36 protein-coding genes and 1 pseudogene are annotated in these 50,318 nt (G+C 71.2%); 8 read left to right on the top strand and 29 right to left on the bottom strand.

Annotation, left to right across the window (positions count from 1 at the left end; all coding sequences use genetic code 11):
• Nucleotides 1-405, top strand: a pseudogene (locus J5X07_RS10695) (hypothetical protein); the annotation flags it as partial.
• Nucleotides 406-469: 64 nt separating this feature from the next.
• Here the strand turns inward: J5X07_RS10695 and J5X07_RS10690 are convergent.
• The 3 genes from J5X07_RS10690 to J5X07_RS10680 all read right to left on the bottom strand — a co-directional run bounded on the left by J5X07_RS10690 (nt 470) and on the right by J5X07_RS10680 (nt 4,677).
• Nucleotides 470-1,579 carry a S8 family serine peptidase gene (locus J5X07_RS10690; RefSeq protein ID WP_208479790.1) on the bottom strand — a complete coding sequence of 370 codons (1,110 nt, stop codon included), beginning with the start codon at nt 1,577-1,579 and terminating at the stop codon, nt 470-472.
• Nucleotides 1,580-1,944: 365 nt separating this feature from the next.
• Nucleotides 1,945-3,267 carry a type VII secretion protein EccB gene (gene eccB, locus J5X07_RS10685; RefSeq protein ID WP_124934821.1) on the bottom strand — a complete coding sequence of 441 codons (1,323 nt, stop codon included), beginning with the start codon at nt 3,265-3,267 and terminating at the stop codon, nt 1,945-1,947.
• A gap of 117 nt (nt 3,268-3,384) precedes the next feature.
• Nucleotides 3,385-4,677 carry an EsaB/YukD family protein gene (locus tag J5X07_RS10680; protein ID WP_280527815.1) on the bottom strand — a complete coding sequence of 431 codons (1,293 nt, stop codon included), beginning with the start codon at nt 4,675-4,677 and terminating at the stop codon, nt 3,385-3,387.
• 370 nt (nt 4,678-5,047) lie between these two features.
• On the opposite strand from J5X07_RS10680, the gene J5X07_RS10675 reads away from it, so the two are divergent.
• Both J5X07_RS10675 and J5X07_RS10670 read left to right on the top strand, forming a co-directional pair.
• A complete protein-coding gene (locus J5X07_RS10675; RefSeq protein ID WP_124934819.1) occupies nt 5,048-5,380 on the top strand; it encodes a WXG100 family type VII secretion target in 333 nt (110 codons plus the stop codon).
• Between the two features lie 41 nt (nt 5,381-5,421).
• A complete protein-coding gene (locus J5X07_RS10670; protein WP_124934818.1) occupies nt 5,422-5,712 on the top strand; it encodes a WXG100 family type VII secretion target in 291 nt (96 codons plus the stop codon).
• A 646-nt stretch (nt 5,713-6,358) separates the two neighbouring features.
• Here J5X07_RS10670 and J5X07_RS10665 read toward each other — a convergent pair.
• On the bottom strand, nt 6,359-7,735 hold the full coding sequence (locus tag J5X07_RS10665) for a hypothetical protein (RefSeq protein WP_208479789.1): 1,377 nt from the start codon (nt 7,733-7,735) through the stop codon (nt 6,359-6,361).
• Between the two features lie 179 nt (nt 7,736-7,914).
• On the opposite strand from J5X07_RS10665, the gene eccCa reads away from it, so the two are divergent.
• Nucleotides 7,915-11,943: a type VII secretion protein EccCa gene (eccCa, locus tag J5X07_RS10660; RefSeq protein ID WP_124934816.1), complete on the top strand. Its 4,029-nt coding sequence runs from the start codon at nt 7,915-7,917 to the stop codon at nt 11,941-11,943.
• A 44-nt stretch (nt 11,944-11,987) separates the two neighbouring features.
• Here eccCa and J5X07_RS10655 read toward each other — a convergent pair whose 3' ends face one another.
• The 6 genes from J5X07_RS10655 to J5X07_RS10630 all read right to left on the bottom strand — a co-directional run bounded on the left by J5X07_RS10655 (nt 11,988) and on the right by J5X07_RS10630 (nt 18,211).
• Nucleotides 11,988-13,241, bottom strand: coding sequence for a phosphotransferase (locus J5X07_RS10655; RefSeq protein WP_208479793.1), 1,254 nt, complete (start codon nt 13,239-13,241; stop codon nt 11,988-11,990).
• A gap of 5 nt (nt 13,242-13,246) precedes the next feature.
• Nucleotides 13,247-13,756 carry a P-loop nucleotide/nucleoside kinase family protein gene (locus tag J5X07_RS10650; protein ID WP_223912802.1) on the bottom strand — a complete coding sequence of 170 codons (510 nt, stop codon included), beginning with the start codon at nt 13,754-13,756 and terminating at the stop codon, nt 13,247-13,249.
• Between the two features lie 105 nt (nt 13,757-13,861).
• Nucleotides 13,862-14,725, bottom strand: a complete 864-nt coding sequence (gene htpX, locus J5X07_RS10645) for a zinc metalloprotease HtpX (protein WP_208479788.1) — start codon at nt 14,723-14,725, stop codon at nt 13,862-13,864.
• Between the two features lie 258 nt (nt 14,726-14,983).
• Nucleotides 14,984-16,096, bottom strand: coding sequence for an alanine dehydrogenase (gene ald, locus J5X07_RS10640; protein ID WP_124934814.1), 1,113 nt, complete (start codon nt 16,094-16,096; stop codon nt 14,984-14,986).
• Between the two features lie 101 nt (nt 16,097-16,197).
• Nucleotides 16,198-17,682, bottom strand: coding sequence for an FAD-dependent oxidoreductase (locus J5X07_RS10635; protein WP_208479787.1), 1,485 nt, complete (start codon nt 17,680-17,682; stop codon nt 16,198-16,200).
• A 316-nt stretch (nt 17,683-17,998) separates the two neighbouring features.
• Nucleotides 17,999-18,211 carry a hypothetical protein gene (locus J5X07_RS10630; RefSeq protein ID WP_208479786.1) on the bottom strand — a complete coding sequence of 71 codons (213 nt, stop codon included), beginning with the start codon at nt 18,209-18,211 and terminating at the stop codon, nt 17,999-18,001.
• 1,176 nt (nt 18,212-19,387) lie between these two features.
• Between J5X07_RS10630 and J5X07_RS10625 the strand changes: the two genes are divergently transcribed.
• Nucleotides 19,388-20,719 carry a hypothetical protein gene (locus J5X07_RS10625; protein WP_208479785.1) on the top strand — a complete coding sequence of 444 codons (1,332 nt, stop codon included), beginning with the start codon at nt 19,388-19,390 and terminating at the stop codon, nt 20,717-20,719.
• A gap of 180 nt (nt 20,720-20,899) precedes the next feature.
• On the top strand, nt 20,900-22,222 hold the full coding sequence (locus J5X07_RS10620; protein ID WP_208479784.1) for a hypothetical protein: 1,323 nt from the start codon (nt 20,900-20,902) through the stop codon (nt 22,220-22,222).
• A 479-nt stretch (nt 22,223-22,701) separates the two neighbouring features.
• On the opposite strand, the gene J5X07_RS10615 is transcribed toward J5X07_RS10620, so the two are convergent.
• From J5X07_RS10615 to J5X07_RS10540, 16 genes are all read right to left on the bottom strand, one after another.
• A complete protein-coding gene (locus J5X07_RS10615; RefSeq protein ID WP_124933531.1) occupies nt 22,702-23,808 on the bottom strand; it encodes a polyprenyl synthetase family protein in 1,107 nt (368 codons plus the stop codon).
• On the bottom strand, nt 23,805-25,376 hold the full coding sequence (gene nuoN / locus J5X07_RS10610; RefSeq protein ID WP_208479783.1) for an NADH-quinone oxidoreductase subunit NuoN: 1,572 nt from the start codon (nt 25,374-25,376) through the stop codon (nt 23,805-23,807). Before nuoN ends, J5X07_RS10615 begins: the two co-directional genes overlap by 4 nt.
• Nucleotides 25,373-26,920 (bottom strand): NADH-quinone oxidoreductase subunit M, encoded by a 1,548-nt coding sequence (locus J5X07_RS10605; RefSeq protein WP_124933533.1) that lies wholly within the window; start codon nt 26,918-26,920, stop codon nt 25,373-25,375. Before J5X07_RS10605 ends, nuoN begins: the two co-directional genes overlap by 4 nt.
• A 13-nt stretch (nt 26,921-26,933) precedes the next feature.
• Nucleotides 26,934-28,997, bottom strand: a complete 2,064-nt coding sequence (nuoL, locus tag J5X07_RS10600; RefSeq protein ID WP_243896749.1) for an NADH-quinone oxidoreductase subunit L — start codon at nt 28,995-28,997, stop codon at nt 26,934-26,936.
• 19 nt (nt 28,998-29,016) lie between these two features.
• Entirely contained in the window at nt 29,017-29,322 is a 306-nt protein-coding gene (nuoK, locus tag J5X07_RS10595) for an NADH-quinone oxidoreductase subunit NuoK (protein WP_124933534.1), read from the bottom strand.
• Nucleotides 29,319-30,293 carry an NADH-quinone oxidoreductase subunit J gene (locus tag J5X07_RS10590; protein WP_208479782.1) on the bottom strand — a complete coding sequence of 325 codons (975 nt, stop codon included), beginning with the start codon at nt 30,291-30,293 and terminating at the stop codon, nt 29,319-29,321. Before J5X07_RS10590 ends, nuoK begins: the two co-directional genes overlap by 4 nt.
• Nucleotides 30,290-30,967, bottom strand: a complete 678-nt coding sequence (gene nuoI / locus J5X07_RS10585) for an NADH-quinone oxidoreductase subunit NuoI (protein ID WP_124933536.1) — start codon at nt 30,965-30,967, stop codon at nt 30,290-30,292. The genes J5X07_RS10590 and nuoI overlap by 4 nt, the downstream gene beginning before the upstream one ends.
• On the bottom strand, nt 30,960-32,402 hold the full coding sequence (gene nuoH, locus J5X07_RS10580) for an NADH-quinone oxidoreductase subunit NuoH (protein ID WP_208479781.1): 1,443 nt from the start codon (nt 32,400-32,402) through the stop codon (nt 30,960-30,962). Before nuoH ends, nuoI begins: the two co-directional genes overlap by 8 nt.
• Nucleotides 32,402-35,224, bottom strand: a complete 2,823-nt coding sequence (locus J5X07_RS10575; RefSeq protein ID WP_243896754.1) for an NADH-quinone oxidoreductase subunit G — start codon at nt 35,222-35,224, stop codon at nt 32,402-32,404. Before J5X07_RS10575 ends, nuoH begins: the two co-directional genes overlap by 1 nt.
• A gap of 95 nt (nt 35,225-35,319) precedes the next feature.
• Complete coding sequence (gene nuoF, locus J5X07_RS10570; RefSeq protein ID WP_208479779.1) at nt 35,320-36,678, bottom strand: NADH-quinone oxidoreductase subunit NuoF; 1,359 nt, start codon at nt 36,676-36,678, stop codon at nt 35,320-35,322.
• Nucleotides 36,675-37,427 carry an NADH-quinone oxidoreductase subunit NuoE gene (gene nuoE / locus J5X07_RS10565; RefSeq protein WP_124933540.1) on the bottom strand — a complete coding sequence of 251 codons (753 nt, stop codon included), beginning with the start codon at nt 37,425-37,427 and terminating at the stop codon, nt 36,675-36,677. The genes nuoF and nuoE overlap by 4 nt, the downstream gene beginning before the upstream one ends.
• Nucleotides 37,427-38,818, bottom strand: coding sequence for an NADH-quinone oxidoreductase subunit D (locus J5X07_RS10560; RefSeq protein WP_208479778.1), 1,392 nt, complete (start codon nt 38,816-38,818; stop codon nt 37,427-37,429). The genes nuoE and J5X07_RS10560 overlap by 1 nt, the downstream gene beginning before the upstream one ends.
• Complete coding sequence (locus J5X07_RS10555; RefSeq protein ID WP_124933542.1) at nt 38,818-39,573, bottom strand: NADH-quinone oxidoreductase subunit C; 756 nt, start codon at nt 39,571-39,573, stop codon at nt 38,818-38,820. The genes J5X07_RS10560 and J5X07_RS10555 overlap by 1 nt, the downstream gene beginning before the upstream one ends.
• Nucleotides 39,570-40,184, bottom strand: a complete 615-nt coding sequence (locus J5X07_RS10550) for an NADH-quinone oxidoreductase subunit B (protein ID WP_424924129.1) — start codon at nt 40,182-40,184, stop codon at nt 39,570-39,572. Before J5X07_RS10550 ends, J5X07_RS10555 begins: the two co-directional genes overlap by 4 nt.
• A gap of 37 nt (nt 40,185-40,221) precedes the next feature.
• Complete coding sequence (gene ndhC, locus J5X07_RS10545) at nt 40,222-40,581, bottom strand: NADH-quinone oxidoreductase subunit A (RefSeq protein ID WP_124933543.1); 360 nt, start codon at nt 40,579-40,581, stop codon at nt 40,222-40,224.
• A complete protein-coding gene (locus J5X07_RS10540; protein WP_124933544.1) occupies nt 40,578-41,906 on the bottom strand; it encodes a geranylgeranyl reductase family protein in 1,329 nt (442 codons plus the stop codon). Before J5X07_RS10540 ends, ndhC begins: the two co-directional genes overlap by 4 nt.
• 869 nt (nt 41,907-42,775) lie before the next feature.
• On the opposite strand from J5X07_RS10540, the gene J5X07_RS10535 reads away from it, so the two are divergent.
• On the top strand, nt 42,776-43,510 hold the full coding sequence (locus tag J5X07_RS10535; protein WP_208479777.1) for a demethylmenaquinone methyltransferase: 735 nt from the start codon (nt 42,776-42,778) through the stop codon (nt 43,508-43,510).
• Nucleotides 43,511-43,522: 12 nt separating this feature from the next.
• A complete protein-coding gene (locus J5X07_RS10530; RefSeq protein ID WP_208479776.1) occupies nt 43,523-44,956 on the top strand; it encodes an isochorismate synthase in 1,434 nt (477 codons plus the stop codon).
• 37 nt (nt 44,957-44,993) lie between these two features.
• On the opposite strand, the gene J5X07_RS10525 is transcribed toward J5X07_RS10530, so the two are convergent.
• From J5X07_RS10525 to J5X07_RS10515, 3 genes are all read right to left on the bottom strand, one after another.
• Nucleotides 44,994-46,649, bottom strand: a complete 1,656-nt coding sequence (locus J5X07_RS10525) for a S1C family serine protease (RefSeq protein WP_243896748.1) — start codon at nt 46,647-46,649, stop codon at nt 44,994-44,996.
• 168 nt (nt 46,650-46,817) lie between these two features.
• Entirely contained in the window at nt 46,818-48,899 is a 2,082-nt protein-coding gene (gene menD, locus J5X07_RS13310; RefSeq protein ID WP_341769455.1) for a 2-succinyl-5-enolpyruvyl-6-hydroxy-3-cyclohexene-1-carboxylate synthase, read from the bottom strand.
• A 76-nt stretch (nt 48,900-48,975) separates the two neighbouring features.
• On the bottom strand, nt 48,976-50,073 hold the full coding sequence (locus J5X07_RS10515) for an o-succinylbenzoate synthase (protein WP_208479774.1): 1,098 nt from the start codon (nt 50,071-50,073) through the stop codon (nt 48,976-48,978).
• Nucleotides 50,074-50,318 lie beyond the last annotated feature (245 nt).

Genomic DNA, 50,318 nt, shown 5'->3' with positions numbered 1-50,318 from the left:
CTGATCTGCAGCCCCACCGGAGAAGGCGCCAACGAGGAATACCGCCTAGCCACCGCACCAGGAGACATCACCTTCGAGCAGGCCAACACCATCATCGGCCAGGTAGCCGAGCCCCACGGCTTTGCCAGCATGAAGGAGAACATCAGCGTCTTCGTGCGCGCCTCCGACGGAGCCAGGATCTGGTTCGACGCCGCCGCCCCCGGATACACCACCGTCGTCATCACCACCGGCTGCCACCCCGGCACCATCTACCAGGACTGGCCCACCGGAACCGAGAACATCCCCACCCACCTACGCGGCATCGGCAGACGACACCACGACCACGAGACCTGGAGCCCCCACGAACCCACCAACCCCACACCCTCACCCCCACCAGGCTGGACCACACCCACGACACCCGATTAGGCCCAAGAAACGTTAGCTACCCCACCCATCTAGTCACGGATCTCGAAGATAGTCTCACGTCAAGTCAACTGCGCCTCAGGACAGCAAGTCGGATCCTCGCCCCTAGGAGGGCCAATGCCAGGGCAACCCCACCCGCCGCACCGAACAGCGTGGCAACACGAGCCCGTCTTTCCACACCAGGATCCGCTGTCGCTGGAACCGCGGCAATCATCGAAGGAGTTGACACCGCAACCGCCCCTTTGGGATTCTCCGGCCCCAGCGCTGTCCCATCATTAACGAAATTGAGGGCAGCATAAGGAGCGATGACGCCCCACCCCATCTGCGGACTGGACTCAGCCGGAAGCGGCCGAAGAGCCGTCACCGTCATCCGATACTTCCATTCAGCCGGAGATTCGTTCGGGTATGTTGCCACGATGAGCGTCGCGATACCAGCACCATACCCGGCAGCCATTGACGGAGATGGAGAATCTCTTGAGACCAGGCAATCCCCTTCATCAAAGAAGGCTGCAGGAATTCCCTGAGCAGGTATTGCCAGGTCCACATGAGGGCCGTGATTGACCTTTTCTGAGACCGTGCCGCCAGACTCCAGAGCAGTCACACCAAGAACTTCAGCGTAACCGGCAGGATACCTCGGCTGACCACTATCCTCCCCGGCCTGCTTCACAGTAGGGGATGCACTTCGCTCCTCTGGAGAGACGGTGTACGCGTCTTCTCGCGGAGTTCCCACGCCTGCGACCACAAGAGCCCCCAATCCGGCAGCATCCTTCACCGCTAACTCCAGATCAGGGTTATTCTCCACCTGGGAATGAGCAACAACGATCACCTTGGCGCCATTCTCAGCAGCCCATCGGATCCCTCTGGCGGTTCTCTCAGCGATCGGCCCCCTCCCCTCACTTATGATCTGCTCGGAGACCCCCGCATACACGCGAATAGGCATGATCTTGGCATTCTTCGCGATGCCAACAAGCTTCGATCCATCCACCTGTCTGGCAGCGATCATTCCAGCAACGGCAGTCCCATGCCCGTCCTCGTCAATAGTGCCATCGCCTCCGCCGAGCAGATCGGCACCAGGAATGATCGCATCAGTGAGGTGGGGATTCGAGGCATCAACCCCCGAATCAACAACTGCCACCACCACCTCATCACCTGCCGAGAAAGACCAGGCCTTATCCATGCCCAACTGTTTGAAGACAGGTGGATCCTCCTCGACGGACGCACCTTGCCCCTGCTGGCAATCAGCAACCTCCGGGTTGATCGCAGGCGGCGCAGTACGAACAGGCTCCGGAGCCGGCATAGTTGATGGTTCCGGAGACGATTCCTGCTCCCGTGGCGATTCTTCTGCCGTCGGCGTCTCAGTGGGCTCCTCAGAGGAAGGAGACGGAGGAGCCTCAGACTGAGTGGGAGCCGGAGCAGGAGGCCGGACCGATGGAATAGGCCGAGGAGTCAGCACACCAGCGGTTGCCGTCGCACCGACACAGTACAGCGTCAATGACATGAGCAAGCCGATCGACACCGCCCAACCCGCCAATCGACGACCAATCACCGATCCGCCACATCCTTCCAAACCGCCTCCTGCGATAACTCGGGCCCCGTCGGCACGAGGGCCAGCCAAGGCGAGGGCACTTCACTGATGTTCTCCGAGGCATACCCCAAGCGCTGCAGTGTATCGTCCACATCCCCGCCCAGCGCCCAGGCCCGCCCAGCATCGGTCACCAGAAAGACCTCCCCTTCCGTACCGCCGGACGTCGCCTTGACAAGTGCCCCTGATCCGCCACGAACAGTGACACCACCCTCGGCAATCTGATTCACTGCACCGATAGTGGGGACCACCTCACCCTGATCCACCTCCATAACGCCACAGACACTCTGATCATCCAGCGCCCCGACCCCCAGATCGCTCGGCCAATCCGAAGGTTCTGGCGATACTCCAGTCGTCGCAGCACTGAGATCCGCGGCGTCTACCTGCTGGGTGTCCACTCCGGGATTTCCAAGTTGGTACATAGCCAGAGCAACCTCTCCAAGCCTCGCCACACTCCCATCGGATTGAACGATATAGTACCGCTTCCCACCCGACGCATCACCGACTTCAAGAAGATCACCCGCCACCGGGTCGCGCATGGATGAGGACAGCGTAGATACTGGCGCACCCGCGTCTGGAAGGGAGAACGGCTCGATTCGCGACCCCTGGGAGAAGAGATTGAGCCATGCCGCATCAGCAGCGATCGCAGACTCCGTATCTATTCCCAGTGCGAGCAGCACTGCGCTCTCAGCTTCATATGGAATCTCATGACTGACACCGTCTGCGATCACATACTTGACGCCATCAACCGAGACCAGGGCGTGCCCCAGTTGCGTCATCCCCTCCGGCGTCGTCGCAATGTACGCCGAGGTTGCGCCCGCCAGAGAAGTACATGCAGACCAGTGGTGGGAATCGAGCGCGCTGGGCGCCGGAAGCTCCTCTGGCGCATCATCCAACCCGACCCTCGAACCGCGTTCAATGCCGTCAAGCTCATCGGCGCCCACCGTGATCTGCCGGAATGAGCCAGGTTCCACGAGGAGCCGAGCGCTCGCCAAATTATATACCGGCCGCAGTCGGCCGTTGATCGTGATGTACCTGCTCCCCTGGCCTTCCACAACCACCAGAGTATTGTTCTGCCATCCATCCGGCAATGTGGGATCGAATCTACTGACGACCAACGGGATCAGCAGCATGACCAATGCAATGACAGACCCGGCAATGAGTGGGGCGAACGTCCCCTTGGGCTCGACTTCACGACCTCCTGGGGCACCAGAGGAGAAGGCGGTGACAAGCCTTCGCCGATTGAACTGCTGTGCATTGAGGATATCTTTGTTGGACGCCATCTGATGAACTCCCCTGTGATCAAAAGGAATAATGGGGGCTGAAGCGCATGCAACGATCCACGATCGCCACTCCCTGACTAGACCCAGATTTGACGATCTGCACCAGCAGCCATCCCGCTAAAGCACCCCTACCACAAGGGCTGTCAGCGGCCCAATCGATGCGATGGCAATAATCTCCAGCGCATCTGCGGCCCGAGCAAGTCTGGGGCGATAACTAGGACCCAGGACGTTAAGCACTAGAATCGTCAAGCCGATCACTCCAGAAACGACTACCACGATCGTGATGAATTCAGGATAATGGACGGTGACAACCAGGACAAGTGCAGCAAGGATGAGCATCCCGCCCACGACGCCAGCCGCCACGTCTGCTTTCGAGCGCACCGCACGAGTGCCCAGCATTCCAGCGGCGGCAATAACGGCCACCAGTATCACTCCATCCGCACCGGACGAGGCGAGGATAGGCGTGCAAGCCAGAACAATCACGGAACACGCCACCCGCACCGATAGCACCAGGCCCTGCATGCTCATGACCCGCGCTGTGAGCGAAGGGGAATCGCGATAATCGCTTTCGGCGCGATGATAGCCCATCGGCTGCTCTGGAAGACTGATCACCATGGGAACCGAAGCCAGCGATACCCAGGGCGCCAGCAGCGAGACGCTCGCCGCAAGCGCACAGACAATGGCCGCCACACTCGGCAGCGAATAGCCAAGAAGCGCGCTTCCACATGCAGTACCGACCAATGCCAAGCAGACGAGCAAGGGGCCGCCGATCATTGGTCGGGCCTCCCCCAGCGCCGGGCCGCACACGCATAATGCCGCAGCAGCACCGGCACCTGTCATTACCAGCCTCCACCCCATGGGAGCCCCCTGCGCGCCCGCGTAGAACGTCATCCCGGAAAGGACTCCCGCGGTGATGGCGACGGCCCATGCCCCTTTGACCTTCGCCTGAGCAATCGCATATGTGGCCAGGCACAGGATGGCAGTAGCAATCCCCGCAGACAGCGGGACGAACCAATCCGACGGATTCAGCTGCATGAGCATGAAACCGCCAGTGATGAACAGCACGCACGTGGCGGCTATAGACATTGATGCCGCGTCGCGCGGCTGCCAAGCCGTCTGCTGCTGTGAGACCGCCACGGCTACAGCCTCCACCAGATCGTCATAGCGCGGCTCGGTGTCCATGAGGCGCTGCTCCAATGTGAGCATCGTCCCTGCCGTCACCTGCTGCCCCTCCAACGATCGGGAGGGGTCGAGCGGAGCACCGGCACTCCTTGCGAGGCACAAGCCATAGGCCAAGGCGTCGGGCCCGAGGCCGCCCAAGCGTTCAGCCAGGACAGGGAGGATCTCAACCACAGGCAGACCGGAGGGCAGGGTCACGTCAAGCGCCACGCCCTCATGCACGACAGTCACAGGCACGAACGGGGAACTGCCGGGAGCAGGCGGCCGTGTAGGCAAAGCAACCTCCTGTGCGGGGTAGACGGCAGCGCCGGGGCGTCAGGGCCCGCCCGGGCGCTGTCTCATCCTAGGTCACAGGACGGGTCACGTCTAAGGACCTGCCCCGCACCATGACGCCGGTCGCTTCCCGCCCCCGATCACGAACCGATCACAAGAACCCCTGCTGAAGTGCTGGACTATGCACTAGGGTGAGGGTACCGTCACACCCACCACAGTGAACGGGCCGAGATCACCTACCCCGCCTGAAGCTGGGCGAGTGGCCTGGGTCCGCGGCGCTCCAGCAGCACCGTTCACTTCGAACCGTCACTCCGAGAGGGGAGATCTGATGACCGACACACTCGCAACAGGGGCCGATACACTAGCCCGAGCACGTCAGGTCGTGTCCGCCCATCGCGCCCAGCAGCGCGCGATCGCTCAGCGTGTTCAGGCTGCGGCTACTGATTCCCAGCCCGGCTGGAAGGGGCAGGGCGCTGCCGCGGTAGCCCAAGTGGTGGCTCAGTGGATGCAGGATTCTCGCCGTATCGATCAGGCCCTGGGAGTCCTCGAGGACGGCCTGGGCAGCACCGACAAGTCCTACCAGGCCACAGAGGAGGAGACGGCGGCCGCGGCTCAGAGCATTGGCAGCAGCACAGGCGGCTACCACGGTCTCCCCTCCTGATCTCGCACCGGCATTCAATTCGCAATTACTGAGGAGCACACATGAGCGACATGCTAGTCAACTATGGCTCACTCGCCTCACTGTCAGCAGCCATGACGCAGGCGTCCTCTGCGTCCGCCGCAGATCTGGAGGCGATGGATGCGGAACTGCGCCCCACCCAATCCGATTGGAGCGGTAGCGCTCAGCAGCAGTACACGATCTCCATGGCCGAGTGCCAGGCGGCTCTCACCGATATGCACGCGCTGATCGGGAAGCTGGGCACTCACGTGTCGACGTCGTCAGACACCTATAGCAGCACCGACCGGCAGGCTGCCGGCTACTTCGGTGCGTGATCAGGTGTTTTTGGGCTGCATATAGCCAGAAATCCCCTCGACAGCAGCATTCTCAACTGCCCCCGGAAGCGCTGGTAGCGCTTCCGGGGGCAGTTCTCCAACCTCTTCACCGAGTTCATTCACCTGGCCGCGCGACCTGGAATAACGGGCCGACCCTGCGAGCCTCCAGCAGCGGCCAACCAGGGATTCTCCTTCTTCTTCATCTCAGGAGATGATCGCTGCGTCAGCGTCAGCGTACCCGTCACACGGTCAAGAAGAAGGTCACCAAATTCGCTCCCGCGGCCACCCGGGCCCTTCTTCGTTCTTATTGGAAGAAGAAGATGGAGAACAATCCTGCCGCTAGCCCTATAAATACCGGGCGCTGTTCCCCTGCGAGGCACCACCGCAGTCGCTGAGATCAGCCATAAACCTATGGTTCTACCTGTCCGAGCCAAGAACAAGCCCTGCGCGACCGCGATCTCAAGAGTCAGTATCCACCACAGAGCTCCCTCCCTGACCAGCCCCACAGCAAGCGCAACTCCGAGGAGCACCAGAAAATCAACCACGCAGGCAACGACCGCCTCGCCCTGAGTGACAGGCCGCCACCTCAGGCCACTAGAGGCGGAACGAACTCCCCGGGCATCCTCAGAACGATAGGGATACAGTTTCACCATTGCCTCATCGTGTCGATCAGCCCCGCAGCAACAACCGCCGCAGGGAGGGTGAGAAGAGTTGCAAGAACTTGCGCAATATCACCGATCCTACCCCATAGCGCAGATGGCGATGCCGGCAGGATCACTCCTCTAGCCACTAATCCGGATCCAATAACGAACATCACGATGACCACCGCATCTCTGGGAACCCCGAGCTCCACCCCAGCAGTCCCCCAGACCTTCGTCACCGCCCATACCACAACGGCAAGCGCGAACGCCCTGGGAATGGTCCGGAGGAGCCGGGAATGGGCGGTGCGCGGGCGCAGCACCAGAAGCGCTACGACACACACGAATTCAACCCTGGCGGCCCAAGCCCCCGCATTCCCTCCCCACGAGGCGGAGGCCCCACTCACTCCAACATCAACCACAGCATGGGACGCCAACAGGATTGCAGCGCCAAAGACAATCTCCCAGGCCAACGAGGCAACCTCGACATCGCGCACAGAACGATTCACGTCGTCACTCGATATGTCTTCCATGGCGATCGGGTCAGGATACCTGATGGATTTCCCCAAAGAGCCGAGACGAGTCAGATCGAGAAGCTGATGATCAGGCACTCTCACAGACAACCGCGACACCAGCAGACCCCCCACGCCAGCCACGCCCATCACCACAGGCAGCACCGCCGACCATGGAAGTGTGAAGATCACCACGATGGTCAGCAGGGCTGCGAACAACACCCACGCCCACGCGGCGCTGACCTCCCCCACACCCTTGCGCAGGACCCACAGCAGGAGAGCCGCTCCGCCGCACCCCCAGGCTGCAGCCAGGGCAACCCATGTCTCAAGATCCGGGCCATGCTCAGGAATCAGCAGGACAGCGAAGGCACCGCCAAGGAGCGGGCGCGAGAGGGACAGCAAGGACTCCCTCGCCACCGAGGCTGCACGCAACGGCTTGAGCGCTGCGGCACCAAGGAGGAGGAGCACGAGGACGGCACCGCCAACGCGCACAGGCAGCGGCAGCGCCTGCGGCAGGCCGAGCAGGGGCCGCAGTCCTCCGAGGGTGAGGAGCAGCAGGGCGAGCAGGATCGTCGCGGCCTCACCAGCAGAGGATCGGAGCGCCGGCTGCCTACGAGGGCCGGCTTCAAGAGCCGCGCGCACGCGCACATCCTGGGGAGCGACCATGAGCAGCGCCCCCTCGGCGACCTCCTTCCCCACGACAGCATCGCCGTCGACGAGCTCCCCATCAATGGTCGTGAGAACCTCGCGGCCGCTGCTCTCGCCGAGGTCCCGGTGCGCGAGCAGCTCTGCCACCGCCAGACCCGAGGGAGCCGCCACATCGAGCCTGCGATCCCGGTACACGAGGGTGATGCGGGTGCTGGTCGCGTTCATCCAGGTTCCACACTCCAACATGATCGGGACTGGGCTACCGGCGGGCACGGTGGTCAAGGTCGCCGAGATGAATACTATATGGTTACCAGCCGGCCAGGGCCGGATCGCTCTAGTTGAGCAGTCCAGTACTCCTAGCCGCCTCGACCCGCGGACCATGAGCGGAAGGCAGCCCGACTCTGATGAACGACTCGCACGCCACCTTGCTGGAGGCCCGTGAGCAGCCGGCTGAGACGATCGAGGTCAAGGCGCCCCCGGATGCCGTCACCCCCCAGGACGCCACCGGGGTGCTGTCGATGATGCTGCCGCTGATGGGCTCCATGGGAGTGATGGTGTTCATGGCGGTGTCCAACAACAACAGCACCCGGATGCTCCTGACCTGCGGCGCCATGGTGATCGCGATGCTGTCCATGGTGGTGGTCAACATCTCCCGGCAGCTGCGCCAGCATCGGGCCAACGTCACGAACCAGCGACGTGAGTACCTGGCCTACATCTCCGAGCTGCGCACGACGGTCCGCGAGGCGGGCGCCCGGCAGCGCCACGACGCCGTTCTCCGGCTGCCCGAGCCCGAGGCGCTGCCCTACCTGGCCCAGGAGGGCACCCGGGTGTGGGAGCGGGGCCCGGGTCAGGACTCATCGCTGCGGGTGCGCCTCGGGCGCACCACACAGCCTCTGGACGTTGCCCTGCAGGAGGAGCAGCTGGGGCCCCTGGCCAAGCCCGATCCCGTCTGCCTCTCGGCGATGCACCGCTTCGCCACCACCCACACCGAGGTCGACAGTGTGCCCTTCGCCATATCCCTCTCCGATGTGTCTCACATCACCATCTCCGGTCCTCCATCGGAGGTCAGCGCACAAGCGCGCGCCATGGTGGCACACCTGCTCTCCCTCACTCCGCCCAGCATGCTGCGCCTGGTCGTCCTGGCATCAGAGCAGAGGCTCCCCCAATGGGAGTGGGTCAAGTGGGCGCCTCACTCCTGGTCTGATACCGCCACCGACGCCGTCGGCCCCCGCCGCCTCATCGCCACGTCTCTGGAGCACCTGGCGGGGGCGCTGCCCCAGTCATTGCTGGCCAGGGCCGGCCTCAGGCCGGACGACTCTCCAGGAGGGCCCCATGTCCTCCTGCTCCTCGACGGCGTTGCCCACCAGGCCGCCGGGCTGGTGGAGCCCTCCGGCGCCGGGGGATTGACAGTGATCAGCCTCCAGGAGCCACCACCTCAGACTGCGAGCTCCCAGCGGTGCATCCATCTCGAGCTGAGTCCTCCTCACAACGAGGCCGGCACCGTGGCGATGACCCTCACCTCTGCGGGCAAGGATCCGTTGCGCCTTCAGGCCGATTCCATGAGCCTACCCACAGCGGAGGCTGTTGCTCGGCGCCTCATGGGCCGATACCGAGCCTCGGGTGAGCAGGTTGTCGCCGCCCCGGTGGGAGTCCCAGACCCGAAGCGCTCCGAGGACTTGTTGAGACTCCTGAACATGGGGGATGTTCGCGATCTGAATCCAGAGGACTACTGGGGGATGCGCAGCGGGAGGGATCGTCTCAATGTCCCCTTTGCGGTCACCCCTGAAGGCGTTCCAGTGCGCTTGGACATCAAGGAGTCGGCTGAGGGAGGGATGGGGCCTCACGGCCTGCTCATCGGGGCCACGGGGTCGGGGAAGTCCGAAGTCCTCCGCACGCTCGTGCTTGCCCTGGCCCTCACACACCCGCCAGACCAGCTCAATTTCGTCCTCGTGGATTTCAAGGGAGGAGCGACCTTCGCGGGAATGGCGGATCTGCCCCATGTCTCCGCCATGATCTCCAATCTGGAGGAGGAGCTCGGGCTGGTCGATCGAATGGCGGAGGCGCTGCGCGGAGAGATGACTCGCCGTCAGCAGCTCCTGCGCAACGCGGGGAACTACGCCAACGTCGCCGACTATGAGCATGACCGCCGTCAGGGCAAGCACAACGGCACCCCGCTTCCCGCGCTCTTCATCATCCTGGACGAGTTCTCAGAGCTTCTCGCCGCCAGGCCGGAGTTCATCGACACATTCGTCGCCATCGGGCGCCTCGGACGCTCGATGCAGATCCATCTCCTCCTCTCATCGCAGCGCCTGGATGAGGGGCGCCTGCGCGGACTGGACTCCCACCTGTCCTATCGAATCGGTCTGAGGACCTTCTCTGCAAGCGAGTCGCGCACTGTTCTCGGCACAGTGGACGCATATCATCTGCCCTCCCTTCCAGGCGTCGGCTATCTCAAGAGCAGCACGGAGGGGATGACGCAGTTCCGGGCCTCCTACGTTGCAGGGAAGCCTCCTGCACGCCCCACCAGCGCCACGAACGAGCTGCCGCCAGCCGATCCGCGCCTCGCACACTCCGCTCCCATCGTGCTTCCATTCACCGGATCAGAGGTGATCGATGCATCGACGCCCGCTCTGGAGCCTCCCCCGCCTCCGCCGCCCGCCTTGGAGCTCCCCCCGCCCGCCCCGGAGCAGGCGCAGGACGACAGGACGACCCTGGACATCGCGGTCGCACAGATGTCCGGCAGGGGCACACCGGCGCACCAGATCTGGCTGCCACCACTCGATGTGAGCGAGACCTTCGACTCTCTAGCGAAGGACCTGGTTGTCGATCCGAGCCTGGGATTGATCTCCCCCTCATGGCGGGCACGAGGGGATCTGGTGGTTCCCCTGGGAATCACGGACATCCCCCTGGAGCAGCGCAGGGAGATCTTCAGCGTCGACCTGTCCGGCGCCGGCGGCCATGTGGCTGTCATCGGCGGGCCGCTATCGGGCAAGTCCACAGCACTGAGATCGCTGGTGATGGGGCTCGCGCTCACCCGCACGCCTACGGAAGTCCAGTTCTACGTCATCGACCTGGGCGGTGGAACCTTCTCCACACTCCTCGATCTTCCGCACCTCGCAGGTCTGGCCACGCGGGACGAACCTGACATCATCACCCGCATCGTCGCGGAGATCACAGCACTTCTGGACGACCGGGAGCGCTACTTCCGAATCAACAGAGTCGATTCCATTCAGACCTACCGCCGCGAGCGCGCGGCAGGCCGGCTCGATGACGGGTACGGTGACATCTTCCTCATCATTGACGGCTGGTCCAGCCTTAAATCTGATTTCGAGGACATCACGGCAAGCATACAGGCCGTGGCCCCGCGCGCACTGGCACTTGGCGTGCACTTCGTGCTGTCATCGAACCGGTGGCTCGACCTGCGCACCCAGATCCGCGATATCCTGACCACGAGGATCGAGCTGCGCCTCGGAGACCCCATTGACTCCTCGATCAATCGGAAGGCGGCGCAGCAGGTCCCCACTGGCAAGCCCGGGCGCGGGCTCGATCATCATGCCAGGCACATGCTCATCGCCCAGCCCCGGATTGATGGAAACCACGACCACGCGTCACTGGCTCAGGGAGCGAATACGGCATGCCAGGCCATCGCGAAAGCATGGAGGGGAGAGCCAGGGCCCAAGCTGCGGCTCCTTCCCACCAGGATCGAGCTCTCCGAGTTGCAGCGCCTGGAGCCCCAGCCCTCCGGTCCGGTCATCGGCATCGATGAGGCGCGTCTTGAGCCGGTGCTCCTCGATATGGTCAACGACCCCAGCCTTATTGTCCTTGGTGACGCGAAGACCGGGAAGTCATCATTCCTGCGCGCTCTCGCCCACGAGGTGTGCCGCGGGAGGACCCCTGAGGATGTCAGGCTGCTCGCCATCGACTTGCGCCGCTCACTGCTCGGAGAGTTGCCCGAGGAGTTCCTCCTGGCGTATCTCACCGTACGGGACATGGCGGCATCCGAGATCAATGATCTGGCCGGATACCTCCGGGGCAGGCTTCCAGGCCCGGAGGTGACTCCCGAGCAACTGCGGAATCGGAGCTGGTGGAACGGCCCGGAGATCTATGTGCTGGTCGACGACTATGATCTGGTCGCAACCCAGACATCCAACCCCTTGTCGGCTTTGCAGCCACTGCTTGCCCAAGCGCAGGACATCGGTCTTCATCTCATCGTCACCAGACGCATTGGTGGCGCCTCACGGGCACTGTATGAGCCCATCATGCAGACCCTCAATGATATGTCCAGCCCAGGGATCATGCTTCCGGGGAATCCGGACGAGGGACCACTGCTGGGACGGCAGAAGCCCACCCCTGGGCCTCCCGGACGGGCGCGACTCATCACCAGGGACGCGGTGCGCGTCATCCAGCTCGCCTGGTCGCCGCCCACCCTGTGAAGCCGCGGCCGCCACAGCACCGCTGCCAGGCCTGCGGCGCCTCATCAGGGCCCGCGCGACCCTGAGAGGGCCGCCGCCATGCCCGTGGCGATCTGCGCCGCCCATCGGGCGTAGCGCGCGGCCTCCTCACGCGCGGGCTCCGCCTGAGCGGCACTCTGGCACGGGGCCTGCCCGGGCACGCCCGTCTCGCGCGCCTCCCCGTCGCGCGGCTCCCGGCCTCGGCTGAGGCAGTACAGCAGGTTGCCCATCCTGTCGATGAGCTCATAGGCCCCGCGCCGGACCAGGAGCCGGGAAGGGTCCGTGACCGAGGCATGCCCCGGACTCCACCGCACCGGGCCCACCCCTCCCCCCGCCCCGGACGCCCGGCACCCCATCCGGGGCGCCTGGGCCGCCATGACGCGCACATACTCCTCCACCAGCGCCTGAACATCCTGGCGCCCCATGGGCACGTACCACGGCCCGCCACTGACCCGCCCTCCGATGAGCGCCAGGTCCTTGGCCACGTCCCCGGGCTCCGCCCATTCGAAGTCGATGAGCCGCGGCACGCCCTCGCGGACCACGACGTTGGTGCGCACCACGTCGCCATGAATGAGTGGGTGGATGGGAGTCTCCCGGAAGGCCGGATCGCGGCGCGCCAGCGCCTCGCGCCAGGCCCCCAGCAGCGGGGCCACCAGGGGGTGCTCCAGGGTCCACGGGGCACTCCCCCGCCACCAGGCCAGCACCTCCTCCCCCTGCGCGCTGGCAGGGGCCACCGTCGTCGGAACCACGGCCACCGCGATCCCGTCACGTGCGGCCCCCGACGACGGCGCAGCGCTCCCTCCCACACCCGTTTCACCGGCCGTCCCGCCGGTCTGCCCGCCCGCAGGCTCGGCCAGGGCGAGGTGGAGCCGGGCGAGCTGACCGGCGAGCGCCGCGAGCAGGGGCGGCCCCCACTCCTGCGGCGCGAGCACCGCCCCGGGCACGTAGCTGGTGACCATGTAGGGGGCGCCCAGGGGGTTGTCGGGGCCCGGCTCCATGGCGATGGCGCTGGTGCCGAGCTCGGGCGGGATGCGCTCGAGCGCCGCGAACTCGGCGGCCATGGGCCGGGGCATGTCGGCGGTGGCGCGCCGCTGCACGCGCACCACCCGCGCCCGGCCCCCGCTGCGCACCAGCCAGGCGGCGTAGCTCTCCCCCCGGCCGAGCGCCTCCACCCGGGCCCGACCGACGGGGACGCCGCGCAGTTCACCGGCCTGCGCCGCGGCCCGGATCCGCCCGCCCAGGTCCGCGTTCCCTCCTCCGAGCGCACCAGGCGGCGCCATCGCGCTCACGGCCCTGCCCCGAGCAGGGTCGACAAGGCGCGAATGATGCGACCCGCAGCGCCCGCGGGGGGCAGGCGCGCGGTGTCCAGCCTCAGGCCCGCCTCGGGCCAGGGCTCATAGTCGCGGGTGCGGACCTCCCGCCAATCGGGCAGCACCAGTCCCTTGATGTCGCTGGCGCGCCCCTCCACACGGCGGCGGTGCTCACCCGCATCTGAGCAGACCAGCTCAACGCCGAGGAAGGCGCACCCGAGGTCACCAGCAGTCGCCTCCCACAGGCGCCGGGTAAGAGGCATGGGGTTGACGCATTCGGCCAGCACATCCCCGCCAGTGGCCAGAACATCTCGGGACACCGCTGCGGCCGCGGCGTACCCGGCGCCGCCGGGCGTACCGGGACGCATCTCGCCGCTCTCGCGCAGGGCCTGCTCGATGGAGTCAATCCGCAGCCAGGTCATGGGCCGCAGGCCCAGGACCTCCCGGCACACCGTGGTCTTGCCGACGCCGGGCAGGCCACCGATGACGACGAGGCACGGGCGGAGCGGGCCGCCTCGCGCCTGACCGTCATCGAGCGGCGCAGCGGGGTTGGTCACGGGGATATGCGGACGCACCGGACACCGCCGGCATCAGTACCCGGCCATCCTCTCCAGGCGAGCGATGCGCTGGCTCATGGGCGGGTGGGTGGCGAAGAGGTTGCGCATCGAGCCGAAGGGGTTGGCGATCATCATGGCCGAGACCGGCTCGACCCTCGGGTCCTGGGCCATGGGGACCCGGGAGACCCCGGACTCCAGCTTGCTCAGCGCACTGGCCAGCGCCAGGGGGTCCTGGGTGAGGGTGGCGCCGTCCTCGTCGGCGTCGTACTCACGGGTCCGCGAGATGGCGAACTGGGTGAGGGAGGCCGCCAGGGGCGCCAGGAGGGCCAGGAGGAGGACGGCGATGGGGTTGCCCTCGCGCCGGTCCCGCCCGCCTCCGAACCACAGGGCGATCATGGACACCGAGGAGATGACGCCGGCGATCCCTGCGGCCACCGAGCCGGTGAGGATGTCGCGGTTGTAGACGTGGGAGAGCTCGTGGCCCAGCACCCCGCGCAGCTCGCGCTCGTTGAGCAGCTGGAGGATCCCCTGGGTGCAGCACACGGCGGCGTGCTGGGGGTCGCGGCCGGTGGCGAAGGCGTTGGGGCTCATCGTGGGGGCCACGTAGAGGCGGGGCATGGGCTGGCCGGCGCGCTCGGAGAGCTCGCGCACGATGGCGTGCATGGCGGGCTGCTGGGCCTGGCTGACCTCGATGGCGCCCATGGAGCGCACCGCCAGCTTGTCGGAGTTCCAGTAGGTGTAGGCGGTCTGGGCCACGCCGATGAGCGGCATGACGAACAGCCAGATGCTGGAGCCCGTCCCCCGGGCCAGCAGCCAGCCGAGGAGCAGGAGCAGGCTCCACAGCCCTCCCATGAGGATGGCCGTCTTGAGCCCGTTGTGATGATTCGTCCCAGTCATGGGCTGATCCTATCAACAGGACCGGGCACGACCCGGACACTTCTTGGGAGAGGGGGTTGACCGCATCCACCCCGAGGCCATGTGTCCAGATCCCTGACAAAGGAGTGCCCGCGCCGCTCAACGGCGAGCAGGAACCGCGGAATCATGCGGATCCTCATCCGGCCTGACAGGTGCTCCCCGGCCCTTTGTCAGGGATCTGGACATCATGGGGCGCGAAGAGCCCCACCGGCGCAGGCCGGCCGCGCGTGCGACAGCCCCTCAGAGCAGATCGGCGACCTCAGCGGTCTCGATCCCCAGCTCCTCGCCCACGCCCGGGGTGTAGAGGGCCCCCTCATGCGTGCTCAGGCCGCGGGCCAGGTCCCGGCGGCGGGTGCAGGCCCGCCTCCAGCCGGAGTCGGCCAGCTCCAGCGCATAGGGAAGAGTGGCGTTGGTCAGGGCGTAGGTGGAGGTGTGGGGCACGGCGCCGGGCATGTTGGCCACGCAGTAGAAGGTGGTGCCCTCGACCTCGTAGGTGGGGTCGGTGTGGGTGGTGGGGCGGGAGTCCTCGAAGCAGCCGCCCTGATCGATGGCGATGTCCACCAGGGCGCTGCCCGGGCGCATGGCCTGCACCATCTCGTGGGTCACCAGGCGCGGGGCCCGGGCCCCGGGCACCAGGACGGCGCCGATGACCAGGTCGGCCCCGGCGGTCTCCTCGGCCACATCCAGGGGTGTGGAGTACCGGGTGCGGATGGCGCCGCCGGAGACCTCCTCGATGTAGCGCATGCGCGAGGGGTCGATGTCGAAGACGGTGACGTCGGCCCCCATGCCGACGGCCACCTGGGCCGCCCGCAGTCCCGCGACGCCCCCGCCCAGGACGACGACGCGCCCGCGCCGCACCCCGGGCGCCCCGCCCAGGAGCACCCCGGAGCCGCCGCGGGGCCTCATGAGGCAGTCGGCCCCGACCTGGGCGGCCAGGCTCCCGGCGATCTCCGACATGGGCGCCAGCAGGGGCAGGCCGCCCTCGTCGTCCTGGACGGTCTCGTAGGCGATGGAGGTCACTCCCCGGGCCAAGAGCTCCTCGGTCAGGGACCGGTCGGCGGCCAGGTGGAGGAAGGTGAACAGGGTCAGCCCCGGGCGCAGGAGCCCGTACTCCGAGGCGACGGGCTCCTTGACCTTGAGGATGAGCTCGGAGCCCTCCCACAGCTCACGCGGATCATCCACGAGCACCGCCCCGGCACTGCGGTAGGCCTCGTCACCGATAGCGCTGCCCAGGCCCGCGCCGGCCTGGATACTCACCTCATGCCCGCGCCGGACCAGGGCGTCCACGCCGGCAGGCGTCAGGGCGACGCGGAACTCGTTGTCCTTGATCTCGGTGGGAACGCCGATTCTCATGAGGTGCCTCTCTGAGGGGTTGCGGAAGAGCGGTGGCCGCGGCCTGCGGCCACCGGACAGGCCTGCCATTCTACGGCGGGCCCCGTGGCGGTGCCTGCGGCTCAGCCCTGGAGGCGGTGGGCCACGCGCTCGGGCACGCGGTCGGCCTCGGGCTGGCCGATGAGGTCCTCGGGCACGGAGGTGGAGCGGGAGATGGCGGTCATGGCCTCGCGGGAGACCACCTTGACCCGCTCGCGGTCCTTGGCCTCGCCGCTGGAGACCTCCACCGGCCCATGGTCCTGGCCGAGCTCGCGCTCGTAGGCGTCCAGGAGCTCCCAGCCCTGCCAGGTGGTGAAGGGCACGCCCCGCTCGGTCAGCAGCGCCATGGCGGCGTCGTGGCCGACCTGGGAGTCCTCGCCGCTGGCGCGCAGCAGTCCCGCCTCGGCATCGGCGACCAGGTTGGTGATGGTCTCCTGGGCGTCGGACTTGGTGGAGCCGATGAGGCCGACGGGGCCCCGGCGGATCCAGCCGGTGGCGTAGATGCCGACCAGGGGCTCGCCGTCCCGCCCCAGCACGCGCCCGCCCTCGTTGGGCAGGACGTGGCCGTCCTCATCGAAGGGCAGGCCGGGGATCGGGCTGCCCGCGTAGCCCACGGCGCGGTAGACGGCCTGGACCGGCCAGTCGCGCATCTCCCCCGTGCCGGTGACAGTGCCGTCCCCGGTCAGGCGGGTGCGCTCGGTGCGCAGGCCGGTGACGTGGCCCTCGGCGTCGGTGAGGACCTCGGCGGGGGCGGCGAACAGGTGGATGTGGATGCGGTGGGAGGCGGTCAGGTCCTCGGGCTCCTGCATGGCGTAGCCCTCCAGGGCCTTGACCACCTGGCGCTGCTGGTTGGAGGCGGCCAGCGCGGCCTGGGAGCCCTCGTCGTACTCGAAGTCCTCCTCGTGGACGATGACGTCGACGTCGGGCTGCTTGCCCAGCTCGCGCAGCTCCAGGGGGGTGAACTTGACCTGGGCCGGGCCGCGGCGGCCGAAGACGTGGACGTCGGTGACTGGGGAGGCCTCCAGGGCCCGGGCGACGTTGGCGGGGATCTCGGTGGTCATGAGGTCGGCGGGATGCTTGGCCAGGACCCGGGCGATGTCCAGGGCCACGTTGCCCACCCCGATGACGGCCACCTCCTTGGCGCTGAGGTCCCAGGTGCGCGGGTGGTCGGGGTGCCCGTCGTACCAGGAGACGAAGTCGGCGCCGCCGTGGCACTCGGGCGCGTCGGCACCGGGGATGTCCAGGGGGGCGTCGGTGTCGGCGCCGGTGGAGAAGACCAGGGCGTCGTAGCGCTCCTGGAGCTCGGCCACGGTGATGTCGCGGCCCACCTCGACATTGCCGACCAGGCGGATGTCGCCGCGCTGGAGGATCTTGTACAGGGCGACGATGATCTGCTTGATGCGCGGGTGGTCGGGGGCCACCCCGTAGCGCACGAGGCCGTAGGGGGCGGGCAGGCGCTCGAACAGGTCGATGCTCACGTCCAGGCCGGACTTGGACAGGATGTCTGCGGCATAGATTCCGGCGGGGCCGGCGCCGATGACGGCGACGGAGAGCGGGCGGGTGTTCACTGGTCCTCGTTCCTGGCAGGTGGTGTGGAGCACGACGGCCCCGCGCGCGACCGGTGCCGATGCACCGATTCCGGCCTCCGCGATGGGCCGGGGTCAGTCTAGGGATTCCGCCGCCGCCAGCCCAGCCCGAAGAGGACGCTCCCCCTTTGAGGCGCGTCACGCGGCCTCGCGTCGGGCGCCGCGGCACCGCCCGACGGCATCCGGGCCCGGCCGGGCGCTCCGCCCGGCATCCGGCCCCGGAGGGTCCCGTGGGGCGGGATCGAGAACTCGATCCCGCCCCACGGGCATGCACGGCCGAGCCGTCATCCGGGTCGCATCATCCCCGGCAGCGCCGTGCCCTGAGCAGGGCCGCTCCGGCGATGAGGGCCAGGCCCGCGACCAGTGCCGTGCCCAGGACCGCGGTTCCGGTGGTGGCCAGCGGGGAGCCGGTGGCCACCGGGACCGTGGTGGGGGCCGAGGGCCCCGTGCTGGGCTGCCCGGCGGCCGAGGGCACCTGGGTGCCCGGGCCGCCAGCGCCCGGGGAGGGCACGGCCGAGGGCTCCTGCGAGGCCGAGAGCTCAGCCGTGGGCTCCTGCGTCGGCTCGGAGGTGGGATCGGCCGAAGGCTGAGGCGTCGCATCGGAGGCGGGGTCCGGGACCGGGGCCGCAGTCTCGTCCGGAGCCGGGACCGGAGCCGGGGCCGCAGTCTCGTCCGGAGCCGGGACCGGAGCCGGGGCCGCAGTCTCGTCCGGAGCCGGGACCGGAGCCGGGGCCGCAGTCTCGTCCGGGGCCGGGACCGGAGCCGGGGCCGCAGTCTCGTCCGGGGCCGGGACCGGAGCCGGGGCCGCAGTCTCGTCCGGGGCCGGGACCGGCTCCGAGGCCGGGGCCGGATCGGTGACCGGGGCCGGGGCCGGAGGTTCCGGCTCCGGAGTCAGGTCCCCGTTCCCGGGCAGGGCCTGGGTGTCCGGGTCCGGATCGGTGACCGGGGCCGGGGCCGGAGGTTCCGGCTCCGGAGTCAGGTCCCCGTTCCCGGGCAGGGCGTTGGCGTCCGGGTCCGGATCGGGGACCGGGGCCGGCTCCGGAGTCGGGGTCTCGACCGGGACCGGCTCCGGGGTCTCGACCGGGGACCCAGGCCCGTCCAGGACTGGATCGAGGCCCTCATCGAAGTCCTCATCGAGGGCCGGAGCCGCTGCCGGAGTCGGCCCCGCCTCCGGCAGCGGGGAGGCTGAGGCACCGGCCCCCAAACCCAAGAACAGGGCGCCGGCGCATGCCGCCGCAGTCACGGAGCGGGCCCAGCCTCGCCATGCTCCTCGTTGCTTCATCTCTACTCCTTCATTCGCGCCTGAGAGGACAGCGCGCATCACGGGACGGTGGTTCAAGGTGCGGTCGAGCAGGACCGGGGATGAGCACCGGGCCGACGACGACCCATGCGTCCCGGCCCCGGGGCAGGGCAGGCGGCACACGGGTTCCGACAGAATAAACCTGGCCTTCGCCCCGCTTCATGGCCATTGCCGCAACAGCGGCTCAACCGTTACCACCGAAGGATCGAAGCCCAGCGGGAACGCCCGAGGATAGCGAAGGGGTCACGATTATCACGGTTGTGCACCGCCGTCCCGCCCAGGCCCCTGCGCGCACGACCGGCAGCCCACCGCCCCGCCAGGGGGTGAGGTCGGTCTCATTCCTCATCCTCAGCACATAACGATAACGGTATTCATTAATGTAGTGGCGTGCCCCTCCTCGCCGATCGCCTCCGCGCCCGCCTGGCCGCCTGCGCCCTCCTGCCCCTGGCACTGACGGCGTGCGGCGGCACCCCCGCCTCGGCCCCCTCGGCCACCGGGGAGGGCCAGACGGCGCGGACCGCCCAGGCAGGGTCCCCCTCCCCCGGCACGGACAGCAGTCAGGAGGGCGGCGGCCACGGCCATGTCGAGGGGGCCGAGGAGCTGGAGGAGGCCCCCACCTCCCTGGCCGTGCTGAGCACCGCCGGCGAGCTGGGCCTCATCAGCGTGGAGGACCTGTCCGTCACGCCGCTGGCCAGGGCCGAGGGGGCCAGGACCGCCGCCACCGACCGCAGGCTCCTGGCCCTGGGCGGCGCAGGCGCACCGCCGAGCCTGGTGGACTCGGGGGTGTGGACCCAGGACCACGGGGACCACCAGCACTACTACCGCGCCCCCGCCACGGCCCTGGGCTCCCTCGCGGCACCGGCGGGGTCCGGGAGCGGGGCCCCCGAGGCCGTCGGCGCCGGTGAGGCCCCGCCCACCATCGCCAGCAGCGCCCAGTACACCGCCGTCACCTCGAATGGGACGATGACGCTCCTGGATCGCCGGGCCCTGGAGCAGGGGCGGGTCTCCCCCGTGATGACCGCCGAGGTCGATCCGGGCAGCTACGCCGCCCCGCTGGGCTCCCATGTGGTCGCGGTCCGCCAGGGCCAGGCGCTCCTCCTGGACCAGCAGGGTGCCGCCGTCGGCGACCCCCTGCCCTGCCCCCGGCCCTCCGGCGGCATCTCCACCCGGGCGGGGACGGCCCTGGGCTGCGAGGGCGGCGCGGTGGTGGCCTCCCTGCCCGATCCCCAGGCCCAGACCCCGGTCCTGGAGTGGGTGGCCCTGCCCGAGACGGCGCCGCAGGGCACGAGCCTGGTGTCCTTCGGCGCTCGCCCAGGGCGCCCGAAGGTAGCGGCCCTGGACTCCCACGGCGGCTGGTGGTCGCTCAGCATCCGCGAGCGCAGCTGGTCCGGCCCCCAGGCCGATGCGGCCGGGCCCGGCACGGGATCATCCCCACTGGTGGCCGTCTGCGCCCTGGGCGACAACCATGACCGCGTGGTGGGCGTCGATGACCAGGGCCGCATCCACGTGTGGGCCGACGGCGCTCAGGAGGCCGTCACCGATCCTCTGGCCTCCCCCGATCTGGTGGCGCGCAGCGGCATCCACGCCACCGCCGACCGCGCCTATCTTCCCGCCGCCTCAGGCGAGGAGATCCTGGAGATCGACCCGCGGGCCCAGGCGGGGGTGGAGCGCACGATCCCCGCCCCCGGGCTCTTGACCTTCCAGATGGTGGGCGCCTGACACCGGCCGCCACGGCCCTCGCACGCCCACGCCGTCCACCGCCTCCCGCCAGTCCAGCCCCTGGCCGGCGGCTCCGCTCCCCCCAAGACTGACCCGCGCTCCGCCGTCGGGCGCCGCGCACCGGCCACCGGTCCCAGCGCCCCAGGGCGGCGGACACGATGCACAGAGAAAGGAACACTCATGACGATCACCCCACTCAGGCCTGCCGCAGCGGCACGCCGATCCCGCTCACGGGCGGCGGCCCTCCTGGCCATGGCCTGCAGCGGCGCCCTGGCCCTGGGGGCCTGCGGGTCGAGCGCCCCCCACGCCGGGGACGGTGCCTCGCAGGCGGCCACCCGGGCCGCCACGGGGGCGGCCTCCAGCGCCCCGGCGCATGATCACGACGACCACAGCGGGGAGGGCCACGGCTCCGACCGCTTCGTCCTCGCCTACGACGGCGGGGTGAAGGTCCTGGACGCCTCCAGCCTGGAGGAGGTCGCCGACTTCCCCCTGGAGGGGTTCCTGCGCCTCAACGCCTTCGGCGACAACGAGCACGTGCTGGTGACCACCGAGGCGGGCTTCCAGGTGCTGAGCACGGGGGCCGGCGGCGGCGAGGCGGCGCTGACCGACCTGGTCTTCCCCGCCACCAAGGCCGGCCATGTCACGCCCCACGGGGACTGGACGGTGCTGTTCGACGACGGCACCGGGAAGATCACCGTGGTCAAGACCGATTCCCTGGGCCACTCGGCCGCCGAGACCGTCGCCTCCCTGCCGGCCTCGGAGGAGATCGCCTCCGACAAGGCCCACCACGGGGTGGCCATCAGACTCTCCGATGGCACGGTGCTGCGCACCCTGGGTGACGAGGAGACCCGGGTGGGGGCGCTGGCCCAGGACGCCTCGGGCAAGGAGACGGCCCGCAGCGAGGAGTGCCCCGGGGTGCACGGCGAGGGCGCCCTCAAGGGCGAGGCGGTCGTGCTCGGCTGCGAGGACGGCGTGCTGCTGTACAAGGACGGCGCCTTCACCAAGATCGCGAGCCCGGATGCCGGCGGGGGGCGCGTGGGCAATGCCTACGTCACCGATTCCAGCCCGGTGGCGGTCACCGACTACAAGGAGGACCCCGACTCCGAGAAGCTGTCCCTGAGCCGCCTGGGCATCCTGGACTCCCAGTCCGCCTCCTTCGAGGTGATCGACCTGCCCCAGGGCGTGGAGTACACCTGGCGCGGGGTGCGCCGTGACGGCCAGGACAACGCCTGGGTTCTGGGCACCGACGGCGCCCTGCACAAGGTGGATGTGTCGAGCCGGTCCGTGACGGACTCGATCCCGGTCATCGGCGCCTGGAGCGCCCCGGAGAAGTGGCAGGAGGCCCACCCGGCGCTGCAGATCGAGGGGGACACGGCCTGGGTGACCGAGCCGGCCACCAAGACCGTCCACAAGGTGGATCTCACCAGCGGGGAGGTCACGAAGGCCGAGGTCGGTGTGGCCCCCAACGAGGTGGCCTTCGCCAAGCACACCCACCAGCACTGAGCGGCTAGCGCTCAGCGGCGGGTACCGCGCAGGGCCGGCCGCGAGCCGCCGGCCCTGCTCACTCGGTCCGCACTATGCGAGTCCGGGGTGCAGAATGCGACTGCGGTGCCATCGCATTCTGCACCCCGGACTCGCATTCTGGGACTCCGGCTGCTCTGACGGGCTCTGCCGGCGCACCTGGGGCCTCCAGTGGGCGCGCCCTGGCCGCCGGCACGGGCCCGCATCGGGGCCGCCGCCGAGAGCCTCGCCATCACCCCAGCGGTGTTGCACATCTTCAACAATCGACCACCCGGTTGATCCGCATGATTCCGCGGTTCTCCCGTCCCGGGGCCGGCCCGCCGGGCCTGAAGATGTGCAGCACCTCCCCCGCTGCACATCTTCAACCCCGCCCGACCTCCATGGCTGACAGAATCCTGCGGAAAAGTCAGGGCCGGCAGGCAGATCCGGGCCCGAAGATGTGCAGCGAGGGCCGGGGCGGCTCAGGCGGCGCGGTCCACCAGGAGGTGGGCGAAGTCCTCCATGCCCGCGCGCACTTCGGCGGTGCGCTCCCGGGCCTCGGCCACGGCGGCCTCGGCCTCAGGACCGTGCGCACCCTGCGCGGCCAGGCGCTCGCGGGTGCCCTCCAGCACGGCCTCCTCCAACCCGTCGAGGGCGGCGATGGCCTGGCGGGCCCAGTCGGCCGCCATCTCGCGGGTGCGGGCCAGCACCGGGTGCTCGCGCAGCTGGGCCACCACCTGGGCCAGGGCATCATCATCGCGCAGGTCGGAGGAGGACAGTGCCGAGAGGATCGACTGCCCGGCGGCGTCGAGCTCGCCCGCGGCCAGGGCCTGGCGCAGCAGCAGCACCGGCATGGTGTCCACACCCTCGCGCAGGTCCGTGCCCGGGGTCTTGCCGGTGGTGGCGCTGTCCCCCGCCAGGTCGATGACGTCGTCGGCCAGCTGGAAGGCCACCCCGATCCGCTCGGCGAAGTCCTCCACGATCCTCTCCACGCCCCGCCCCGCACCGGTGAGCATGGCCCCGTAGCGGGCCGCCACCGCGATGAGCGAGCCGGTCTTATCGGCCAGGACCTGGATGTAGTGCGCCACCGGGTCGGTGCCCGCGGGGCGCGGCAGGGTCTCGTGGAGCTGGCCCATGCACAGGCGCTCGAAGGTCGTGGCCTGCGCCAGGACCGCCTCGGGCCCCAGGGCCGCCACCAGCTGGGAGGCGCGGGCCACCAGCACATCCCCGGTGAGGATCGCCGCGGAGTTGCCCCACACGGCGTGGGCGCTGGGGGCGCCCCGGCGCAGCGGCGCCTCATCCATGACGTCGTCGTGGTAGAGGGTGGCGATGTGGGTGAGCTCGACGGCCACGCAGGCGTCGCGCACCCCCTCCCCCGTGGCCAGGGCGGGGTCGCCCAGCTGGGCGGTCAGGAGCGCCAGCGTCGGGCGCAGCCGCTTGCCGCCGGCCTTGGCCAGATGCGAGGTGGGCGGGTTGATCGTCTCATCGGCGCGCGTGACCACATCCAGCAGACGCGCCTCGACGGCCTCGAGGGCGCCCGAGATGCGGCTCTCGAGCTGCGGGTTGCTCAACGACAGGGATCCGATCACGGCAGGAGCATAGCGGCCCGGGCGAGCAGCTCGATGACCGCCTGCGGCAGCACGCCCAGCGCGATCGTGGCCGCCACCGCCACCGCGACCGCCACCGTGATGAGGCCGCGGCTGGCGACCACCGCGGTGGCCCCTCCGACCTCCTCCTCGGGCTCGTGGAAGTGCATGAGCACGATGAGGCGCATGTAGAAGAAGGCCGTGGCCGCCGAGCACAGCACCGCCAGGATCACCAGCCAGGCGGCCCCGCCCTGGGCGCCGGCCACGAAGAGCTGGAACTTGGCGGTGAATCCCGCCGTCAGGGGGATGCCCGCGAAGGACAGCAGGAAGACCGTCATCGCGCCCGCCGCCCAGGGGCTGCGCCGCGCCAGGCCCTTGAAAGCCTCCAGGTCGCTGCGCTCCCCGCCGACGGCGCCCCCCTGGCTGGAGCGCACCAGGCTGATGAGGCCGAAGGCCCCCACGGTGGCCACCCCGTAGGTCAGGGCGTAGAGCACCAGGGCGGAGATGGCCGCCGAGTTGTAGGCGATGATGCCGATGAGCATGAAGCCCGCGTGGGCGATGGCGGAGTAGGCGAGCATGCGCTTGACGTCGTGCTGGACCAGGCCCACCACGGTGCCCACCACCATGGTGGCGATGGCCACGGTCCACAGGAAGGGGGCCAGGTCCCAGCCCAGCAGCCCGGCCAGGACGTAGTGGAAGCGCACCAGGGCGAAGAAGGCGGCCGCCTTGACCCCGGCGGCCATGAAGCCGGTCACCGGCGTGGGGGCGCCCTGGTAGACATCCGGGCTCCAGGCGTGGAAGGGCACGGCGGCGATCTTGAACAGCAGCCCGATGGTCACCATGGCCACCGCGCACAGGGCCAGGTAGTCGGCGCCCGGCTGAGCGCCCGCGGTCAGGGCCTGGCCGATCGTGGCATAGTCCACCGCGCCGCTCAGGCCGTAGAGGAGGGCCGCGCCCATGAGCATGAGGGCCGAGGCGAAGGCGCCCAGGACGAAGTACTTCACGGCCGCCTCCTGGCTGAGCAGGCGGCGGTGGCGCGCGGTGGCGGCCATGATGTACAGGGGCAGGGAGACCAGCTCGAGGACGACGAACAGGGTGATGAGGTCGCTGGCCGCACCGAAGAGCATCATGCCGCCCAGGGACAGCAGCGCCAGGGGGAAGACCTCGGTGGTGGTCCACCCGGCGTGGAGGGACTCGGCCTCCTCGGCGCTGCCGGGCCGGTCGGCGGCCTGGGCGGCGAAGGCGCCGTCGCCCAGGGAGGTGCGGTCGGCCATGACCAGCAGGGCCAGGAACCCGATGAGGAGCAGCACGCCCTGGGTGGCCACGGCGAAGGGGTCCTCGTTGAGGCCCTGGGTCATGGGCGCCCACCCGCCGGCGGGCACGACCTCCCAGCGCTGGGCCAGGGCCACGCCTGCCGCCAGGATGGAGGCCAGGCCCAGGACCACCTGGGCGGTGTGGCGCGAGGCGCGGGGGGCGAAGGCCTCCACGAGCACGCCCAGCACGCCCCCGCCCAGGACGAGGAGGGCCGGGGCCAGGGCTGCCCAATTGATGATCGGCGCGGTGAAGCTCACTTGAGGATCCCTTCCGTGACGGGGGCTCCAGCGGCGGCGGCGCCCTGGGGGGCGCGGCTGACGGTGGTGGAGACCTGCTCGGCGAGGCCGTCGAGGGCGTCGGTCAGCGGGGCCGGCGCCAGGCCCATGACCAGCATGGCTGCGATGAGGGGCACCAGGACGAGCTTCTCGCGGGCCCCCAGATCGGTGGCGCCGGTGCGCTCCTTCGCGGGCGCCCCGGTGAAGACCCGCTGATAGGGCAGCATCATGTAGACGGCGGCGAGCACGACGCCGATGAGGGCCACCAGGCCCAGCACCAGTGAGCGGGAGAAGGTGCCGGTGAGCACCATCCACTCCGGGACGAAGCCGGACAGTCCCGGCAGGGCGATGGAGGCCAGGGCGCACACCAGGAAGGTCCCGGCGGCCACGGGCATGACCCGGGCCAGGCCGCCGAGCTCCTTGATGCTCACCGTCCCGGTGCGCCGGGCCAGGAAGCCGGCCACCAGGTAGAGGCCGGCGATGGACAGGCCATGGGCCACCATGTAGACCATGGCGCCGTTGGCGGCCACCTGGCTGCCGATGAAGATGCCCAGCACCATGAAGCCGAAGTGGCTGACCGAGGTGTAGGAGATGAGCCGGTAGAGGTTGTCCTGGGCGATGGCGGCCAGGCCCCCGTAGATGATGGACGCGGCCGCCAGGACGATGATGACCGGGGCCGCCCAGGCCGAGGCCTCGGGGAACAGGGGCAGGACCAGCGCGATCATGCCGTAGGTGCCGATCTTGTCCAGCACGCCGATGAGCAGCACGGAGGTGCCGGGGGTGGCCTGCTCGGCGGTGTCGGGCAGCCAGGTGTGCACCGGCACCATGGGGGCCTTGATGGCGAAGGCCAGGAAGAAGCTGGCGAAGAGCCAGCGGGAGACCCCGGTGGGGGCCTGGATCCGCCCGGCCAGGTCCGCGATGAGGAAGGAGTGGTGGTCGGCGGGCCCGTACAGGGGCAGGCAGACCACGCCGATGAGCATGATGAGCCCGCCCGCCAGGGAGTACAGGAGGAACTTCGTGGCGGCGCGCCGGCGCTGGGGCCCCCCGAAGCGCCCGATGAGGAGGTAGACGGGCACGAGCATGGCCTCGAAGCAGATGTAGAACAGGAAGACGTCCCGGGCGGCGAAGATGACCACGATGAAGGCCTCCAGGGCCAGGACCAGCGCGGTGAACTCGCGCTGGCGCTCATCGGGCACCTCCTGCCAGGAGGCCAGCAGGACGAGGGGCACCAGGAAGGCGGCCAGCAGCAGCATGGCCAGGCCCAGGGCGTCCACGCCCAGCGCCCAGTGGATGCCGAAGGCCGGGATCCAGGGCCGCTGCTCGGCCAGCTGGACGGTGGAGGCCTGGGCGGTATCGAAGTGGGCGGCGGCCCACAGGCCCAGCCCCAGGGTGGCGGCGGACACGGCCAGGCCCAGGGCGCGGGCCCGGGCGCGCAGCGGCGGGAGCGCCCACAGCACCAGGGCCCCGGCCAGGGGGACGAGGGCCATGATGGTCAGGATCGGCAGCGGTGCGGAGATGGTCTGCATGTGTCGTGTCCTCTCAGAACCTGCTGGCCACAACGGCGATGAGCGCCAGGACGGTGCCCGCCAGCATGTAGCCGGCGTAGGAGCGCACGTAGCCCGACTCGGTGCGCCGCACGAGGCGCCCCGCGGCGGCGGTCCCGATGGCCACTCCCTCCACGGCGCCGTCGACGACGTGGCTCTCGGTGGCCCGGGTGAGGGCCACCAGGGCCTGCCCGGGGCGCATGGCCAGGGCCTCGTTGACGGCGTCCTGGTGCATGTCGCGCCGCGCGGCCTCCACCAGGGCGCCGGCGGGCGGGGGCGTGGTGGGCACGGGGCGGCGGGCGTAGAGCAGCCAGGCGGCGGCCGCGCCCACGACCACGAGGGCCAGGGTGGCGCCCATGATGACGGGCACGGGCAGCACCGGGACGTGGTGGGCGTGGTCGACGTGCCCGGTGACCGGCTCCAGCCAGGTGGCGAAGGCGTCCCCGGCGCTGAGCAGGCCGCCCAGGCCCAGGGAGAAGACCGACAGGATGATGAGCGGGGCGGTCATGAGGGGGCTGGACTCGTGGGGGTGGGCCTCGCCCTGGGGGTCGTCCTGCGTGGTCCAGCGCGCGGTGCCGTGGAAGATCATGAAGAACAGGCGGGACATGTAGAAGGAGGTCAGCCCCGCGCCCAGGAGCGCCACGGTCCCAAGGATCCAGGGCTGGGCCCCGTGCCCGATGAAGGCGGCCTCGATGATCTTGTCCTTGGACCAGAAGCCGGACAGGGGCGGGACGCCCAGGATGGCCAGCCAGCCGATGCCCATGGTGATCCAGGTGATCGTCATGGCGGTGCGCAGGGCGCCGAAGCGGCGCATGTCCACCTGGTCGCCCATGGCGTGCATGACGCTGCCGGCCCCCAGGAAGAGCTGGGCCTTGAAGAAGCCGTGGGTGAGCAGGTGGAAGATGGCGAAGGCGTAGCCGATGGGGCCCAGGCCCGCGCCGAGCATCATGTAGCCGATCTGGCTCATGGTGGAGGCGGCCAGGACCTTCTTCATGTCGTCCTTGGCGCATCCGATGACGGCCCCCAGCAGCAGGGTGATGGCCCCGATGACGGCCACGGCCAGCGCGGCGACGGGGGCGCCCTCGAGGATCGCGCCGGAGCGCACCATGAGGTAGACACCGGCGGTGACCATGGTGGCGGCGTGGATGAGGGCGGAGACCGGGGTGGGGCCGGCCATGGCGTCGCCCAGCCAGGCCTGGAGGGGGAACTGGGCGGACTTGCCGCAGGCGGCCACCAGCAGCGCCAGGCCGATGAAGGTCAGCCAGCCGGTGCTCACCCGGCCGGAGGCGGCCGCGGGCAGGACGGCGTCGAAGGCCACCGAGCCGGTCTGGGCGACCATGGCCATCATGGCGGCCAGCAGGCCCATGTCCCCCACGCGGTTCATGAGGAAGGCCTTCTTGGCGGCGGTGGCGTTCTCCAGGGACTTCTCGCGCTCGGCCCGGGGGGCGTCGGCCTCGGCGGTGTTCCAGAAGCCGATGAGCAGGTAGGAGGCCAGGCCCACGCCCTCCCAGCCGACGAAGAGCACGAGGTAGCTGTCGCCCAGGACCAGGGTGAGCATGGCGGCCACGAAGAGGTTGAGGTAGGCGAAGAAGCGGCGCCGGTCGCGGTCGTGGCTCATGTAGGCCACCGAGTACAGGTGGATGAGGAAGCCGACGAAGGTCACCAGCACCACGAAGGTCAGGGACAGCGGGTCCAGGCGCAGCCCGACGTCCACGGCGAGGCCCCCCGAGGAGAACCACCGCCACAGGTCCGCCTCCATGACGCGCTCACTGGCGGGCAGGGACAGGACCTGGGCGAGGATGCCCGCGCCCAGGCAGGCCGAGGCCAGGGAGGCGGCCAGGCCCAGCCAGTGCCCCCAGGCGTCGGTGCGGCGCCCGGCCAGCAGGAGGATCGCGGCCCCGGCGGCGGGCGCGGCGATGAGGAGCCAGGCCAGGGCGGCCGGCCCGCTGGCGGGGGCGGCGGCCCCGACGACGGAGCCGGGGCCCTCGGCGGCGGGCAGCGCCCCGGCGGCCAGGGCGGGAGCGCCTGCCGCGGTGCTCATGGCGGTCATGAGTGTCATGACGGTCACCTCGGCCCTCTCAGTTCTTGAGCAGGTTGACGTCGTCGACCGACGTGGACCTGCGGGTGCGGAAGATGGACACGACGATGCTCAGCCCCACCACGACCTCGGCGGCGGCGACCACCATGACGAAGAAGGCGAAGACCTGCCCGGTGAGGTTGCCGTGGATGCGGGAGAAGACCACCAGGACGAGGTTGACGGAGTTGAGCATGAGCTCGACCCCCATGAGCTCGATGATGGCGTTGCGGCGCAGCAGGACCGTGAGGGCCCCCAGGGTGAACAGGACCAGGGCCAGGATGATGTAGGCGGTCACGGGGAGCGTCATGCGTCCTCCTGGGTGCTCGTGGGCCCACTGGCGCTGGGGGCCTCCTGCTCGGGCTCGGCGCTGGGCCCGGGCCGGGCGGCCCGGGGCTGGTGCACGCGGGGCGCGGGGGCGCCGGGCATGGAGGGCATCCCCGAGAGCCCCGCGCCAGTGGGGGTGCGGGGCCCGGCCGCCTCGCCGCCGGGGGCCGGGGCCCGCTCCGGGGAGGCCTCGGCCAGGCCCAGCTCCTGGCCCCGGGCGCGCAGGACGCGGGGCACGGAGTCCTCCACGACCCTGCCCGCGGCATCCAGGGCCGGGGCGGCGGCGGAGTTGGTGGAGGCGTAGACGCCGGGCATGGGCTTCTGCCCCGGGTGGGCGCCGGTGGCGGCGTAGGCGCGCATCTTGTCCTGGGCAACCTCGCCCTGGGTGCGCTTGGCGCGGATGCGCTGGCGGTGGGTGAGGGCCAGGGCCCCCACCGCGGCGGTGACCAGCAGCAGGGCGGTCAGCTGCATGGTGACCACGTGCTGGCCGAAGAGCACCTCGGCGATGCGGGGGGGCACGGCCAGGGCCCCGCCGTCGAGCCCGGCGGCCGCCGGCAGGGGCGTGCGCACGACGACGGCCACCAGGACGGCGACCAGCCCCAGGCCCAGAGCGGCCAGGAGCGGCTTCTGGAGCGGGGAGGTGGTGCCGGCCACGGGCTCCTCGCCGCCCACGCCGACGAGCATGATGACGAACAGCACCAGGGTCATGACGGCGCCGGTGTAGACCACCACCTGGGTCACGCCCAGGAAGGGGGCCTCGGAGGCGATGTAGAGCACGGCCAGGCCGATCATGATGCCGATCATGTTGATGGCGGCGCTCACGGCCCGCTTGGCGGTGAGCACGCCCAGGCCGCAGGCCACGGTCACCACGGCGACGACGCCGAAGAGGATGGCCTCGCCGGTGGTCATGGCCCCCTGCTGGCTCAGGGCCGTGGGGAGGGCGAGCGGGTTCATCGCAGGGCCTCCTCGGAGGGGGAGGGAACGGGCCGGGCGGTGTCCAGGGTGGGGTCCTCGGGCCGGTGGGCGCGCACCCACTCGATCTGGTCGCGGGTGGGGCCGGTGATGGCCCCGCGGTAGTAGTCGCCGTCCTCGGTGCCGGCCACCATGGGGTGGGGCGCCTCCAGGCCGCCGGGGGGCACGGGGGCGAGCAGGTCGTCCTTCTCGTAGATGAGGCCGGTGCGGTTGGGGCCCACGAGCTCGTCGAAGTCGGTGGACATGGTCAGGGCCCGGGTGGGGCAGGCCTCGATGCACAGGCCGCAGAAGATGCAGCGCAGGTAGTTGATCTGGTAGACGCGCCCGTAGCGCTCCCCGGGGGAGTACTGGGCGCCGGGCTCGTTGGAGGCGGCCTCGACGTAGATGGCGTCGGCAGGGCAGGCCCAGGCGCACAGCTCGCAGCCGATGCACTTCTCCAGGCCGTCCTCGTAGCGGTTGAGCCGGTGCCGGCCGTGGTAGCGGGGCATGGGCCGGGCGGGCTCGAAGGGGTACTGCTCGGTGACCACGGGGCGGAACATCGAGGAGATGGTCACGCCGTAGCCCGCCACGGGCGCGAAGAGGCGCGCCAGGCCGGAGGGGGCGTCCCGCAGCCACTGCTCGTGCTCGGAGCCGGAGGGGGTGGGCTTGTCAGTCATCGTTGTCCTCCTGGGAGGGGTCCTCAAGGTCGAGGGCGAGCGCGGGCAGGGCGGCCGCATCATCGCTCGGTTGGGAGTCGGCGGCCTCCTGCGGCGCCTCCTGGGCCCGCCGGGCGCGGGGCGATGGCGGCAGGTGCTGGCCGGGCAGCGGGGGCACGGGGTAGCCGCCGGCGAAGGCCAGGTGCTCGGCCCCGGGGGCGGTGATCCGGGGGCCGTCCTCCTCCTCCCAGTCCTCGGCGTCCTGGGCCTGCGGGGCGTCGTCAGCCGCGCTGTCCGGCAGGAGGAAGAGGATGAGCATGGCCACCAGGAACAGGCCGGCGAGGATGAGCAGGAGGGACTCCACGGAGGCCCCGGAGAAGGAGCGGTAGGCCTGGACGACGGCGACCATGACGAACCACGCCAGGGACACGGGGATGAGCAGCTTCCAGCCCAGCCTCATGAACTGGTCGTAGCGGATGCGCACGAGGGTGCCGCGGGTCCAGACCATGAAGAACATGACCATCCACACCTTGGCGATGAACCACAGCATGGGCCACCACCCGCTGTTGGCGCCCTCCCAGAAGCTGGCCAGGATGACCGAGCGCCATCCGCCCAGGAACAGGGTGACGCACACGGCCGAGACGTTGAACATGTTGATGTACTCGGCCAGGAAGTACCAGGCGAACTTCATCGAGGAGTACTCCACCATGTGCCCGGCCACGAGCTCGCCCTCGGCCTCGGGCAGGTCGAAGGGCAGGCGGTTGACCTCCCCGACCATGGAGACCACGTAGATGAGGAAGGAGGGGATCATGGCCAGGGCCCACCACATCCGCTCCTGGGCGGCCACGATCCCGGAGGTGGACATGGTCCCCGAGGCCAGGAAGACGGTGAGGATGGACAGGCTCATGCTCAGCTCGTAGGAGATGACCTGGGCGGCGCTGCGCACGGCCCCCAGCAGCGGGTAGGTGGAGTGGGAGGACCAGCCGCCCAGGATGATGCCGTAGACGCCGAAGGCGGTGATGGCCAGGATGTAGAGCACCGCCACGGGGAAGTCGGTCAGCTGCAGGGGCGTGGAGCGGCCCAGGATCGAGACCTGGGGCCCGAAGGGGATGACCGCGTAGACCATGAAGGCGCTGAAGGCGGCCACGAGCGGGGCCAGGATGTAGACGAGCCTCTCAGCGCCCTTGAGCCAGAAGTCCTCCTTCATGATGAGCTTGCCGGCGTCGGCGATGGCCTGGAGCAGGCCCAGGGGGCCGTTGACATTGGGGCCCAGGCGGGTCTGCATGCGGGCCAGGCCGCGGCGCTCGACCCACAGGGCCATGATGACGCTGACGATGAGGAAGGCCACGATGAAGCCGGCCTTGATGAGGGTCAGCCACCAGGTCTCCTGGGAGAAGTCGGCGACGACGCCGCCAAGGTCCGGTGCGGCCTGCATGGGGGCCGTGGTGGTGGTCATCAGTGCGCCTCCCCGGTGGTCTCAGGAGTGGTGGCTGCGGCGGCGGGCGCCGCCGGGGCGGTGGCGCCCCCCGGCGGGGAGCCGGCGCTGAGGCGCACCGGCGATCCGTGCCCGGCCTCCAGGGTCTGGCGCACGGTGGATCCGGCCGAGCACTCGGGCAGCCACACCGTGCCCCCGACCACGCCCCCGATGGCGGCGGGCAGGGTGATCCGGCCCCGGGAGGAGGCGATGGTCACCGGGTCCCCGGGGCGCAGGCCCAGGCCGGCGGCCAGGTCGGTGGAGATCCTGGCCACGGGCTGCAGGGCGGTGGCGGCCAGGAAGGGCTCGCCGTCCTGGAGCCGACCGGCGTCGAGCATGGGCTTGTGGGTGGCCAGGTGGGCGGCCAGGCCCTCCGGGGCCGGGGCGGCGCTGGCGGTGGTGCCCCCCGGGCCGGCGGGCGGCTGGGGCGCGGCGCTGTCCTGCGCGGGGGCGTCCTGGGCGCCGTCCTCGTTGCCGCCGAGGTCGTGGGCGGGGCCCGCGGGGGCCACGCGCGGGCGCTGCCCGGTCCACAGGCCCAGGGAGGCGAGCTCGGCGTGGAGGGCCTCCAGGTCGGCCACGCCCAGGTCGGCACCCATCTCGGCGGCGAGCATGCCCAGGACCTGGCGGTCGGTGCGGGCCCGCGAGACGTGGGCCTGGCCGAAGGGCCGCACGCGGCCCTCCCAGTTGACGAAGGTCCCGTTCTTCTCCACGGCGGGGGCCACGGGCAGGACGACGTCGGCGAAGTCGCTGACCTCGGAGCGGCGCACCTCCAGCTGGATGACGGTGCCGGCCCCGGCCAGGGCTCTGCGGGCCAGGGCGGGGTCGGGCAGGTCGCGCAGATCCACCCCGCCGATGACCAGGCCGGTGAGCTCCCCCTGGGCCAGGGCGGTGAGGATGGCGGTGGTGTCGCGGCCCGGGGCGGCGGGCAGCCCGGCGCCCTCGGCCAGCCCCCAGGCCCGCTCGACCTGCTGGCGGGCGGCGGCCTCGGCCACGGGCCGGCCCCCGGGCAGCAGGCCGGGCAGCAGGCCGGCCTCGATGCCCCCGCGCTCCCCGGCGCGGCGCGGCACCCAGGCCAGGCGGGCGCCCAGGGCGGTGGCCAGGGCGTCGACGACGCTGAGCAGTCCGGGCACGGCCGCGGCGCGCTCGCCCACGAGGATGGTGGCGCCGGGGGCGCGCAGGGCCTCGACGAGCTCGGGGTGGGTGCGGGGCAGCAGGGCGAGGGCGCGCGCCTCCTGGCCGGGGGCGGCCAGGACCGCCTGGGCCGAGAGCTTGCGGCTGCCGTTGGTCAGGGCGGGGGCGAGGGTGGCCACGCAGACGCCGCCGGCGAGCACCCCCTTGCGCAGGCGCAGGAACAGGGAGCCGCACTCGTCCTCGGGCTCCAGGGCCACCAGGAGCACCTGGCCGGCGCTCTCCAGGGAGCGGTAGGTGACCTCCCCCAGGCCGGTGCCGGCCACGCGGGCGGCCAGGAAGGAGTCCTCCTCGCTGCTGTGGTCGCGCACGCGCTGGTCGATGTCGTGGGTGCCCAGCACGGCGCGGGCGAAGCGGGACCAGGCCCAGGCGTCCTCCAGGGTCAGGCGGCCCCCCGGCAGCAGGCCCACCCCCGAGCCCTGCCGGGCGGAGGCCAGGGCGCGGGCGGCGGTGTCCAGGGCGTCGGACCAGCTGGTGCTCACCAGCTCGCCGGTCTCCTCGTCGCGCACCAGCGGCACGGTGAGGCGGTCGGGCAGGCTGGACCAGGGGAAGGCGAAGCGGTCCTTGTCGGTGATCCACTCCTCGTTGACCTCGGGGTCGTTGCCCGCCAGGCGGCGCAGGACCGTGCCGCGGCGCATGTCCACGCGGATGGCCGAGCCCGAGGCGTCGTGCTCGGTGACCGAGTCGGTGGAGACCAGGTCCATGGGCCGGGCGCGGAAGCGGTAGCGGGCGCTGGTCAGCGCCCCCACCGGGCAGATCTGGATGATGTTGCCCGAGAAGTAGGAGGCGAAGGGGCGCCCGGAGGCGTCCATGTCCACCAGGCCCGGCCCGGTTCCCGGCCCGCCGGCCAGGCCCCCGGCCACGCCCGGGTCGCCTCCGGGACCGGCGAGGTCGTCGGCGGCGCTGAGGCCGTGGCCCCCGCGGATGGTGGAGGCCGGCCCGGCGTCGGGCTCGTGGAAGTCCAGGACCTGGGGGTCGAAGCGGCCGATCTGCTCGGAGTACAGGCCCCCGGAGTGCTCGGGGCGGCCGTCCATGTCGGTGGAGGGGTGGCCCCCGCCGCGCCCCTGGAGGGCGATGAAGGGGTCGCCGGGGATCTCCCGGGCGAAGCGCACGCAGCGCTGGCACAGGATGCAGCGGTCCCGGTCGAGCAGGACGTTGCTGGTCAGGCGCAGCGGCTTGGGGAAGGTGCGCTTGACGTCGGTGAAGCGGGTGGCGCTGCGGGCCCCGGAGGCCATGAGCTCCAGGGCCTGGTTCTGCAGGGGGCACTCCCCGCCCTTGTCGCACACCGGGCAGTCCAGGGGGTGGTTGATGAGGAGGAACTCCATGGTCCCGGCCTGGGCCTTGGCGGCGACCTCGCTGGTGGCCTGGGTGGAGACCTCCATGCCCTCCATGGCGGTCATGGCGCAGGAGGGCTGGGGCTTGGGCATGGGGCGCACGACGCCGTCGCGCCCGGGCATGGCCACCTCCACCAGGCACTGGCGGCAGTTGGCCGAGGGCGCCAGGAGCGGGTGGTCGCAGAAGCGGGGGATGCGCACCCCCACCTGCTCGGCGGCCCGGATGAGCAGGGTGCCCTTCTCCACGCTCACCGGCATGCCGTCGATGGTCATGGTGACCATCTCGGCGGCCGCTGGGACGGCGGGCACGGACTCCTTCCCCTCGGGCCTCTGGGAGCCGGTGGTCTTGATCGCGGTCGTGTCGGTCATGACTGGCCTCACCGTGCCCTTTCGAAGATGGAGGAGGCCGCATAGGGGAAGAGCTCGTCGGCCGGGGTGGTGCAGCCCGCCTCGAACTCGGCGCGGAACCTCTGGATGCCGGTCAGGACCGGGGTGGCGGCGGCGTCGCCCAGGGCGCAGAAGGAGCGGCCCGCGATGTTGCCGGCGATGTCCTCCAGCTTCTCCACGTCCCCGGGCAGTCCCCGGCCGGCCTCCAGGCGCAGCATGATCTGGCGCATCCAGTAGGTGCCCTCGCGGCAGGGGGTGCACTTGCCGCAGGACTCGTGCTGGTAGAACTCGGTCCAGCGGGCCACGACGCGCACCGCCGAGACGGTCTCGTCGAAGACCTGGAGGGCGCGGGTGCCCAGCATGGAGCCGGCGCCGGCCACGGACTCGTAGTCCAGGGGGACGTCGAGCTCCTCGGGGCCGAAGATGGGGGTGGAGGAGCCCCCGGGCACCCAGAACTTCAGCTCGTGGCCGGGGCGGATGCCCCCGGAGAGCTCGATGAGCTCGCGCATGGTGATGCCGAAGGGGGCCTCGTACTGGCCGGGGTGGGCCACGTGGCCCGAGACCGAGAAGATGCCGTGGCCCTTGGACTTCTCGGTGCCCATGGCGGCGTACCACTGGGCGCCGCGGGCCAGGATGGCGGGCACCGAGGCGATGGTCTCCACGTTGTTGACCACGGTGGGCCGGGCGTAGAGGCCGGCGACCGCCGGGAAGGGCGGCTTGAGGCGGGGGTGGCCGCGGCGCCCCTCCAGGGAGTCCAGCAGCGCGGTCTCCTCGCCGCAGATGTAGGCGCCCGCCCCGGCGTGCGCGGTGATGCGCAGGGGCTGGGAGCCGTCCAGGCCGAAGCCGGTGGCCAGCAGGCCGGCCTCGGCGGCCTCGCGCACGGCGCCCAGGAGCCGGCGGTAGACGTGGGCGACCTCCCCGCGCAGGTAGACGAAGGCGTGGTCGCAGCCGATAGCCCGCGAGGTGATGGCGATGCCCTCGATGAGGGCGTGGGGGTTGGCCAGGATGGTGGGGATGTCCTTGCAGGTGCCCGGCTCGGACTCATCGGCGTTGACCACCAGGTAGCGGGGGCCGCCGTCGGGCGGGGGCAGGAAGGACCACTTCAGGCCGGTGGGGAAGCCCGCTCCCCCGCGCCCGCGCAGGCCCGAGTCCTTGACGATGCCCACCAGCTCCTCGGGGCTGAGCCCGAGTGCGCGGGCCAGGCCCCGGTAGCCGCCGTGGGCGCGGTAGGCCTCCAGGCTCCAGGAGCGCTCGGCGTCCCAGATGTCGGTCAGGACGGGGGTGAGGGTGCCGGGGGCGGTGAAGGCGGGGCCCTGGGGCTCCTGCGGCTCGGTGCTCGTCTCGCTCACTTGCCCTCCTCCTCGGGCGCGGTCCAGTCCTTCTCGCGGGCGATGCGCAGGCCCCGCAGGGAGGGCCCGGCGGCACCGGGGCCCTCGTCGCCGTGCCCGTCCTCGAAGCCGGCCAGGAGGCGCTCGTTGTCCTTGAAGGTCGGCAGCACCTCGGGGCCCCGGGTGGGGGCCACGGCCTCGCCGCGCTCCAGGGCGCTGACCAGGGCGACGGCGGTCTCGGGGGTCTGGTTGTCGAAGAACTCCCAGTTGACCATGACCACGGGGGCGAAGTCGCAGGCCGCGTTGCACTCCACGCGCTCCAGGCTGATGGTCCCGTCCTCACTGGTCTCATCGGAGCCCAGGCCGGTGTGCTCGGCCACGGCCTGCCAGATCTCGTCCCCGCCCATGACCGCGCACAGGGCGTTGGTGCACACCCCCACGTGGTAGGTGCCCGAGGGGTGGCGGCGGAACTGGCTGTAGAAGGTGGCCACCGCCGAGACCTCCGAGCGGCTCAGCGAGAGCCGCTGGGCGCACAGCGCGATGCCCGCGGGCGAGACGTAGCCGTCCACGGACTGGATGAGGTGGAGCATGGGGATGAGCGCGCTGCGCTCCTGGCCCGCGGGGTAGCGGGCGATGATCCGCTCGATGTCGGCCTCCAGGCGGCCGGCGGTCTCGGGGCTGTAGCCCAGCTCCAGGGCCGGGGCGGGCCCGGCCGGTGCCTGGTCGTGGGTGGCCACGGCACTGTCGGCGGCGCTGTCTGTGGTGCTCATCAGCGGTCCACACCTCCCAGGACGGGGTCGACGGAGGCCAGGGCGGGAACGAGGTCGGCGATCATGCCGCCCTCGCCCATCATGGCCACGGACTGCAGGTTGGAGAAGGAGGGGTCGCGGAAGTGGACCCGGTAGGGGCGGGTGCCGCCGTCGGAGACGGCGTGGACGCCCAGGACGCCCTTGGCGTGCTCGACGGTCTGGTAGACCTGCCCGGCGGGGACCCGGAACCCCTGGGTGACCAGCTTGAAGTGGTGGATGAGGGACTCCATGGAGCTGCCCATGATCTCGCGCACGTGCTCCAGGGACTGGCCCTGGCCATCGGTGGCGATGGCCATGCGGGCGGGCCAGGCGATGGTGGGGTCGGCCACCATGGTGGTGTTGGAGGGGTCCTCCCCGCGCGCGGAGATCTCATCGAGGCGCTCCAGGCACTGGGAGATGATGACCAGGGACTCGTAGCACTCGTCCAGGCGGATGCGCAGGCGGTTGAAGCAGTCGGAGCGGTCGTAGACCGGGACCTCGAAGTCGTAGGTCTCGTAGCCGCAGTAGGGGCTGGTGCGTCGCAGGTCCAGGGGGTAGCCGGCGGCGCGCAGGCAGGGGCCGGTCAGGCCCAGGGCCAGGCCCCCGGCCAGGCTGATCTCCCCCACCCCGATGAAACGGGCCTTGAGGATGGGGTTGGCCATGAGCAGCAGCTCGAGCTCGTGGATGTCGTTCTTGATGTCGGGCATGACCGAGCGCACGAAGCCGGTGAAGCCCTCGGGCAGGTCCTGGGCCAGGCCGCCGGGGCGGATGAAGGCGTGGTTCATGCGCAGCCCGGAGACCATCTCGAAGGCCCTGAGGATGTTCTCCCGGGCCCGGAAGGCGATGGTCATGAGCGTGGTGCCGCCCATCTCGTTGCCGCCGGTGCCCACGGCCACCACGTGGGAGGCGATGCGGTTGAGCTCCATGAGCAGCACGCGGGTGACGGTGGCCTTCTCGGGGATGTCGTCGGTGATGCCCAGGAGCTTCTCGACGGCCAGGGCGTAGGCGACCTCCTGGAAGAAGGGGGCGACGTAGTCCATACGGGTCACGAAGGTCTCGCCCTGGGTCCAGGTGCGGTACTCCATGTTCTTCTCGATGCCCGTGTGAAGGTAGCCGGTGCCCACGCGCACCTCGGTGACGGTCTCGCCGTCGACCTCCAGGACCAGGCGCAGCACGCCGTGGGTGGAGGGGTGGACCGGGCCCATGTTGACCACGATGCGGTCGTTGCGCAGGCGGTCGGCCTCGTCGCGCTCGGCGATGCGGGCGGCGATCTCGTCCCAGTCCCCGCCGTTGGCGGTGAACTGCTCGGCGCCCTGGGCCAGGTTGTCGGTGGCGGGCCCGGTGGCGTGGAAGGCAGAGGTGGGGGTGCTCATCAGCTGTAGGACCTCCGGGTGTCGGCGGGCGGGGTGGTGGCCCCCTTGTACTCCACGGGGATGCCTCCCAGGGGGTAGTCCTTGCGCTGGGGGTGGCCCACCCAGTCGTCGGGCATGGCGGTGCGGGTCAGGGAGGGGTGGCCGTCGAAGACGATGCCCATGAGGTCCCAGGCCTCGCGCTCGTGCCAGTCGTTGCCGGGGTAGACCGCGACGATGGAGGGGATGTGGGGGTCGGACTCGGGGCAGGCGACCTCCAGGCGCAGCTGGCGCCCGCCGTGGGTCAGGCTCATCAGCTGGATGCAGGCGTGCAGCTCGCGGCCCGCCAGGCCGGGGTAGTGGACCCCGCTGACGCCCAGGCACAGCTCGAAGCGCAGGTCCTGGTCGTCGCGCAGGTGCCGGGCGGCCTCCAGGAGGTGCTCGCGGGCGATGAACAGGGTGAGCTCGCCGCGCTCGATGACGACCTTCTCGATGGCGGCGGCCGGGTCCACCCCGGCCCCGGCGAGGTCCTCGATGAGGTGGTCGACGACGTCGTCGAACCAGCCGCCGTAGGGGCGGGCGGCGGCGGGGGCCAGGGTGATGGTCTCGGCGTGCAGGCCGTAGCCGGTGGTGTCGGAGTCGGGGGCGCCGAACTGGCCGGAGCGGGTGGCGATGACCTCCAGGGCCAGCTCGGGGCGCACGGGGGTGCCCGCGATCTCGGGGACGGCGGGCTGCTCGGGGAGGGCGGGGGCCTCCGGGGAGGGGGTGGTCTCGCTCATGCCAGCAGGCCCTTCATCTCGTGGGTGGGGGTGGCGGACAGGGCGGCTGCCTCGACGGCGCGGGCGATCTCCTCGCGGTGCTTGAACAGGGGCTTGCGCTCGATCTGGCGGGTGAGCTCGAGCATGGCGTTGAGCAGCATCTCGGGGCGGGGCGGGCATCCGGGCAGGTAGATGTCCACCGGCACGATGTGGTCGCAGCCCTGGACGACGGCGTAGTTGTTGAAGATGCCGCCGGAGGAGGCGCAGGCCCCCATGGAGATGACCCACTTGGGCTCGGGCATGGAGTCGTAGACATTGCGCACGATGGGGGCCATCTTGTGGGAGACCCGGCCCGAGACGATCATGACGTCGGCGTGGCGGGGGGAGGCGCGGAAGACCTCCCAGCCGAAGCGCGCCATGTCGAAGCGGGGGGTGCCGGCGGCCATCATCTCGATGGCGCAGCAGGCCAGGCCCATGGTCACCGGCCACAGGGAGCGCGCCTGGGCCAGCCCTGCCAGCCGCTCGACGGTGGTGAGCAGGAATCCGGGCGAGTCCACCCCGGCGGCCGCCTGGGCGGCGGGGTCGTCGCGCTTGGAGGGGATGGACGCCATGAAGGCGTTGTGCTCTTTCATGCTCATATCTGTGCCTGCCTTTCCTGCGCTCGTGGCCTCAGTCCCAGTCCAGCCCGCCGCGGCGCCACTCCAGGATGTAGGGCACGGTGATGAGGGCGATGAAGACCAGGGCGGCGCTCAGGCCGAAGAATCCCAGGCGGCTGAAGGCCGTGGCCCAGGGGTAGAGGAAGACGACCTCGACGTCGAAGATGATGAAGGTCATGCCCACCAGGTAGAAGGAGACGGGGAAGCGCCCGTGCTCGGTGTTGGCGGGGGTGGGGTCGATGCCGCACTCGTAGTTGGCGACCTTGACGCGGTTGTGGCGCGCGGGGCTGATGATGGCGCTCATGGCCAGGCCGCCGACGGCCACCAGGAGGGCCACGGCCGCCATGATGAGCAGGGGGGCGTAGGGGTTCATGCTGCGGGCACCATCCTTGTCAGGAGCTGGATGAGGTGGTCGATGGAGTCGCCGCCGCGCCGCTCCCAGCCGTCGGACAGGAGCTTGGAGACGATGCGCATGAGGTGCTTGCGGGGCAGCCCGTGGCGGGTGCACAGGCGCATGACCTCGGGGTGCTCGATGAGGGAGACGAAGACGCGGCCCAGGGTGTAGTAGCCGCCCATCTCGGCGGCCAGGGCCCGGGGGTACTGGGCCAGGGCCTGCTCGCGCCCCGAGGCGGTGGAGCGGGCGGCGGCCTGCGCGGCGGCCTCGGCGGCCAGGCGCCCGGACATGAGCGCCTGGGCGATGCCCTCGCCGTTGAAGGGCGAGACCATGCCCCCGGCGTCGCCCAGGAGCATGAGCCCGTCGGCGTAGTGGGGCTTGCGGTTGAAGGCCATGGGCAGGGCGGCGCTGGCCAGGCGGCCCACCTGGTTGTCGGGGGTCAGGCCCCAGGACTGGGGGACGTTGCGCATCCAGGCGGCGAAGACGCTCTTGTAGTCGATCCGGGTGGTGGCGGCGCGCGAGGAGACCGAGCCGAGCCCGACGTTGACCAGCCCCTCCCCCACGGACCAGATCCAGCCGTAGCCGGGCAGGAGTGTCGAGGCGCCGGCGGGGCCGTCCCACAGCTCGAGGTGGGACTCCATCCAGGCGTCGTCGGCGCGCGGTGAGCGGAAGTAGGCGCGCACGGCCACGCCCAGGGGGCGGCGCTCGTTCTTGGTGCGGCCCACGGCGGTGGCCAGGCGGGCGGAGACTCCCCCGGCGTCGATGACCAGGGGGGCGGTCAGGGTGGTGGGGGCCTCGATACCGGGGTAGGCCAGGCGGGGGGTGGGCTTGGCCTCGACGCCGGTGATGCGCCCGGTGCGGCTGGTGCGCGGGGCGGTGACGGTGACGCCGGTCAGGAGGCGGGCGCCTGCAGCGGCGGCGTGCTCGGCCAGGTCGCGGTCCAGCAGGGCGCGGGGGCGGGCCATGCCGTAGGAGGGCAGGGAGGCCTGCTCGGGCCAGGGGAAGTGGAGGCGGTGCCCGCCGCCGATGACGCGCAGGCCGGAGTTGCGCTGCCAGCCGGTGGTGTCCACGCCCAGGCGCACGAGCTCGCGCACGGCGGAGGGGGTCAGGCCGTCGCCGCAGACCTTGTCCCGGCCCAGCTCGTTCTTCTCCAGCAGCAGGACGTCGAGGCCGGCGGTGGCCAGGTGGCGGGCGGCGGAGCAGCCGGCCGGTCCGGCGCCGACGACGATGACGTCGGCACTGGCGCCCGGGCTGCCCGTGCTCGGGCCGGCGGCGGATGCGGGCTGGGTTGCCTGAGTGGTCACTGAGTTCCCCTCTTTCCCTGCTCGGCACGACGACGCCAGCCCCGCGATCTGCGGGCGCCGTCCCAGACACTACCCAGGACGGGGCCACCCCTGGCGCGCCGCGGATGCTGAGGGTGGCGACCAGGGGTTTTCAGCGCTATCGCGTCAATGGGGCGCTGCTGCGGCGGCAGGGACGGGTCGGCGGGCCTTCTCGAATTACGTCGCACAAGGATGACGAATATATGAGGCGGGTCATGGGACGTGGGTCCCAGGGCGCGTCTCGTGCGCATCTCGGTCGGGGCGGAGTCGGGCGACGACGGGCGGGGAGCTGGGGCGCAGGCGTGGCGGCAGGGGCACTGCGGCAGGGGTTCGAATGGTGCGACGCGGAGTCTGGTGCAGCCCTGAGAGCTGGCCGAGGGCTGCGCTGGGAAGGGGCGGAGCGGGCAGGTGTGGGACGCGGAGAAGTGCTGCCCGGGCGCCGGTCTGGGGCTTAGGTCCGCCTGGGCCTGGCTCACTGGGGCCCGGGGTCGGAACGGGGCGCCCTCGGCGCCCCCGGCAGGACCGTCATCCAGGATGCGACTCGGGGGTGCGGCAGTCCGCCCCAGCCGCACCTCCTCAAGCGCTGCACATCTTCAGGCAGTGACCCGCCTACCGGCACCGGCTTTTCCGCACGATTCCAGCAGGCCCCGATCCTGGGCCAGGCTGAAGATGTGCAGCAGGGCCGCCGCTGCACATCTTCAGCCCCCTCCAGCCCGCCGAAGACTGGCAGAACCTTGGAATCATGCGGATCAACCACTCGGTCGGTTCTTGAAGATGTGCAACACCGACGACACCCCCGGGCACCCCGCCCCGCCTCATGCCGGCCCCGGCGCTTCTGCGATGATGTGGCGATGAGCCCTTCCGCCCGCCGAGCCACGCTCGCCAAGGACCCGCGCGAGGTCGCCGGGATGTTCGACGCCGTCGCCCGCCGCTACGACCTGAGCAACGACGTCATGAGCCTGTTCCAGGTCCACATGTGGCGCGCCGTCACCCGCGCTGCCCTCGCCCCAGCCCCCGGGATGCGGATCCTCGACCTGGCCGCCGGCACCGGCACCTCCGCCGCCGAGTACGCGGCCCAGGGCGCCGACGTCGTCGCCTGCGACTTCTCCACCGGCATGGTCGCCGAGGGCCGGCGCCGCCACCCCCGCATCAGCTTCGTCGCCGGGGACGCCACCGCCCTGCCCTTCGCCGATGAGTCCTTCGACGCCGTCACCATCTCCTACGGCCTGCGCAATGTGCAGGACACGATGGCGGCCCTGCGCGAGATGCACCGGGTGACCCGGCCCGGGGGCCGCATCGTCATCGCCGAGTTCTCCACCCCCGCCTCGCGCGCCTTCCGCGCCGTCTACCGCTACTACCTGGGCACCGCCCTGCCCGCCGCCGCCCGCCTCATCTCCTCCAACACCGCCGCCTACGACTACCTGGGCGAGTCCATCCTGGCCTGGCCCGACCAGCAGGCACTCGCCTCCCTCATGCAGCAGGCCGGCTGGCGGGGAGTGGCCTACAAGAACCTCTCCGGCGGGATCGTCGCCATCCACCGCGCCACCAGGCCCCGGCACGATCCCGGCGCCGCCGCCCCCCTCTGAGCCGCCCCGCCCATGCCACGCGACCACCGCCCACGGGCGCGCCCTCGCACGGGCCCCACCCCGGGCCATCCCCACAGCCCCGATGGCCCCACCCTCGATGCCGGAGCCTGCCGGCAGCAGCCGCCCCGCCTGTCCTTCCTCACCCGGGCCCTGCCCTCCTCCACCACCGAGGGCCTCGACCTCCTGGCGCTCCTGGCCGGCCGCCAAGACGTCTCCTCCTGGGTCCACCAGGGGCGCGGGCTCATCGGGCTGGGGCGAGCCCTGACCATCACCGCGCGCGGCCCCGAGCGCATCGAGGCCCTGCGCGGCGCCTGGCGCGCCGTGGTCCACACCTCCTGGTGGCGCGACCCGCTCGTGCGCCCGGGCACCGGCCCCGTCGCCCTGGGCTCGATCGCCTTCTCCCCCGCCTCCGCGCAGGCCTCCGTCCTCCTGGTCCCACGCATCCTCGTGGGCCTGGATGCCGACGGCGCCTGGATCACCACGGCGGTGGCGGAGGGCCAGGACCATCCGGGGATCGAGCGCCTCCTGGCCGCCCCGCACCCGAGCGCCCGGACCCCTCCGGCCCCCACCGCCGTCGCGACGCCCGCCATGCCCGCGCCCGCTCCCGGCGCCCCCCGCCAGGGGACCCTGAGCCCACAGGAGTGGCAGGCCGCCGTGGTCACCGCTCAGGAGCGCATGCGCCGGGGCGAGGCCCACAAGGTCGTCCTGGCCCGTGATGTCCTCATCGATCCTCCCCCCGCCATGACCACCGGGGACCTGCTGGCCCGCCTGGGCCGGGCCTATCCCACCTGCTGGACCTTCGCCGTCGACGGCATGGTGGGCGCCAGCCCCGAGATGCTGGTGCGCCTGGAGGGCCGGCGCCTGTTCAGCCGGGTCCTGGCCGGCACCGCCCGAATCCCCCGCGGCCTGGAGCCCCAGCAGCGGGCCCGGACCGTCGCCGGGCTCGCCGCGTGGCTGCGGGACTCGGGGAAGAACACCCGCGAGCACGCCCTGGCGCGCAACTCGGTCCTTCAGGCCCTGGAGCCGCTGTGCTCGGTGGTGGAGGCCCAGGAGCCCCATGTGCTGGAGCTGCCCAATGTCCTGCACCTGGCCAGTGACGTGCGCGGCGTCGTCGCCGGGGACACCGGGGCCCTGTCCCTCGTGGGCGCCCTGCACCCCACGGCCGCCGTGGGCGGGACCCCGACCGCCGCGGCCACCAGCATCATCGAGTCCGTCGAGGGCATGGACCGGGGCCGATACGCGGGCCCCGTGGGCTGGGTGGACTGGCACGGGGAGGGCCAGTGGTGCATCGCCCTGCGCAGCGCCCAGCTCGGCGCGCGGCCGGGCGATCCCCTCCGGGCCTTCGGGGGCTGCGGCATCATGCCGGACTCCGACCCGGCCGACGAGCTGGCCGAGACCGAGGCCAAGATGCGCCCCGTCCTGGAGGCCCTGGCCGCCCTGGCCTGATCGGCGCGCGGGTCCGCAGGAGCGGGCCTCAGCGGGCTCAGGAGTCGGGGCGCTCCACCAGCGTCGCCTCCACGTCCAGCTTCTCCTTGTCCCGGATGACGGAGAGCTTGACGGTCTCCCCCGCGGAGTACTGGCGCACGAAACCGGTGAGGGCATCGGCCTGGGCCGTGGGCTTGCCATCGATGGCGACGATGACGTCGTTCTCCTTCAGGCCCGCCTTGTCCGCCGGCGCCCCGGACTCCACCTTGGTGATCTTGGCGCCGCTGCGCACCTCGTCGCCGACCTCGCCCACGCCATTGTCCAGGCCCACACCGAGGTAGGCGTGGGTGGCCGAGCCGGACTCGATGAGCTGCTTGGCGACCTTGTCGGCGAGGTTGACGGGGATGGCGAAGCCGATGCCGATGCTGCCGGGATTGTCCTCACTGGCGGTGATGATCGAGCTGGTCACCCCCACGACGTGCCCCCGCTCATCGAACAGGGGGCCGCCGGAGTTGCCCGGGTTGACGGCCGCATCGATCTGGATGGCATTGGTGTAGACCGTCCCATCGCCCCCGGTGGACTGGCCCTTGCCCGTGACCACGGGACGGTTGAGGGCCGAGACGATCCCGGTGGTGGCGGTGGAGGACAGGCCCAGCGGGTTGCCGATGGCCATGACGTCCTGCCCGGTGACCATCTCATCGGAGTCGCCCAGCTGGACGACGGTGAGGTCCTTGGGCGCGCCCACCAGCTCGATGACGGCCAGGTCGGTGGCCGGGTCGGTGCCGGTGATCTCGGCGTCGTAGATGCGGCCGTCGGCCAGGGTCACGGCGACCCTGCTGGCGCCGCCGACCACGTGGTCGTTGGTGAGGATGTGCCCGGCCTTGTCATAGATGAAGCCGGAGCCCTCCCCCCGCTGCCCGTCCTTCTCGATGGCGATGGCCACCACCGCGTTGGACACCGCGGCGGTCACGCCCTCCCAGTCGGGGGTCTGCCCCTGGCTGGTGACCGTCTGGGTGGTGTCCCCGGTGGCGATGGCGGTGGGGGCGGAGGAGGCGACCACGGCCGAGTCCTGGCCCGCGTCGGTGGCCTTGACGACGGCGACCGCGCCGGCCGAGCCCAGGAGGGCGGCGACGACCGTGGCGCCCACGAGGGCCCCCCATCCGGGGCCGCGACGCTCCTGGTGCGCCTGGTAGCCGGCCCCGGCCGGGGCATAGGCCTGCTGGTGGGCCTGCTCATGGGCCTGCTGGGGCTGGGCGGTGGGCGACGGGGAGGCCCCCGGATAGGCGGGGCCCGCCGTGCCGGGGGCGCCCGCCGCGCCGGCGCCATAGGGTCCGGAGGTGGCCGAGGCGTAGGGGTTGGTGGCGGCGCTCAGGCCCTGGGGGCGCGAGGAGGCGCGCGAGAAGTCGTAGCCTGCGGGGGTGGCCGGCACCCCCGTGTAGGGCGAGCCGGTGGGGCTGTGCCCACCGGGGGTGGGAGAGGGGGGCGCGGGCCTGCCCGGTGGCGGGATCGACGGCGGGGTGTAGCCGGAGTGGGATCCCTGGGACACCCCGTAGGAGGATTCCTGCGCCTGGGCACCGCGGGAATCGTCAGGAGACTGCTGGGGCTGGGCGGCCGGGGCCTCGCGCTGCGCATCAGGGCCGGACTCCGCCGCCGGGCCGGGGCTCTCCGGCCGGCCGTCATAGCCGTTGTCAGTGCTGTCGTCGTGCGTGCTCAATGTCATCCTCCCAAGGCCCCTGGCCCCTGCGTCAATCGACCGCCAGAAAACACTCGCGCCCTGGAGCGTTCCCGACCCCCGTCTGAGTCTTCACTGTGGATTCTGTAACTGTTGTATCTCGTCGGCAAGGGGGCGGCCTGCCCATGCCCATCGCCGCTCTTCAGGGATTCACTCATAGGCGGCGCCTTCCCGCGTCTCCCACACGATGACGCTCAGCCCGCGCACGGGCCGCGCCAGCAGATCGCGCAGGCGGGGCAGGTCGGCGGGCCGGTGGACGCGCGCCCCCAGCGCGGCGGCCAGGGCGGGGATGTCGGCGGCCTGGGGTGTGGTGAACAGGCGCGTGAAGCGCTGGGCAGGGGGCAGCGCGGCGTACTCCAGGGTGGAGAAGATCGCGCCGCCGCCATCATCGATGACCAGGACCTGGAGATCGGGCTCCTCCTCCATGGCGCCACGGCCCAGGGACATGGCGTCGTGCAGGAAGGTCAGGTCCCCCACGACGGCGCGCACGGGCCGCTTCGCACCGAGGGCCACCCCGACGGCGGTGGCCAGGGTGCCGTCAATGCCCGCCAGGCCCCGGTTGGCCAGGGCTGCCGGGGGGCGCGGCGCCCCGGCGGCGGTGGGCGGGGCGGCCGTGGGGCCGGCGGCCGCCCCGGCGGGGGCGGCGATCCGGTCCAGCCGGCGCAGGGTCATGGAGGAGCCCAGGAACAGCAGCGGCCCGCCCGGGACCAGGGCGGCCTCCCAGACGGCCCCCGCGGCGGCGTCGGCCCTGGCCGACGCGCCACGGCCGTCAGCCCCGTGGGCACAGCCGGCCGAGCCATCCGCGCTGCCGAGATCATCCTGGCGGGTCAGGTCGGCCTCCCGGGCCGACCCCTCCGGGCAGGCCCTCCCCTCCCGACCGTGCAGACCGCCCTGAGGAGCTCCCCTCTCCTGGCGGGCCAGGAACTGGGTCGCCTCCTTCCAGGCCGCCAGCCACTGCCGGGCCGGGCTCAGCCCGAGCGCGGCGATGATGCCGCCGACTTGCCGCTCCCCGGCCCGCGGGTCCAGGGGCAGGACTGTGGTGGCCGTGCCCGCCGTGTCGCTCCAACGGGCCCGATCGGCCAGCACATGCAGGCGGGCCCCGGGGCCCAGCAGGCCTGACAGCAAGGCGCTGACCCCGCGCGAGAGACTGGGATGGCCGGCCACGACGATGTCGGTCACCTGCGCGGCCAGCTCGCGCCCGGCGGGCGAGGCCAGCAGCTCGGCGTAGTGGGTCAGGGCATGGCCCCCGGCGCGGGCGTGGGAGGTCGGCTCGGCCAGGAGCGGCCAGTCCAGCTGCTCGGCCAGGGCGCGGGCCGCCTGCCCCACGCCCGGCAGCGCGGTGTCCCCCGCGACCACCACGCCCCGGCACTCCCGCGGGGCCCGCTCCCCTGCGAACCGGCACTCGGGCGCCATCCAGGATTCCTGCGGCACCAGGCGCCCGCCAGTGACCGGCGCCACCCGCTCGGGCCCGCCCACACTGCCGGCGCCGACAGCCTCTCCCCCGCCCTCCGGCGCGACGGCGCCGCCGGCACCAGCGCCGGCGCGCCCCGGGACGCCGCCGGCCGCAGGTGCGGCACCAGCGCCGTCGGCTGCCTCGGCACTCCCGGCAGCATCCTGAGGCGCCAGCGGCGGGCGGAGGCGGATATTGATCTGCGCCGGCCCCGGATCGCGGCTGAGCGCCCCGGTGGCGGCGGCCACGCAGCGCCGCACCTGCCCGGCGATGGCCGCGCGGGCAGCGCCCGGCCCCAGGTCGCGCGACAGGTCGGCGGGAAGGTCGACGACCAGCCTGCTGGCGTCCCCGAACAGGCGCGTCTGCTCAGTGGTCTGGCTGGCGCCGGTCCCCACCAGCTCGTGGGGCCGGTCGGCGGTGAGCAGCAGCAGGGGGATGCCCGCGGCATCGGCCTCGCACACCGCGGGATGGAGGTTGGCCGCGGCCGTGCCCGAGGTGGTGACCACGGCGGCGGGCCGCAGCCGGCCGGTCAGTGCGTGGGCCCGGGCCAGGCCCAGGGCGATGAAGGCGGCGCTGCGCTCGTCGAGGACCACCCGCAGGCTCAGGGCACCCTCCTCCTGCGCCTGCGCCAGGGCGTAGGCCAGGGGGGCGCTGCGCGAGCCGGGGCACAGCACGACCTCGCGCACCCCCTGCTCCACCAGCGCTCCCACCAGACTGGATGCCGCCGCCGTGGAGGGATTCGGTGGCTCGGCCTCATCAGGCCCGCGTCGATGGGCGGTCACCGGCCAAGAATACGAGACCGGCCCGCATTCCGGGACAAAGGCGGCAACGGGCCTTTCCCCGGCCCGCCCGCAGCGCTCACAGCGGCAGCCCGGCGATCGCCGCAGAGGGATCGCGGGCCTCCCGCTCGCGCCGCGCGCGCAGGGCCCCCAGCAGATGGGCCATGCGCACCTGCCAGCGGGCGGTCAGGTCGTCGTCGGCCACCACCGCATCCAGCAGGCGGGAGGAGACGCGGGCCTCGCGGACGGGCATCTCGCCCTGCCTGGGCACGGCGCTGGGCACGGCGACGTCGCGGCGCAGGAGGCGGACCGTGCCCAGTCCGCAGGCATGCCCCAGGACCGGCAGGGTGGCGGCCAGCGTCACGCCTGCGGCGATCCCCACCGAGGTGTCCAGGGCCGAGGAGACCACGGCGGGCAGCCCCAGGCGCTCGATGAGGTCCAGGGCGCGGTGCACCCCGCCCAGGGGCGCGACCTTGAGGACCGCCACGTCGGCAGCCCCGGAGCGCACCACCTCCATGGGATCGCGCGACAGGCGGATGGACTCATCGGCGGCGATGGGCACATCGACCCTGCGGCGCAGGGCGGCCAGGTCCTCCACGCTCGCGCAGGGCTGCTCGGCGTACTCCAAGCCCCCGGCGGCCCGGTCCAGCCGGGGCAGGATCCGCGTGGCCGCCTCCAGCTCCCAGCCGCCATTGGCGTCGATGCGGATCCGGCCCGAGCGCCCCAGGGCGTCGCGCACGGCCTCCAGGCGCTCGATGTCCCGGGCCACATCGGCGGCGGAGTCGCCGCCGGAGACCTTGACCTTGGCCGTGCCCGCCCCGGAGGTGGCCACGAGCTTGCCCGCCTGGGAGCCGGAGAGCTCGGGAACGGTGACGTTGACGGGGACGGCATCACGGTAGCGGGGCGGGGCGACCGCCCCCCTGGCCTGGGCCAGTCCCGAGGCCAGCCACGGCGCACCGGCCTCGGAGCCGTAGTTCCAGAAGGGGGCGACCTCGCCCCAGCCCCCGGGGCCGTGCAGCAGGACGCCATCGCGTCGGGCCAGGCCGCGGAAGCGGGTGGTCAGCGCGATGTCCCAGACGACAGCGCGGTCGACGCCCTCCAGCAGACCAGTAGGGTCCTGGGCGCGCAGCACGGCGAGGTCGAGCTCACCGCCTCGGGATGCGGGTTCAGGAGTCACCGCGTCAGGATACGGAAGGGTCACGAGCGGTGAGGACGTTTGGGGCACGGCGGGGCGGGAGGGCCGGCGGCCCCGCACCCGCGCCGGTTGACCGGGGCGCCCGATCCGTGCGCCTAGGTGTACTTCCCTGGGAGGTTGTGAACGGGTTGGGTAGGTGAAGGCCTCCTGGGCAGGATGTGGGTTGTCACGCTCACGTCCGGTCCGAGGAGGTCTTCATGACTCACGCTAACGCACCTTTGACGCCC

It is taken from the genome of Actinomyces bowdenii (assembly GCF_017592395.1).
Lineage (GTDB): Bacteria > Actinomycetota > Actinomycetes > Actinomycetales > Actinomycetaceae > Actinomyces > Actinomyces bowdenii.
The sequence above is the reverse complement of the archived record's forward strand: the minus strand, read 5'-3'. Positions and strand labels throughout refer to the sequence as shown.

Bases quoted from the DNA above. Each gene is read 5' to 3' on its own strand.
- J5X07_RS10555 (WP_124933542.1), bottom strand. From the start codon at position 39,573: ATGAGCGAGACCACCCCCTCCCCGGAGGCCCCCGCCCTCCCCGAGCAG.
- J5X07_RS10620 (WP_208479784.1), top strand. From the start codon at position 20,900: ATGACGATCACCCCACTCAGGCCTGCCGCAGCGGCACGCCGATCCCGC.
- nuoK (WP_124933534.1), bottom strand. From the start codon at position 29,322: ATGACGCTCCCCGTGACCGCCTACATCATCCTGGCCCTGGTCCTGTTC.
- J5X07_RS10560 (WP_208479778.1), bottom strand. From the start codon at position 38,818: ATGAGCACCCCCACCTCTGCCTTCCACGCCACCGGGCCCGCCACCGAC.
- htpX (WP_208479788.1), bottom strand. From the start codon at position 14,725: ATGACTGGGACGAATCATCACAACGGGCTCAAGACGGCCATCCTCATG.
- ndhC (WP_124933543.1), bottom strand. From the start codon at position 40,581: ATGAACCCCTACGCCCCCCTGCTCATCATGGCGGCCGTGGCCCTCCTG.
- J5X07_RS10665 (WP_208479789.1), bottom strand. From the start codon at position 7,735: ATGAACGCGACCAGCACCCGCATCACCCTCGTGTACCGGGATCGCAGG.
- J5X07_RS10530 (WP_208479776.1), top strand. From the start codon at position 43,523: ATGCCACGCGACCACCGCCCACGGGCGCGCCCTCGCACGGGCCCCACC.
- eccCa (WP_124934816.1), top strand. From the start codon at position 7,915: ATGAACGACTCGCACGCCACCTTGCTGGAGGCCCGTGAGCAGCCGGCT.
- J5X07_RS10675 (WP_124934819.1), top strand. From the start codon at position 5,048: ATGACCGACACACTCGCAACAGGGGCCGATACACTAGCCCGAGCACGT.
- J5X07_RS10535 (WP_208479777.1), top strand. From the start codon at position 42,776: ATGAGCCCTTCCGCCCGCCGAGCCACGCTCGCCAAGGACCCGCGCGAG.
- J5X07_RS10605 (WP_124933533.1), bottom strand. From the start codon at position 26,920: ATGCAGACCATCTCCGCACCGCTGCCGATCCTGACCATCATGGCCCTC.
- nuoI (WP_124933536.1), bottom strand. From the start codon at position 30,967: ATGACTGACAAGCCCACCCCCTCCGGCTCCGAGCACGAGCAGTGGCTG.
- nuoL (WP_243896749.1), bottom strand. From the start codon at position 28,997: ATGACACTCATGACCGCCATGAGCACCGCGGCAGGCGCTCCCGCCCTG.
- J5X07_RS10590 (WP_208479782.1), bottom strand. From the start codon at position 30,293: ATGAACCCGCTCGCCCTCCCCACGGCCCTGAGCCAGCAGGGGGCCATG.
- J5X07_RS10575 (WP_243896754.1), bottom strand. From the start codon at position 35,224: ATGGTCACCATGACCATCGACGGCATGCCGGTGAGCGTGGAGAAGGGC.
- J5X07_RS10670 (WP_124934818.1), top strand. From the start codon at position 5,422: ATGAGCGACATGCTAGTCAACTATGGCTCACTCGCCTCACTGTCAGCA.
- nuoH (WP_208479781.1), bottom strand. From the start codon at position 32,402: ATGACCACCACCACGGCCCCCATGCAGGCCGCACCGGACCTTGGCGGC.
- eccB (WP_124934821.1), bottom strand. From the start codon at position 3,267: ATGGCGTCCAACAAAGATATCCTCAATGCACAGCAGTTCAATCGGCGA.
- J5X07_RS10655 (WP_208479793.1), bottom strand. From the start codon at position 13,241: ATGGCGCCGCCTGGTGCGCTCGGAGGAGGGAACGCGGACCTGGGCGGG.
- J5X07_RS10690 (WP_208479790.1), bottom strand. From the start codon at position 1,579: ATGGATAAGGCCTGGTCTTTCTCGGCAGGTGATGAGGTGGTGGTGGCA.
- nuoE (WP_124933540.1), bottom strand. From the start codon at position 37,427: ATGAGCACCACAGACAGCGCCGCCGACAGTGCCGTGGCCACCCACGAC.
- J5X07_RS10550 (WP_424924129.1), bottom strand. From the start codon at position 40,184: ATGAAAGAGCACAACGCCTTCATGGCGTCCATCCCCTCCAAGCGCGAC.
- ald (WP_124934814.1), bottom strand. From the start codon at position 16,096: ATGAGAATCGGCGTTCCCACCGAGATCAAGGACAACGAGTTCCGCGTC.